The organism is Motilimonas cestriensis, from assembly GCF_021295315.1.
GTDB classification, from domain to species: Bacteria; Pseudomonadota; Gammaproteobacteria; order Enterobacterales; family CBDFNC01; genus Motilimonas; species Motilimonas cestriensis.
Window position 1 is genome coordinate 1 of the sequence record NZ_JAIMJA010000028.1, and the last position, 55,021, is coordinate 55,021.

At 44.4% G+C, this 55,021-nt stretch carries 52 protein-coding genes; 25 read left to right on the forward strand and 27 right to left on the reverse strand.

Translation table 11 applies throughout. The features are described 5' to 3' along the window. Positions 1 to 98 precede the first annotated feature (98 nt). From K6Y31_RS19360 to K6Y31_RS19370, 3 genes are all read left to right on the forward strand, one after another. Positions 99 to 284, forward strand: coding sequence for a hypothetical protein (locus K6Y31_RS19360; protein WP_233054688.1), 186 nt, complete (start codon positions 99 to 101; stop codon positions 282 to 284). Positions 285 to 716: 432 nt separating this feature from the next. Further along, positions 717 to 1,028, forward strand: coding sequence for a DUF496 family protein (locus K6Y31_RS19365; RefSeq protein ID WP_233054689.1), 312 nt, complete (start codon positions 717 to 719; stop codon positions 1,026 to 1,028). Positions 1,029 to 1,490: 462 nt separating this feature from the next. Beyond that, on the forward strand, positions 1,491 to 2,285 hold the full coding sequence (locus K6Y31_RS19370) for a tetratricopeptide repeat protein (RefSeq protein ID WP_233054690.1): 795 nt from the start codon (positions 1,491 to 1,493) through the stop codon (positions 2,283 to 2,285). 23 nt (positions 2,286 to 2,308) lie between these two features. Here K6Y31_RS19370 and K6Y31_RS19375 read toward each other — a convergent pair whose 3' ends face one another. The 4 genes from K6Y31_RS19375 to K6Y31_RS19390 all read right to left on the reverse strand — a co-directional run bounded on the left by K6Y31_RS19375 (position 2,309) and on the right by K6Y31_RS19390 (position 7,813). After that, positions 2,309 to 2,914, reverse strand: coding sequence for an HAD family hydrolase (locus K6Y31_RS19375; protein ID WP_233054691.1), 606 nt, complete (start codon positions 2,912 to 2,914; stop codon positions 2,309 to 2,311). Between the two features lie 75 nt (positions 2,915 to 2,989). Then, positions 2,990 to 6,229 (reverse strand): DEAD/DEAH box helicase, encoded by a 3,240-nt coding sequence (locus K6Y31_RS19380; RefSeq protein WP_233054692.1) that lies wholly within the window; start codon positions 6,227 to 6,229, stop codon positions 2,990 to 2,992. A 115-nt stretch (positions 6,230 to 6,344) separates the two neighbouring features. Next, positions 6,345 to 7,142 carry a M48 family metallopeptidase gene (locus tag K6Y31_RS19385; protein WP_233054693.1) on the reverse strand — a complete coding sequence of 266 codons (798 nt, stop codon included), beginning with the start codon at positions 7,140 to 7,142 and terminating at the stop codon, positions 6,345 to 6,347. 119 nt (positions 7,143 to 7,261) lie between these two features. Next, positions 7,262 to 7,813 carry a PadR family transcriptional regulator gene (locus K6Y31_RS19390; protein WP_233054694.1) on the reverse strand — a complete coding sequence of 184 codons (552 nt, stop codon included), beginning with the start codon at positions 7,811 to 7,813 and terminating at the stop codon, positions 7,262 to 7,264. 187 nt (positions 7,814 to 8,000) lie between these two features. Between K6Y31_RS19390 and K6Y31_RS19395 the strand changes: the two genes are divergently transcribed. Together K6Y31_RS19395 and K6Y31_RS19400 are read left to right on the forward strand one after the other, a co-directional pair. Continuing rightward, entirely contained in the window at positions 8,001 to 9,926 is a 1,926-nt protein-coding gene (locus tag K6Y31_RS19395; RefSeq protein WP_233054695.1) for a RecQ family ATP-dependent DNA helicase, read from the forward strand. An 87-nt stretch (positions 9,927 to 10,013) separates the two neighbouring features. Continuing rightward, positions 10,014 to 10,379, forward strand: a complete 366-nt coding sequence (locus K6Y31_RS19400; RefSeq protein WP_233054696.1) for a SpoIIAA family protein — start codon at positions 10,014 to 10,016, stop codon at positions 10,377 to 10,379. 98 nt (positions 10,380 to 10,477) lie between these two features. Here K6Y31_RS19400 and mnmE read toward each other — a convergent pair whose 3' ends face one another. The 6 genes from mnmE to K6Y31_RS19430 all read right to left on the reverse strand — a co-directional run bounded on the left by mnmE (position 10,478) and on the right by K6Y31_RS19430 (position 15,075). Further along, positions 10,478 to 11,845 carry a tRNA uridine-5-carboxymethylaminomethyl(34) synthesis GTPase MnmE gene (gene mnmE / locus K6Y31_RS19405; RefSeq protein ID WP_233054697.1) on the reverse strand — a complete coding sequence of 456 codons (1,368 nt, stop codon included), beginning with the start codon at positions 11,843 to 11,845 and terminating at the stop codon, positions 10,478 to 10,480. A 113-nt stretch (positions 11,846 to 11,958) separates the two neighbouring features. Further along, on the reverse strand, positions 11,959 to 13,635 hold the full coding sequence (yidC, locus tag K6Y31_RS19410; protein WP_233054698.1) for a membrane protein insertase YidC: 1,677 nt from the start codon (positions 13,633 to 13,635) through the stop codon (positions 11,959 to 11,961). A gap of 7 nt (positions 13,636 to 13,642) precedes the next feature. After that, positions 13,643 to 13,891, reverse strand: coding sequence for a membrane protein insertion efficiency factor YidD (yidD, locus tag K6Y31_RS19415; RefSeq protein WP_232802107.1), 249 nt, complete (start codon positions 13,889 to 13,891; stop codon positions 13,643 to 13,645). Then, positions 13,858 to 14,214, reverse strand: coding sequence for a ribonuclease P protein component (rnpA, locus tag K6Y31_RS19420; protein ID WP_233054699.1), 357 nt, complete (start codon positions 14,212 to 14,214; stop codon positions 13,858 to 13,860). The genes yidD and rnpA overlap by 34 nt, the downstream gene beginning before the upstream one ends. 10 nt (positions 14,215 to 14,224) lie before the next feature. After that, complete coding sequence (gene rpmH, locus K6Y31_RS19425) at positions 14,225 to 14,359, reverse strand: 50S ribosomal protein L34 (protein WP_119910821.1); 135 nt, start codon at positions 14,357 to 14,359, stop codon at positions 14,225 to 14,227. A 290-nt stretch (positions 14,360 to 14,649) separates the two neighbouring features. Next, positions 14,650 to 15,075: a 3-phosphoshikimate 1-carboxyvinyltransferase gene (locus K6Y31_RS19430; RefSeq protein WP_233054700.1), complete on the reverse strand. Its 426-nt coding sequence runs from the start codon at positions 15,073 to 15,075 to the stop codon at positions 14,650 to 14,652. 225 nt (positions 15,076 to 15,300) lie between these two features. Between K6Y31_RS19430 and dnaA the strand changes: the two genes are divergently transcribed. From dnaA to gyrB, 4 genes are read left to right on the forward strand one after another with little or no spacing between them, the layout of a single operon-like run. Continuing rightward, on the forward strand, positions 15,301 to 16,680 hold the full coding sequence (dnaA, locus tag K6Y31_RS19435) for a chromosomal replication initiator protein DnaA (RefSeq protein WP_233054701.1): 1,380 nt from the start codon (positions 15,301 to 15,303) through the stop codon (positions 16,678 to 16,680). Between the two features lie 13 nt (positions 16,681 to 16,693). Further along, positions 16,694 to 17,794, forward strand: coding sequence for a DNA polymerase III subunit beta (gene dnaN / locus K6Y31_RS19440; RefSeq protein ID WP_233054702.1), 1,101 nt, complete (start codon positions 16,694 to 16,696; stop codon positions 17,792 to 17,794). Position 17,795: 1 nt separating this feature from the next. Continuing rightward, positions 17,796 to 18,872, forward strand: coding sequence for a DNA replication/repair protein RecF (gene recF, locus K6Y31_RS19445; protein WP_233054703.1), 1,077 nt, complete (start codon positions 17,796 to 17,798; stop codon positions 18,870 to 18,872). A gap of 13 nt (positions 18,873 to 18,885) precedes the next feature. Continuing rightward, entirely contained in the window at positions 18,886 to 21,306 is a 2,421-nt protein-coding gene (gene gyrB, locus K6Y31_RS19450; RefSeq protein ID WP_233054704.1) for a DNA topoisomerase (ATP-hydrolyzing) subunit B, read from the forward strand. Positions 21,307 to 21,963: 657 nt separating this feature from the next. On the opposite strand, the gene K6Y31_RS19455 is transcribed toward gyrB, so the two are convergent. The 3 genes from K6Y31_RS19455 to K6Y31_RS19465 all read right to left on the reverse strand — a co-directional run bounded on the left by K6Y31_RS19455 (position 21,964) and on the right by K6Y31_RS19465 (position 24,521). After that, positions 21,964 to 22,587, reverse strand: coding sequence for an IS110 family RNA-guided transposase (locus tag K6Y31_RS19455; RefSeq protein WP_345790274.1), 624 nt, complete (start codon positions 22,585 to 22,587; stop codon positions 21,964 to 21,966). A 12-nt stretch (positions 22,588 to 22,599) separates the two neighbouring features. Then, positions 22,600 to 23,001 carry an IS110 family transposase gene (locus K6Y31_RS19460; protein WP_233054705.1) on the reverse strand — a complete coding sequence of 134 codons (402 nt, stop codon included), beginning with the start codon at positions 22,999 to 23,001 and terminating at the stop codon, positions 22,600 to 22,602. A gap of 260 nt (positions 23,002 to 23,261) precedes the next feature. Further along, positions 23,262 to 24,521 (reverse strand): valine--pyruvate transaminase, encoded by a 1,260-nt coding sequence (locus K6Y31_RS19465; RefSeq protein ID WP_233054706.1) that lies wholly within the window; start codon positions 24,519 to 24,521, stop codon positions 23,262 to 23,264. Between the two features lie 376 nt (positions 24,522 to 24,897). Between K6Y31_RS19465 and udp the strand changes: the two genes are divergently transcribed. After that, the gene (gene udp / locus K6Y31_RS19470) at positions 24,898 to 25,665 is read left to right on the forward strand and encodes a uridine phosphorylase (protein WP_233054707.1); all 768 of its coding nucleotides are present in this window, start codon (positions 24,898 to 24,900) and stop codon (positions 25,663 to 25,665) included. A 92-nt stretch (positions 25,666 to 25,757) separates the two neighbouring features. On the opposite strand, the gene K6Y31_RS19475 is transcribed toward udp, so the two are convergent. Then, entirely contained in the window at positions 25,758 to 27,620 is a 1,863-nt protein-coding gene (locus K6Y31_RS19475) for a TIGR00341 family protein (protein ID WP_233054708.1), read from the reverse strand. 368 nt (positions 27,621 to 27,988) lie between these two features. Between K6Y31_RS19475 and K6Y31_RS19480 the strand changes: the two genes are divergently transcribed. Further along, positions 27,989 to 28,132, forward strand: a complete 144-nt coding sequence (locus K6Y31_RS19480; protein WP_233054709.1) for a hypothetical protein — start codon at positions 27,989 to 27,991, stop codon at positions 28,130 to 28,132. Positions 28,133 to 28,179: 47 nt separating this feature from the next. Here K6Y31_RS19480 and K6Y31_RS19485 read toward each other — a convergent pair whose 3' ends face one another. The 4 genes from K6Y31_RS19485 to tusA form a co-directional block, all read right to left on the reverse strand. Beyond that, on the reverse strand, positions 28,180 to 28,653 hold the full coding sequence (locus K6Y31_RS19485; RefSeq protein WP_233054710.1) for a peroxiredoxin: 474 nt from the start codon (positions 28,651 to 28,653) through the stop codon (positions 28,180 to 28,182). A 174-nt stretch (positions 28,654 to 28,827) separates the two neighbouring features. After that, positions 28,828 to 30,894 carry a glycine--tRNA ligase subunit beta gene (gene glyS / locus K6Y31_RS19490; RefSeq protein ID WP_233054711.1) on the reverse strand — a complete coding sequence of 689 codons (2,067 nt, stop codon included), beginning with the start codon at positions 30,892 to 30,894 and terminating at the stop codon, positions 28,828 to 28,830. A gap of 8 nt (positions 30,895 to 30,902) precedes the next feature. Then, entirely contained in the window at positions 30,903 to 31,808 is a 906-nt protein-coding gene (gene glyQ, locus K6Y31_RS19495) for a glycine--tRNA ligase subunit alpha (protein ID WP_233054712.1), read from the reverse strand. A gap of 150 nt (positions 31,809 to 31,958) precedes the next feature. Further along, positions 31,959 to 32,201 carry a sulfurtransferase TusA gene (gene tusA, locus K6Y31_RS19500; RefSeq protein ID WP_233054713.1) on the reverse strand — a complete coding sequence of 81 codons (243 nt, stop codon included), beginning with the start codon at positions 32,199 to 32,201 and terminating at the stop codon, positions 31,959 to 31,961. A gap of 168 nt (positions 32,202 to 32,369) precedes the next feature. Here tusA and K6Y31_RS19505 point away from each other — a divergent pair, with 168 nt between their 5' ends. Further along, positions 32,370 to 32,558 carry a hypothetical protein gene (locus K6Y31_RS19505; protein WP_233054714.1) on the forward strand — a complete coding sequence of 63 codons (189 nt, stop codon included), beginning with the start codon at positions 32,370 to 32,372 and terminating at the stop codon, positions 32,556 to 32,558. Between the two features lie 24 nt (positions 32,559 to 32,582). Here K6Y31_RS19505 and K6Y31_RS19510 read toward each other — a convergent pair whose 3' ends face one another. From K6Y31_RS19510 to K6Y31_RS19535, 6 genes are all read right to left on the reverse strand, one after another. Continuing rightward, positions 32,583 to 33,809 carry an ABC transporter substrate-binding protein gene (locus tag K6Y31_RS19510; protein WP_233054715.1) on the reverse strand — a complete coding sequence of 409 codons (1,227 nt, stop codon included), beginning with the start codon at positions 33,807 to 33,809 and terminating at the stop codon, positions 32,583 to 32,585. Beyond that, on the reverse strand, positions 33,809 to 35,287 hold the full coding sequence (locus K6Y31_RS19515; protein WP_233054716.1) for an ATP-binding protein: 1,479 nt from the start codon (positions 35,285 to 35,287) through the stop codon (positions 33,809 to 33,811). The genes K6Y31_RS19510 and K6Y31_RS19515 overlap by 1 nt, the downstream gene beginning before the upstream one ends. Continuing rightward, positions 35,277 to 35,987 carry a response regulator gene (locus K6Y31_RS19520; RefSeq protein WP_233054717.1) on the reverse strand — a complete coding sequence of 237 codons (711 nt, stop codon included), beginning with the start codon at positions 35,985 to 35,987 and terminating at the stop codon, positions 35,277 to 35,279. Before K6Y31_RS19520 ends, K6Y31_RS19515 begins: the two co-directional genes overlap by 11 nt. A 191-nt stretch (positions 35,988 to 36,178) precedes the next feature. Beyond that, positions 36,179 to 36,832, reverse strand: a complete 654-nt coding sequence (locus K6Y31_RS19525) for a ChrR family anti-sigma-E factor (protein WP_233054718.1) — start codon at positions 36,830 to 36,832, stop codon at positions 36,179 to 36,181. After that, positions 36,825 to 37,439 carry a sigma-70 family RNA polymerase sigma factor gene (locus K6Y31_RS19530; protein ID WP_233054719.1) on the reverse strand — a complete coding sequence of 205 codons (615 nt, stop codon included), beginning with the start codon at positions 37,437 to 37,439 and terminating at the stop codon, positions 36,825 to 36,827. The genes K6Y31_RS19525 and K6Y31_RS19530 overlap by 8 nt, the downstream gene beginning before the upstream one ends. A gap of 90 nt (positions 37,440 to 37,529) precedes the next feature. After that, entirely contained in the window at positions 37,530 to 38,105 is a 576-nt protein-coding gene (locus K6Y31_RS19535) for an LON peptidase substrate-binding domain-containing protein (protein ID WP_233054720.1), read from the reverse strand. A 247-nt stretch (positions 38,106 to 38,352) separates the two neighbouring features. On the opposite strand from K6Y31_RS19535, the gene K6Y31_RS19540 reads away from it, so the two are divergent. Together K6Y31_RS19540 and hemH are read left to right on the forward strand one after the other, a co-directional pair. Then, on the forward strand, positions 38,353 to 38,850 hold the full coding sequence (locus K6Y31_RS19540; protein WP_233054721.1) for a glutathione peroxidase: 498 nt from the start codon (positions 38,353 to 38,355) through the stop codon (positions 38,848 to 38,850). 98 nt (positions 38,851 to 38,948) lie between these two features. Further along, a complete protein-coding gene (hemH, locus tag K6Y31_RS19545; RefSeq protein ID WP_233054722.1) occupies positions 38,949 to 39,962 on the forward strand; it encodes a ferrochelatase in 1,014 nt (337 codons plus the stop codon). A gap of 53 nt (positions 39,963 to 40,015) precedes the next feature. Here the strand turns inward: hemH and K6Y31_RS19550 are convergent, their stop codons facing one another. After that, on the reverse strand, positions 40,016 to 42,367 hold the full coding sequence (locus K6Y31_RS19550) for a winged helix-turn-helix domain-containing protein (RefSeq protein ID WP_233054723.1): 2,352 nt from the start codon (positions 42,365 to 42,367) through the stop codon (positions 40,016 to 40,018). Between the two features lie 227 nt (positions 42,368 to 42,594). Between K6Y31_RS19550 and K6Y31_RS19555 the strand changes: the two genes are divergently transcribed. The 8 genes from K6Y31_RS19555 (at position 42,595) to K6Y31_RS19590 (ending at position 48,491) form a co-directional block, all read left to right on the forward strand. Beyond that, positions 42,595 to 43,290, forward strand: coding sequence for a cytochrome c biogenesis protein CcdA (locus tag K6Y31_RS19555; protein WP_233054724.1), 696 nt, complete (start codon positions 42,595 to 42,597; stop codon positions 43,288 to 43,290). Positions 43,291 to 43,313: 23 nt separating this feature from the next. Further along, positions 43,314 to 43,808, forward strand: coding sequence for a TlpA family protein disulfide reductase (locus K6Y31_RS19560; protein ID WP_233054725.1), 495 nt, complete (start codon positions 43,314 to 43,316; stop codon positions 43,806 to 43,808). Positions 43,809 to 43,811: 3 nt separating this feature from the next. Next, positions 43,812 to 44,267, forward strand: coding sequence for a hypothetical protein (locus K6Y31_RS19565; protein WP_233054726.1), 456 nt, complete (start codon positions 43,812 to 43,814; stop codon positions 44,265 to 44,267). Next, positions 44,264 to 44,710: a peroxiredoxin family protein gene (locus tag K6Y31_RS19570; RefSeq protein ID WP_233054727.1), complete on the forward strand. Its 447-nt coding sequence runs from the start codon at positions 44,264 to 44,266 to the stop codon at positions 44,708 to 44,710. Before K6Y31_RS19565 ends, K6Y31_RS19570 begins: the two co-directional genes overlap by 4 nt. A 580-nt stretch (positions 44,711 to 45,290) precedes the next feature. Beyond that, positions 45,291 to 45,998 (forward strand): dihydromonapterin reductase, encoded by a 708-nt coding sequence (gene folM, locus K6Y31_RS19575; RefSeq protein WP_232802078.1) that lies wholly within the window; start codon positions 45,291 to 45,293, stop codon positions 45,996 to 45,998. Positions 45,999 to 46,019: 21 nt separating this feature from the next. Further along, entirely contained in the window at positions 46,020 to 46,385 is a 366-nt protein-coding gene (gene folX / locus K6Y31_RS19580) for a dihydroneopterin triphosphate 2'-epimerase (RefSeq protein ID WP_232802077.1), read from the forward strand. A 429-nt stretch (positions 46,386 to 46,814) separates the two neighbouring features. After that, positions 46,815 to 47,804 carry an oxygen-dependent tRNA uridine(34) hydroxylase TrhO gene (gene trhO / locus K6Y31_RS19585; protein WP_233054728.1) on the forward strand — a complete coding sequence of 330 codons (990 nt, stop codon included), beginning with the start codon at positions 46,815 to 46,817 and terminating at the stop codon, positions 47,802 to 47,804. A gap of 312 nt (positions 47,805 to 48,116) precedes the next feature. Beyond that, a complete protein-coding gene (locus tag K6Y31_RS19590) occupies positions 48,117 to 48,491 on the forward strand; it encodes a DUF805 domain-containing protein (protein ID WP_233054729.1) in 375 nt (124 codons plus the stop codon). 65 nt (positions 48,492 to 48,556) lie between these two features. On the opposite strand, the gene K6Y31_RS19595 is transcribed toward K6Y31_RS19590, so the two are convergent. Continuing rightward, positions 48,557 to 49,216 (reverse strand): YiaD family glycine zipper/OmpA-like lipoprotein, encoded by a 660-nt coding sequence (locus K6Y31_RS19595; protein WP_233054730.1) that lies wholly within the window; start codon positions 49,214 to 49,216, stop codon positions 48,557 to 48,559. 253 nt (positions 49,217 to 49,469) lie between these two features. On the opposite strand from K6Y31_RS19595, the gene glmU reads away from it, so the two are divergent. The 3 genes from glmU (at position 49,470) to K6Y31_RS19610 (ending at position 53,998) form a co-directional block, all read left to right on the forward strand. Then, entirely contained in the window at positions 49,470 to 50,834 is a 1,365-nt protein-coding gene (gene glmU, locus K6Y31_RS19600) for a bifunctional UDP-N-acetylglucosamine diphosphorylase/glucosamine-1-phosphate N-acetyltransferase GlmU (RefSeq protein ID WP_233054731.1), read from the forward strand. A gap of 190 nt (positions 50,835 to 51,024) precedes the next feature. Continuing rightward, positions 51,025 to 52,857, forward strand: a complete 1,833-nt coding sequence (gene glmS / locus K6Y31_RS19605; RefSeq protein WP_233054732.1) for a glutamine--fructose-6-phosphate transaminase (isomerizing) — start codon at positions 51,025 to 51,027, stop codon at positions 52,855 to 52,857. Positions 52,858 to 53,329: 472 nt separating this feature from the next. Further along, positions 53,330 to 53,998: a class I SAM-dependent methyltransferase gene (locus K6Y31_RS19610; RefSeq protein ID WP_233054733.1), complete on the forward strand. Its 669-nt coding sequence runs from the start codon at positions 53,330 to 53,332 to the stop codon at positions 53,996 to 53,998. Between the two features lie 367 nt (positions 53,999 to 54,365). Here the strand turns inward: K6Y31_RS19610 and K6Y31_RS19615 are convergent. Continuing rightward, on the reverse strand, positions 54,366 to 55,021 hold a 656-nt coding region (locus K6Y31_RS19615; protein WP_233054734.1), incomplete at its 5' end, for an IS110 family RNA-guided transposase.

A 55,021-nucleotide genomic window follows, 5' to 3' on the forward strand; every position in this document is an offset into this window, starting at 1 on the left:
TCTTAAGTTCGCGCATCTTTCTGTTTGGTTTTTTGTGTTTTGGCGAATTCATTAGATCATACGGAAAGATGCCATTCTACTTAAATTTATGATTTTTAATGAAATCATCAGGGGATTCCTCAGAACGTAGTGTGAGCTTGCTTTCTGAGGCTTTATATATCGGCGTCGCTGGTAAAAATAAAGGCTTAACCGCTGAGCAGTGGCAGGCGCTATGGGCTGCTTCACCGCAACAAGGAAACTTACAAAGTTGGGTTGATTTTGTTGATGATGCGTTAGAACAATAGATTAAACAAAAAAAGCCGGCTGGGAGGCCGGCTAAAAGGAAGTAGTACTTGAACTCACAGCAATCAGTTAAGTTTAAACTCATCACTTAGATGAGCTAAGTTTAGTGGATGTATCATTATTAGCTATATGGGAAAACCAAGACATTTGATTGATTTTATAAAGGATGTGAGATAGATCGTTACTTCGTAAATAATTAAGAGTGGCTAAGCTCTTTTGTTGGTATGGGGTTTAATAAAGCGGGAGGTTAGGGTTTCTGACTTGTCGCCAGATGCTTTTATCTAATCTGCTGCTATTCAAGCCAAATTGAAACCGCTAAATATTGATTTGGTCACTATATGGGTTTAGGCTAACTGTGGTTTAATAGCTGGCGCAAACCTTCCCGAAACATACTTAAGTGTTGGTTAGCCGTGTTCAGTTTGATGAGGTAAAAAATGAGTAACGTATTAGAATTAGTAAAAAATGCACGTCGCAAAAACAAATTAAAACGTGAAATTATTGATAATGAGAGCAAGGTTCGCGATAACCGTAAGCGTGTTGATTTGTTAGATAATCTTCTCGATTATATCCGCAGTGATATGACTCAAGCTGAAATCGTTGCCATTGTTGAAAACATGAAAGCCGATTATGAAGACCGTGTTGATGACCATATCATTAAAGGTGCTGAATTATCTAAAGAGCGTCGTGATATCAATAAGAAAATTCAAGAGTTTTCTCGTGGTGCAACGCAAAGCGCGAAAAAGTAAATTTTTATTACTTAGATCTCGTTTGAAGCCCGTTGAGGGCTTTTTTTCAGCTTTGAAAACATAGTGTAAAACGCTATAACGCCAGTGATGTTACGCTAAATTGGCTACAATTGCTTATCTCGAACTCAGCTTAATAAGAGTATAGGCGCCATATTTTACGCTCTGGTATTGGCTAAGTCTTCACCGCCATCACAGTGTTACTGAAATAAAGCGCTAAAATGTTAAGGTCCGTGGTACTTGCAAATTGGAAAATGCGCTTGTTTGAGCTAAAATCCCGCTGATAACTTTTTAGATGCTCTCTCATCTTTACTTGGCAATAAAAATTTTAACAAGCCAACATGACTTTATTATTTATTCCTTATACTTACTCTGCTCGCGGCCAAATTGGCAGTGTAGTGAGAGTTATTCTTGGCCATTTGCTAAGAGATCAAGGACTACATTCATATTAGGAGCGTCGTTGGGATGGATTCCACCTTTGTAATATTAGAGCGCATTGCGCAAAATGCCGATTGGCCGACGACGCAGTCTTGGACTCAAGTTCTGAACAGGGATTTTCAAGCTAGCTTAGATTTGCTGGATGGTTATCGCAGTGACCCTGAAACGTTATACCGTGCGATGAATCAATTTATTGTGATGCCTAATGGCTGCTATGGCCAAGCGGGGGCGGCAGCGGTATTACTTGCTGCAAGCCAATTCGAAAAAAGTATGAGTGAAGAAGTGGCCGCTGCAATTTCTCATTGGATTGAAGCCGCTAAAGGCGTCAATGATAGTATTCCTGCTGTTCGTGCGATAGAAATTGATTTTTTGGTGCGCGGTGAACAAATGGAACTCGCCGCTAGTAAGTTAAAAGAGCTTATTAAAGTCAACCCTGAAGATTATTGGGCATGTCGCTGCGCGCTTAATTATTGGGCTGCGATGGGGGATTTGGCGCAAGTGGCTATTTGGGGAAAACGTGCTGAAGAATCTGCCCATAGTTCGCGACGCTGGGAGCAAGTTATCTGGCAAATGGGGGTTATTGCCCACCAGCAAAAGCTTTGGCAACAAGCTGCGGGCTTTTATGAGCAGTTAATATCAGCTAGCTCGAGTGATGCGGCGCTTTATCATAATATGAGCGAAGTCTATTTTGAGTTAGGCGAGTATAAAAAAGCGTTGGCGTACAATAAAAAATCTTTACAATTTAAATCGACAGCCACGGGTGAACAGCTTCAGAAAAAAATATTGAAGGCCAGCGTTTGGTGGCGCAAGTTGCTGCCTTAATTCTGAGAGATAATTAACGTTTGTTAGCAGTTAACTAAACGAGACTGACGAAATGCTTGGGTTAGCTCATTAACGTGCTGGTAGACCCAGTCGGCGTGATGGCGGTATTCTTTATTTAGCTCAGGATCATACAAGCATGACCAAGACTTGGCGTTTTTAGCAACTTCAATGTCAAACCAAAAATCCCCTATATAGACAATATCTTGTGTTGGTAATTGCCATTGCTGGGCAATTTTAAATATGCCTTCCGGATCGGGCTTAGCTCGACAATCCTCGCGCGTTAACACCAGTGGAATATCCAGTTTAAACTTTTCCAGCACATAGTGACTGGCATCGCGCATATTGCGCGTAAGCACCGCAGTAGGGATGCCTAATTGCTGTAAGGTAACTAACAACTCTGCAACGCCCTCGATGGCTTCTGCGGCGTGTGCACCGGCCATTTCGTGATCGTAAATACATTGTTCGGCATGGGCTATTTGCTGGTGGCAGGTTAAGGTGGCGAGATGTTCGAGGAGCGGCGATTGCTCTGGGAAGTTAAGCTCTGCTCTGAGTAAGTCAAAGTCGAGCTTAGAATCCACTAAGGTGCCGTCTAAATCAAAAATAACACCTTTAATTTTCATGAAATCCATTTTGCCACCTTATTTTACTTGAGTGGATAGGAGCACTAACTAGAGGGTTATACGCCTACCTATACCACTCGGCTGTTACATTGATTCAAACAGCTTAAGTAACTGATCACTATCGGTCAGCACTTGATGTTCGGCTTCTTTATCTCCGTATACGGCATCTGCCAGTTGCTGTTTCTGTTGTTGTAATTGTAGCACCCGCTCTTCAACCGTTTTTTCACAAATCAGTTTATAAACAAACACCGGCTTGTCTTGACCGATACGGTAAGCACGGTCTGTTGCTTGGTTTTCTGCAGCAGGGTTCCACCAAGGGTCGTAGTGAATAACGGTGTCTGCTGCGGTTAAGTTCAAGCCGACGCCGCCAGCTTTTAATGAGATTAAAAATACCGGTACATCGCCATTTTGGAATGAGTTAATGACATCTGAGCGTTTTTGCGTTTGTCCCGTAAGCTTAGCGTAAGGAATTTTAGCATCCTTAAACTTGTTCTCAATTAACGCCAGCATCTGGGCAAACTGCGAAAAGATCAAAATGCGGCGACCTTCTTCCAACATTTCCGGCACGATTTCCATTAGGAAGTCTAACTTAGCCGACTGGTTAATTTTTTGTGCTTCTTCTAATTTCACCAATTTCGGGTCACAACAGGCTTGGCGCATTTTTAACAGCGCATCTAAAAACTCAATGCGACTGCGAGCCATGCCTTTGCTAGCCAGTAAGCCTTGCACGCGTGATTCCATGGTGACACGAATGCTTTCATATAAGGTTCGTTGCTCTGGCGGCATTTCAATCAGGTGGGTTATTTCTGTCTTGGGCGGCAGTTCTTTGGCCACTTGATCTTTGGTGCGGCGCAATAAGAATGGCGATACTTTTTGTTTCAGCCATTGCTTGGTTTGAAAATCACCTTCTTTTTCAATCGGGGTACGGTAGTGTTTATTAAAGGCACTCAAGTTGCCTAGGAAACCAGGCATTAGAAAGTCGTAAATAGACCATAATTCACCAAGGTGGTTCTCCATTGGTGTACCGGTTAAACATAAGCGATGATCTGAATTGAGCTTTTTCACCGTTTGTGTCATTTTTGCGGTCGGGTTTTTGATCACTTGCGCTTCGTCTAAGATCAGTTCACTGAACTCAAATTGGTCTAGCTCTTCACTATCTCGTACCATTAGCGGATAAGTCGAGATGATGATGTCGTGATTATTTATCTCTGCAAATAGCTGTTTACGCTCTGGCCCGTGCAGTTTTAGGGTAGTGAGGTTCGGTGTGAATTTTTTCGCTTCCGACTCCCAGTTACCCACTAAGCTGGTGGGACAGATAACCAAAGCCGGTTTAGTCAGCTTGCCGATATCTTTGCGGTGCTGCAGATAGGCTAGTGCTTGCACTGTTTTACCTAGACCCATGTCATCTGCGAGGATGCCGCCAAAACCGTAATCAAATAAGAAATTGAGCCAATTAAGGCCGTCTTGTTGGTAGCTACGCAGCTCAGCTTTTAAGTTTGGTGAAGGTGCTATTGCTTGAATACCGGAAAAGTTAGCTAGCTTTTGTGCCAGTTTTTTAACATGTTCGCCGCCCACCCAGTTATTAATATCAGGCAATTGCGCTAATAGTCCTGCGTGGGTATTGGGTAAACGCAAGGTTAAGTTATCTTGATTGGTCAGCTCTTCTAAAATCGCCAAAATGGGCTCGATAGAGCTGCGCTTAATGGTCAACATAGCGCCATTTTTTTGCGGTAAAATAAGATCGCCTTTTTGCGATTTCCAATCCGTATGACGTTGGATCCATTCCAACAGCATTGGCAGTAACGGTAAGCTACGGCCTTCGACTTCAATGGTTAAGCCGACATCGAACCATTGGCTGTTTTCTTCTATTTCGATGTTCATGCCTTGAATTTGCTGTGCCGTTAAGTCGATATTTTTATCAAACTCAACCTGCCAGCCTTGCTGTTTCAGGCGCTCACCATGTAACAGATTAAAACCTAGCCAAAGTTCTTCTTGGCTCACCTTACCGTTGCTGTACAAAAATCCTTGTAGTACTTGCTTGTCTAACCGACCTTGCAACAAGTGCTCATTTGCAGGTTTTAATTGTAAGCGTTGGTATTGCTGCCAAGCTTGCTGCTCTTGCTCTAATTCGCGCTTAATGTGGTAGCTGTTGCCATGAATAGTAAAGCGTGTTTGGCGATCCAGGTGGATAACACTTGGGCAAAGGCGCACTTCGCCATAAGCAAACCAGAATTCGGCAATGAGCGCCGTTTGGCCATTTTCTAGACTGCTTTTTTTTACCGTTAACACCGGCACCAGTGGTGCGTCGACTTCAATTTTGGGTAATTGAATCGGTGCTGGGATCGTATCTTCGGTAAAATTAATTAATAGTTCTTGAGTAAAGTGAGTGGCTTGTTGCTCGCCCAGTGGTGGTAAGGCTTGCAGTGACTGTAAAAAGCTGCCTTCTAGCTCGGTTTCAATGGGGCCGGCCACCAGTGAATTAGGAATTAAATACCAAGGGCTTGGTGTCGGCAATAGTTGCCACTGTTCATCAATACCTTCTAACTCTATGCTAAGTTGGTGCTGTTCTTGTTTGTGCCAGCTTAACGTGAGTTTAGCACTGCTGCCTAATTGTAATGGCGAAGCGGTACTCTCCCAAAAACAGCGGCCAGACTTGAGCATGCGCTTTAAGGCTAGTTCGTCATTTTCGGTGCTGATCACCGTGCTTTTTAAGTTGTACTTATCGGTTTCTTTTAGCAGTAACAATCGCACTAGGTTTTTATCGAAATCCGTTAACCAAGAGTCAGACCAAGAGTAATCATTCACTAACTCTTCTAATCGTTTACTACTAAATGCACCAAAGCTGCCGTCTTTTAAAGTTTTTGCCGCCCCAACTTCTACTTGAATAAGGCCATCTTTATTGTTGGATAAACAATAAATCGCCTTTTCTTTTGCTGCCGCACTTGGGCTGCTGGCTTGGCTTTGTTGTAAATGCAGGGGTAGCTGGCTAAACCATAACTGGTAGGGATCGGCGGGCTCGAGTTGTTTCTGATAAGCGAGCAATAGTGCAACTGCGTGCTTGCAGTTCCAGCCGACCGGACAAGAGCATTGGCTACGAATGATCAGCTTACCTGGCTGATTACTGGCTTTCACTTCAACGTTGGTGCTGTAGCTGGTTTCTTTATCGCTCCCCGTCAGGCTACCGATGAGTTTGTCGAGCTCAGGGCTGTATTTGCATTTTTGTACCATGCCTTCTGTGAATACTTTAAGCCCTCGTTCAAAGGTAGGGCCGCCGAAGCTGTTACGTATATCTTTTTCCGAATAATCCAACATGGTACTGAGCATCACTTTCATTTATCGCAGGAAATGGGCCCGATTATATCGCTTTTTGGCTCTCGGGTGGGAATTGTATCTTGATGAGGGTGGCAAAAGTCATGATTAACTGCTGCCACCTTTAATATTAGGCCTTACAATTTGGTTTAATTGATTGATATTTAGGTAGTTTATTGATTTTATCTTGTAAGTCTTTTATTCGCGTAGAGTGAGATGGGTGAGTTGAAAATAGCTCTGGTGGTTGTGGTCCCTTAGCTGCGTTAGCCATGTTTTGCCATAGCTTAATGCTTTCATTCGGGTTAAAACCGGCTTTTGCCATTAACTCTAAGCCCAAAATATCCGACTCTGATTCTTGGGTGCGGCCCCAAGGCATTAAAATACCGTATTGTGCACCTAAACCTAGTCCGGCCATGGCCATGCCATGATATTCGCTACCGCTTAAAGCGGCACTGGAAAGCTCTAGGCCTAGGTTAGTTATTTGGCTTTGTGATAAACGCTCATTACTGTGGTTGGCTAATACATGGGCAATTTCATGTCCGATCACCGTTGCCAGTTGATCTTGATTCTCGGCAACCTTTAATAATCCGGTGTACACACCAATTTTTCCACCCGGCAGAGCAAAAGCGTTGACTTGTTCGCTGTCAAATACCACTACTTCCCAGTGTTGAAAGCTATTCTGAGGTGGTAATTGCTGAGTGATGGCATTGGTGACACAAGCGACGTATTGATTGGTCTTTTTGTTATGGCTAATTTTCTCTTGTTTTTTCATTTCCTCAAATGACTGCGAGCCGAGTTGTGTCATCTCTGTGTCAGAAAACATAATCACCTGGCCACGGCCAGTGGGTGAGGTGGAGCAACCAGCAAGAACCATACTTGCACAAAGCAGGCTGGTTTTAAAAAATGAATGGCTAAATATATTGGTCATGGCGTTTATCCTGTAACCCATCAAATGAGCCCTACATCATACTCCGCTAGGGCCTTTGGCTCTAGTCGGTTGTTCATTCTGTTAATGTTAGACGATACTGAGGGGGTGTGTTGCGACAGTTAACTTTGCTCTTGTTCTGACAAGGCTTGGATCTCCGGAATCACATCATTAGCCCAGTTAAGCCAAGCTTGTTCCATCGCGATACCGCGTTTAAGGCTTAGGTAAGCGAGTTTGTCGCCTTTACTCAAGTATTTCATTTCGGGAAAGTCGGTTTTAAACGCTAAATACATATTTAAAGTTGCCTGGTGTTCTTCCACCAATCTTTTTAAATCACTTAAAATAGCACTGGCATTGGCGCATTCACCCGCCATGAATTTTGCTAAAAATGGTGAGTTTAATAAGCGCTCAGATGTAGGCTGATCCAGCCAATGGGTTAAAGCTTGCTGACCAGCAGGCGTCACGCTATAAATTTTTTTATCGGGTTTCCCTTGTTGAGCTTGTTCGATACAGCTGATTAAGTTTTCGTCAGCCATTTTTTTTAGTTCGCGATATATTTGCTGGTGGCTAGCTTGCCAAAAATTGGACGACTTTTCATCGTACTCTTTGGCGAGCTCGTACCCGGTCATAGCGCCTTTTTGTAAGGTAATTAACAATACATTTTTTAAGCTCATGTCGCGTTCTTTATCCGTTATATAACCTGTTAATACTAACTAATTAATAGTATGAGTTCGAGCGTGACTTTCATTTCTGTTGCGTTGCCTTAATACTCCCCGTGAATATGGTGCTAGCTGAGTGTGTATTTGAGGGGATTAGTCAGGATCGAGTACACTGGGCTGAACGCGACTATTTGGAATATTTATGTTACTCAGTGCACTCAAGCAACACTTTGGCTTTGATCAACTAAGGCCTGGGCAAGAGCAAGTCATTAACGCGATTATGCAAGGCCATTCAGCAGCGGCTATATTTCCAACCGGATCGGGCAAATCTCTTTGTTATCAGCTACCCGCGACCTTGTTACCCAACCTCACCTTAGTCATTTCTCCTCTACTGGCACTGATTAAAGATCAACTTGATTTTTTACAACAACGTGGCATTGCTGCGGCCTCGATCGATTCCAGTCAAACCTTTGAGCAAGTACAGCAGGTGATGCAAGGGGTTCGCAACGGTCAGATTAAAGTACTGATGATTTCGGTAGAAAGATTGAAAAACGAACGTTTCATGCGCTTTATTGAACAAGTGCCAATTTCGTTAATGGTGGTCGATGAGGCCCATTGTATTTCCGAATGGGGACATAATTTCAGACCCGACTATTTAAAGTTGGCGCAGTATCAAAAACAGCTAAGTATTCCACAGGTACTTTTGTTAACCGCCACCGCCACCGAGCCTGTTATTCAAGATATGCAGACCAAGTTTGCGATTAATAGTCAGCATATTGTGGTGACCGGTTTTTACCGTGGTAACTTAGACTTAGCTGTTGTGGCAACCGAACCCGCTGCGCGGATGGCTAAGTTACAGCAACTGTTAGCGGCAGACTCATCATTGCCGAGTATTGTTTATGTCACCTTGCAGCACACGGCGGAAGAGGTGGCTACGCAACTACAACAGCAGGGTATTAATGCACAGGCTTATCACGCTGGGATGGAATCGGATAAGCGTCAACAAATTCAAGCTGATTTTATGGCTGGTAAGTACGCTTGCATTGTCGCCACTATCGCCTTTGGGATGGGCATAGATAAAGCCGATATTCGCCGCGTGATCCATTTTGATTTACCTAAGTCGATCGAGAATTACAGCCAAGAAATTGGTCGTGCCGGGCGGGATGGCTTAGCGTCGCAATGTGTGGTGTTAGCCAATAAATCCAGTTTAACCTTGTTGGAAAATTTTGTTTATGGTGACACGCCAGATCTACCCGCCATCCAAGCGGTGCTGGATGAAATAGGTCAAGCTCGGGATGAATGGGAAGTGGTGCTGACGCGTCTGTCTAACCAAACCAATATCCGTCAACTGCCATTAAAAACCTTGCTCGTGTATTTGGAAATGCAGGGGATTCTGCGCCCAGCATACAGTTATTTTGCTGAATATAAATTTAAGTATCTCTGGGAGCAGAGTGCCATCATTCAGGCTTTTCAAGGCGAACGCCAAGTCTTCGTACAACAGATTTTAAGCTCGGCAGCTCAAGCAAAAATTTGGTGCACACCTGATCTTGAGCGCATGTGGCAACAGCATGGACAGGCGCGTACGCGAGTGATCGCCGCGCTCGACTACTTACATGAAAAAGGCATGATCCAGTTAGAAAGTAAATTGATGACCGAGGTTTATCGGGTACAGCAACCGCCGCACTCACGGCCTGATTTAGCCAATGAATTGCATCAGTTATTTATTAACAAAGAGCAGGCAGAAATAAACCGTATAAGTCAGCTTATTGGCTTTTTTGAATCCCAGCAGTGTTTAAGCCATCGACTGGCAGGCTACTTTGCCGATCATCAAGCACCAGTGCAGTGTGGCCATTGTTCGGTTTGTCGTGGCCAACTGGCGCAATTGCCGGTACCTGTAGAAGTATTCATGCCTTCCAGTGAGCAGTTAACGGCTTGGTTATTACCTTTCCAACAGGGTTATCAAGCGGCAATGGGGCATACTGCTAGCATTGCTGCGCAAGCCCGGTTTTTATGCGGAATGGCGACGCCGGTGCTGACAAAAATTAAAGGCCGTAAAATGGCTGGTTTTGCCCAGCTTGAACAGGTGCCGTTTAATCAAGTGAAAGGTCGAATAGCGCAACTTAATTAATCGTTTTTTCAGGCAGCTTATCTAGTATGTGTCATGCTTAATTAGTTATTGTGAATTATTGAGTCTGTACTGTTACAGGAGAACATCATGTTTATAGTGACGCGTGTAAATGATGCCCGCCTTGATCTTGAAATTTCAGGCAAGCTAGACAGTGAAGCAATGAAGTTATTGTTAGATGAGCTAATAGCGAAAAGTGAAGGTATTAGCGCTGGTCGCATGCTTTATCGGATTGCGGCATTTAATATTCCAACGATAGGGGCGATGGCGGTAGAAATGTCGCGTTTACCTGAGTTATTCACACTGATGCAGCAGTTTAGTCGCATTGCTGTTTTGACCGATACAGACTGGGTAAAAAAAGTTAGCGAATTTGAGGGCGCTGTTATCCCTAATGTAGACATTAAAGGCTTTAGTTTAGAAGATCTAGCGGCTGCAGAGGCTTGGCTCGAACAATAATACATAGACGGCTAGATTGACTAATACTCAGGATAAGCCGAAACACACCCTCTGTTAGGTATGCTGGCTTAAACCAAGTGGCTAGGTGAGACTGGCGTTTACTTGCCGATACAAAAGCTCGAGAAGATGCGAGTCAGTAAGTCATCATTGCTAAATTCACCGGTGATTTCACTTAAGGCTTCTTGGGCCAATCTTAACTCTTCAGCCAGCAGTTCGCCGGCCATATAGACTTCAAGTTGCTCTTTGCCGTTATCCACATGGTGGCTAGCTATGTTCAGCGCTTCTAGGTGACGGCGACGCGCCATAAAGCCGCCCTCACTGTTACCTTGATAGCCCATGATTTGTTTAAGATGCTCACGTAATGATTCGAGCCCTAGCCCTGTTTTAGCACTGATGCGGTAAACAGGATGGCCATGATCTTCGGTGATGCCTAAGGTTTCACCCGTTAGGTCAGCTTTGTTACGTATCACCGTCATACCGATCTTTTGCGGCAAGCGCTCAACAAAATCAGGCCAAATTTTGGCGGGGTCAAGTTCGTCGGTGGTGGTGCCATCCAACATAAACAATACCCGATCAGCATTATTAATTTCTTGCCATGCGCGCTCAATACCAATTTGCTCTACCACGTCAGGGCTTTCACGCAGACCGGCGGTATCGATAATGTGCAGTGGCATGCCATCAATATGAATATGCTCGCGTAATACATCGCGCGTGGTGCCCGCTATTTCGGTGACGATGGCAGCTTCTTTTCCGGCCAAGGCATTTAATAAGCTCGATTTACCAGCGTTAGGCCGACCCGCGATCACGACTTTCATGCCTTCACGCATGATTGCGCCTTGTTTGGCTTGGCTTTGCACTAACGCTAGCTGGTCGATAATGGCGTAAAGCTTGGCTTGGATTTTACCATCAGAGAGAAAGTCGACCCCTTCTTCATCGGGAAAGTCGATGGCTGCTTCAACAAAAATACGCAGATGAATAAGGGCTTCTACTAATTCATGTATCTTGCTAGAAAATTCACCTTGTAGTGAGTTCAAGGCACTTTTCGCGGCTTGCTCTGAGGTGGCTTCAATTAAATCGGCAATGGCTTCTGCTTGGGCTAAATCAAGCTTATCGTTCATGAAGGCGCGCTCTGAGAATTCACCCGGACGTGCAGTCCGCACCCCTGGAATCAGCAAAATGCGCTTGATCAGCATGTCCATCACCACCGGACCACCATGGCCTTGTAGCTCTAATACATCTTCACCGGTAAACGAATAGGGACCTTTAAATAGCAAGGCAATCCCTTCATCGAGGGCGTTGTTATGCTCATCTTTAAACGGCAGGTATTCGGCATATCGCACTCGAGGTTGCTTGCCTAACACAATCTCCGCCACTTGTTCGCAAGCGGGACCTGATACCCTAATGATGCCGACGCCGCCACGGCCGAGAGGGGTTGCTTGTGCGACGATAGTATCAATTGAATTCATCTACTTATGCCTGTTGTATTAGAGTGTGCAAAATTGTTTTGTATTATACGTTGTTCATAAAGAAAAAGGAGCCATGCGGCTCCTTCTTAATATGACTTAGGGGTTAGCTAAGTTTACGCCGAGGCGTTTTTACCTAAGCCCTTTTTGTCCAGCTCGCGGAAAATTAGCCACTGCTGTAACAAGGTTACTAAGTTACTCACTAACCAGTAAAGTACCAAACCTGAAGGGAAGAACAAGAAGAATGCGGTAAATACTACTGGCATATATTGCATGATCTTAGCTTGCATCGGATCTTGTACTGTCGTTGGTGACATCTTCTGAATGAAGAACATGCTGATACCCATTAGGATAGGTAACACGTAGTACGGGTCTTGAACTGATAAGTCAGTGATCCAACCAAAGAACGGCGCATGACGTAATTCAACCGACTCCATTAATGACCAGTACAGGGCAATAAAGATAGGCATTTGCAATAGGATAGGTAAACAGCCACCCAGTGGGTTTACTTTCTCTTTCTTGTATAGCTCCATCATGCCTTGTGAGACTTTTTGTTTGTCTTCACCGAAACGGTCACGTAACTGTTGGATTTTTGGCTGTAGTAAACGCATTTTCGCCATTGAGGTGTATTGCGCTTTGGTTAGCGGATACATCACACCTTTAACAGAGAAGGTCACTAAAATAATAGCCATGCCCCAGTTACCAACGATACTTTGGAAAAATAGTAATAGTTGGAATAACGGTTGTGCGATAAACCATAACCAACCGTAATCTACGGTAAGGTCAAGGTGTGTGCCAACTTCTGCCATTTCGTCTTGTAGTTTTGGACCAACCCAAAGTTTTGTGCTTAGGGTTGCTTCACTACCTGCTGCCACGGTTTGTAGTGGCGCTTTATAACCAATCGCTGCATCTGCACCATACACACGAGTGTAAAGCTCATTGGTTTGCTCTTCACTTGGAATAAAGGCTGACACAAAGTAATGCTCTAGCATTGCCACGTAACCGCCTTTTGTTTCAACGGCTAAGTTCGCTTCTTGCATGTCATCAAACTTGTACTTAGTGTAGCGAGTGTCGTTTTTAGCGGCTAAAGGCGCGGAATAAGCACCACCACGATAAACTGGCATCACTAAGCTGCCACCAGAAGGTTGCACGGTTTGCTTTAACTGGCCGTATAGTTGCAAGTTAACAGGCGCATCTGAGTTATTGATAACTTGGTAATCAATATCAACTTCATACTTGCCTTTAAGCAGGGTAAATACTTTTACGTATTTGATGCCGGTATCGGTAGTGAAATATAACTGCGCTGAAACCTTATCTGCACCTTCACTTAAGATAAATGCGTCTTGAGTGGTGGTGTAGTGTGGACGACCTTTAGGATGGCTATCAGGACCTTGACCAATTAAACCACTTTGCGCGATGTAGACATGACCTTGTTCGCTTTTAAGTAATTTGAATGGGGCTGGCTCGCCTTGTACTTCTGGGTACAACAATAAGTCTGCTTCAACTATGTCACCCCCAACAGTATCAATCACCAATTTTAGCGTGTCATTGCTTAGGGTGATGCGCTTTTGTGATGCACTGTTTGACTCTACAGGCATATCTTGATTGGCATCAACAGAAGCCATCGGCACATCAGCACTGATGTTAGCACTGCTAGGAGCATTGTTAGCTGGTTGTGTTGCGACAACGGTTGGTTGCTCTGGTTGCGGATTCTTAAATTCTGTCCAAGCGACAAAAATTAAGTAGCTGACAAACAGCAGACCAAAAAGTAAAAAATTACGCTGAGATTCCATAATTTAGTTAATCTCTTTTCTTAGGTTTAGGAACAGGGTCGTACCCACCAGGGTTTAAAGGATGACATTTTATAAGACGTTGGCCCGCTAACCAACAACCTTTTACCGATCCATGTATTTTAATTGCTTCAATAGCATAATGTGAGCAAGTGGGATGAAAACGACAGCGTGGGCCGAGTAAAGGACTAATAAGTACCTGATAAGATTTTATTAAGCCAATGGCTAACCATTGCAGCGGCGAACTATTCTTTGCCATAGTTTACCTAGAAGTTTTACTAATTCCTCATTACTGAGGTCACCTGAACCACCTTTTGCGATGACGACTAAGTCGACAGCGGGCAATTGATGTTGACGGGTACGAAAGCTTTCTCTAACCACACGACGAATACGGTTTCTTCCCACGGCACGTTTGATGTGTTTTTTGGGTATAGCAAGACCAAGTCTAGGATGGGTAAGACCATTAGGTTTAGCAAGTATAGTGATATGAGGCGATGAAGCTGGAATGGGGTCTTTGAAGACGTTTTTGAATTGTTCGGGAGTTAACAAACGTAACTCCCGATCGAACGATAATTTAATCACGTCTGATTAATTATGCGCTCAGGCGCGTGCGGCCTTTAGCACGACGACGAGCTACAACTTGACGACCGCCTTTGGTCGCTTTGCGAGCACGAAAGCCGTGAGAACGCTTACGCTTAAGATTGCTTGGTTGAAAAGTACGTTTCATGGTTCTTTCCGTTATCAGTTAACTGTACAGTTGGCTTTCGTTCATAATGCTGTGAATGACATTATGGCAGTTGGCCTCAAAAAAGAGGGCGAATTCTATACCTTGAAATGAATCAAGTCAATTTAAATGCCGTCGTGTTGTGCAATTTTTATCCTAAGATAAAGCGCACGTTTCAGATTGGAGCCTAATAAAAGGTTATAAACTGAAAGTGCGCAGGATTATATAGAGATTTATTGAATTAGCAAGGATCTGAGAAGATCACTGCGTTTAATTTTTGTGCTTAAATTCGATCAATGAAGAAAACTTGTTTTAAACCAATCCCAGACGCCAAAAGAAAAGCCCGGTAATAGATCAATTCCTGCCGCTGATTTAAGTAAATAAAGGATCAATACGCCCAAGCCGGCGCTAAAACACAAAAATAAACTGAGTAATCCGGCTTGGATCAGGCGCGAGATATTTTTCTCGCGTCGGGTCAGATCGCGGCGGTTACGGCCAGCTAAAAACACGTAATAATAGCGCCAGCGCAAAAATTTAACGGTACCGCGAAAATCAACCTTATGATCGCCCCAGCTGCGCGCACCTAATGCCACTTTTAAGTGGATCAGCTGCTCTTCACTAAAACTATCATGAAGATCCTCTGGTAGCCGTTCGAACAGGTTGCGGACAAAAGGATCTTGCTTGATCGAACCTTTAATCGTGTTGGTTTTGGGTTCCATCTTATTGAATCCTCTCGGTTAATATTTTGCAATCATAGTCAGGGTGAGGCTTGGGGTAAATAGAATTCATTTAATCCGTACAATTTACATGCTTAGACCGAAAATTAATCTACCGCAATCTGTTTTTGTCAAGGATCAAATTTGTCAATATGGTGATATAAAGCCTAGAGAAATCGGGCTTAGCAGGATAAAATGTGCGACCGTTTTTTTGTTTTGGAGTGATCTGTGTCTTCTTCCGTTTGGCAAAACTGCCTAGCTAGATTAAAGGATGAATTGCCGGCTACAGAATTCAGCATGTGGATCCGCCCACTACAGACCGAGCTGAAAGATAATGTCTTAACCTTTTACGCACCAAACCGATTTGTACTGGACTGGGTGCGTGATAAATATCTAAATAACTTCACTTCTTTGTTGGCTGAATTTTGCGCCAACGAAATGCCGATTTTAAAATTTGAAGTGGGTTGTAAGCCGGTTATTGTTGAAACCAGAGCGACACAGAAACCAGAACAAGCCGTATCGTTTAGCAATAACAGTGATAAAACACCTTGGGAACGAGAGCCTAAAGCTAAACCGGAAATATTCCACCGCAGCAATATCAACCTCAACTATACCTTTGACAACTTTGTTGAGGGTAAGTCAAACCAACTCGGCCGCGCGGCTGCGCGTCAAGTAGCTGAAAATCCGGGTGGTTCATACAACCCACTGTTTTTGTATGGTGGCAGTGGTTTAGGTAAAACTCACTTGTTGCATGCGGTGGGTAATGGTATTCGCGAGCACAAGAAAGACGCCAAAGTGATATACATGCACTCGGAGCGCTTTGTGCAAGACATGGTCAAAGCCTTACAAAGTAATGCCATCGAAGAATTTAAGCGCTATTACCGTAGTGTGGATGCCTTACTGATCGATGACATTCAGTTTTTTGCTAATAAAGAGCGTTCCCAAGAAGAATTCTTTCATACTTTCAATGCTTTACTTGAGGGTAATCAACAAATCATCTTAACCAGCGACCGCTATCCGAAAGAGATCGACGGTGTTGAGGATAGATTAAAATCGCGTTTTGGCTGGGGCTTAACGGTTGCCATCGAGCCGCCAGAGCTTGAAACCCGCGTAGCCATCTTAAAGCGCAAAGCCGCTGAGCATAATTTTGACTTACCAGATGAAAGCGCGTTCTTTATCGCTAAGCGCCTGCGTTCAAATGTGCGTGAGCTAGAAGGCGCTTTAAACCGTGTGCGCGCCAATGCCGATTTTACTGGCCGCACCGCTACCATTGACTTTGTGCGTGAAGCGCTACGCGATTTATTGGCACTGCAAGAAAAGCTAGTGACCATCGACAATATTCAAAAAACTGTGGCGGAATACTACAAGATCAAAATGGCGGACTTACTCTCTAAACGCCGTAGCCGTAGCGTCGCTCGCCCACGTCAAATTGCAATGGCGTTAGCAAAAGAGCTCACCAACCATAGCTTGCCTGAAATCGGTGATGCCTTTGGTGGTCGCGACCATACGACTGTACTTCATGCTTGTCGTAAAATTTTGCAGTTACGTGAAGAAAGCCACGACATTAAAGAAGATTACTCTAACCTGATTAGAACCTTGTCATCGTAAAGGAAAGGCGACCATGCATTTTTCTATAAACAGAGAAGCCTTGCTAAGGCCACTACAACTTGTGACTGGCGCCTTAGGCAGTCGTCCCACGTTACCTATTTTAGGGAACGTACTGATAGAGGTGAGTGATAATTTACTTTCATTAACGGGAACGGATTTGGAAGTAGAGTTGATTGGTCAAATGCCTTTAGAAGGTAATGTTGAGCCTGGACGCACCACCGTACCGGCGCGCAAATTATTAGATATTTGTCGTGGTTTACCGGATCAGTCAGACATTCGATTAGCGTTGGAAAATGACAAAGTCATTTTACGCTCGGGTCGTAGCCGTTATACCTTGTCTTCATTGCCAGCAAATGACTTTCCCAACATTGAATCTTGGCAAAGTATTGTTGAGTTCAGTTTGCCGCAAAGTCAGATGCGTCGCTTGATTGAAAGTACGCAGTTTTCCATGGCCAGCCAAGATGTACGTTACTACCTAAACGGCATGTATTTTGAAACCGATGGCCATGAGCTAAAAAGTGTCGCTACCGATGGTCATCGCCTGGCCATGTGCAGTGTGCAGCTAGAGCAAGCTTTACAAAATCAGTCAATCATCGTGCCGCGAAAAGGGGTGCTAGAGTTGATCCGGTTATTAGATAACGACGATCAAGCACTGCAAATTCAAATTGGTAGTAATAATATTCGCGCTATTACCGCTGGGTTTACCTTTACCTGTAAATTAGTTGACGGTCGTTTTCCTGATTATCGTCGCGTGGTACCTGATAATGGCGATAAAGTTCTCTCATCGGGTCGTGAAGAGCTAAAACAAGCTTTTGCCCGTGCTGCGATACTCTCAAATGAAAAGTTCCGTGGTGTGCGTTTAACGTTGTCTGAGAACTTATTAAAAATTACCGCAAACAACCCTGAGCGTGAAGAAGCTGAAGAAATCCTCGATGTAAGCTTTCCGGCTCACGAATTAGAGATTGGCTTTAACGTTAGCTATGTGCTGGATGTACTAAATACGCTAAAATGTGAGCGGGTTAAGATCATCATGCGTGATGCTAATAGCAGTGCATTGATTGAAGCCGATGAGTCTTCTGATGCTATGTATGTTGTGATGCCAATGCGCTTATAACATGGCCATTACTCAGGTTAATTTAAGCCATTTTCGAAATATCAAAGAGGCCAGTTTAAAACCTGACTTAGGCGTTAATTTATTACTAGGTAATAACGGCAGCGGCAAAACCAGTATCTTGGAAGCGATCCATTTTTTGGGATTAGGGCGGTCATTTCGCTCCCATCTCACCAAACGAATTGTACAGCATGAGCAAGATGCATTTACTTTATTTGCGCGCTTTCAACATGACGATCAAACCTTACCTCTGGGTTTGAGAAAGTCTCGTACTGGTGATACAGAGTTAAAAATTAATGGTCAACGCGCTGATAAACTCGCGCAATTGGCTGAACTGCTACCGCTACAACTGATCCATCCAGAAGGCTATAGCTTGCTAACAGGTGGACCTAAAGGGCGGCGCAGTTTTATAGATTGGGGAGTGTTCCATGTGGAACCTTCTTTTTTCCCGCAGTGGTTAAGAGTGAAGCGTTTATTAAAACAGCGTAATGCGGCGTTAAAAACCGCGCGTTCTTATCGGGATATTGGATTTTGGGACAACGAACTGGGTGAGCGTGCTTTACACATTACTCAGCTCAGACGCGATTATCTTAAACGACTTGAAGTTGAAATATTGAATACGGCAAAGGATTTTCTGCCTGAATTTGAGTTCAGTATTGAGTTTTTTCAAGGTTGGGATAAGAGCCGAGATTTGCTGGAGTACATGCAGCAAAATTTTGAGCGTGATCGTGCCCTCGGGTATACCAGCATCGGGCCGCAAAAAGCGGACTTACGCGTTAAGGTAGACGGAGTGCCGGTCGCAGACGTGTTGTCTCGAGGTCAGTTAAAATTATTGGTTTGTGCGCTTAGGCTTGCCCAAGGCAAATTCCAAAATGGGGTAGGTTCAACTAAATGTATTTTCTTGATTGATGACTTTGCGTCTGAGTTGGACCGAGAAAAACGTATACCCCTGGCAAAACACATTGCCGAATCCGGCGCTCAAGTATTCATCACTGCGATTGAAAAAGAACAGATTGAAGAATTATTTGGGCAACAAATTAAAGTGTTCCACGTGGAACACGGAAACGTTTCAGAGCAATAAGTGAGATCTTGGTATGTCAGAGAACTCTTACGACTCGTCGAGTATTAAGGTGTTAAAAGGGCTGGATGCTGTAAGAAAGCGTCCGGGCATGTATATCGGTGATACCGATGATGGTTCAGGTTTGCACCACATGGTATTCGAGGTGGTTGATAACTCAATCGATGAGGCCTTGGCCGGTCATTGTAAAGATATTGTTGTTACCATCCATCTTGATGGTTCGGTGTCAGTAAAAGATGATGGCCGTGGTATCCCGGTTGATATCCACGAGGAAGAAGGAGTCTCAGCCGCTGAAGTTATCATGACGGTACTTCATGCTGGTGGTAAGTTTGATGATAACTCGTACAAAGTATCCGGTGGTTTACACGGGGTAGGTGTATCGGTTGTAAATGCATTATCAGATAAACTACGCATTAAAATTAAGCGTCATGGTCGTGTTCATGAGCAAATTTACCACCTAGGTGTGCCAGAAGCGCCACTAGAAGCAAAAGGTGAGACGGATAGCACGGGTACCGAAATTCGTTTCTGGCCAAGTCCAAGTGTGTTTGCTGACACTGAATACCATTACGATATTTTAGCAAAACGCCTACGAGAACTATCGTTCTTAAACTCGGGTGTATCGATTATTTTGCGTGATGAGCGTGAAGCTGATAAACACGATCACTTCTGTTATGAAGGTGGTGTAAAAGCCTTTGTTGAATACCTAAATAAAAACAAAAACCCCGTTCATGAAAAAGTATTTCACTTTTGCCATGAGCGTGAAGACGGTATTTCGGTTGAAGTATCGATGCAGTGGAACGATGGTTTCCAAGAAAATATTTTTTGTTTTACCAACAACATTCCACAACGTGATGGTGGTTCTCACTTAGCGGGTTTCCGTGGCGCACTCACGCGCACACTGAACAATTACATGGAAAAAGAAGGCTACAACAAAAAAGGTAAAACCAGTGCCAGCGGCGACGACGCGCGCGAGGGTTTAACCGCTGTGGTATCGGTGAAAGTACCCGATCCTAAGTTCTCTTCACAGACCAAAGACAAATTAGTGTCGTCTGAAGTGAAACCTGCGGTAGAACAAACCATGGGAGAGAAGCTGTCAGATTTTCTACTAGAAAACCCTGGTGATGCTAAAACAGTAGTTAACAAAATTGTTGATGCTGCTCGTGCTCGTGAAGCTGCTCGTAAAGCGCGTGAAATGACACGTCGTAAAGGCGCGTTAGACATTGCTGGTTTACCGGGTAAGTTAGCCGACTGTTCTGAAAAAGATCCTGCTCTTTCTGAACTATATATAGTGGAGGGTGACTCTGCTGGTGGTAGTGCTAAGCAGGGACGTGATCGTAAAACGCAGGCAATCTTACCGTTGAAAGGTAAGATCTTAAACGTTGAAAAAGCACGTTTCGATAAGATGCTATCTTCACAAGAAGTAGCAACTCTTATCACTGCAATGGGCTGTGGTATCGGCCGCGATGAATATAACCCAGATAAAACACGTTATCACCGCATTGTTATCATGACCGATGCCGACGTCGATGGTTCGCATATTCGTACGCTGCTGTTGACCTTCTTCTATCGTCAAATGCCTGAAATTATCGAGCGTGGTTATATTTACATTGCACAGCCACCTCTTTATAAAGTGAAAAAAGGTAAGCAAGAAACCTACGTTAAAGACGAAGGCGCACTGCAAACTTACCTCACTGGCATGGCATTGGATAACGCAAGTTTACATGTTAATGAGCAAGCTCCGCCGATCAGTAACGAAAACTTAGAAAAAATTGTTACTCAATATCGTAATGTAGATAACATGATTCAACGTTTCTCGCGTCTTTATCCTATCGTTACCATGGATAAGCTAGTGTATTCAGAGCCGCTAACCGTAGCTGATTTAGCGGAAGAAGAAAGAGTAGAATCTTGGGTTAGCTTGATTATCGATGAGCTAAACGATGAAGAAACCAGTGGTGCTATTTACAGTCATAAAGTAGTTAAAGATGCAGAGAATGACGTTTTTATTCCTGTCATCACCATACGTTTACATGGTCTTGATACTGACTATGCATTCGGTTATGACTTCTTCTCGTCAAGTGAATATAAGCAGATCACTAGTTTAGGCCAAACCTTATCTAACCTATTAGAAGAAGGTGCATACGTTAAACGTGGTGAGCGGGTGCAACCAGTCTCGACATTTGAAGACGCGTTAGCATGGCTAATGAAAGAATCAAAACGTGGCCTGTATGTGCAACGCTATAAAGGTCTAGGTGAGATGAACCCTGAGCAACTTTGGGAAACAACCATGGATCCAGAAAACCGTCGCATGCTTCAAGTTCGTATTGAAGATGCAGTGGGTGCTGACCAATTGTTTACCACCTTGATGGGTGATCAAGTTGAACCGCGTCGAGCATTTATTGAAGCGAATGCGATGAAGGTTGCTAACCTAGACGTTTAATCTAAGTCTGTATTGTTCTTACCCTCTGTTGGAGCAAGAGCGGTTCAACAGCAATCTAAGCCAGCCAGTTTACTGTCTGGCTTTTTTGTATCTACTGTTTCACGTGAAACAGCAGACACAAAAAACTACATTTCTTGATGATAAATATCGCGAAATGAATTTCGCTCCCACAAGGCCAAAGTTGGGAGAAGGGGAGCAGAATTTATTCTGCAAAAAACATAATCGCTGGGCACTTGGTTGGGTTATTCGAGTATAAATTCGCGAAATAAACTCCGCTCCCACAAGGCCTACGCTACGTTTGGAGAAGGAGCAGAATTTGCTCTGCGAAAAAGATAAGCGCTGGGCGCTTGGTTGGATTGTTCGTGTACAAATTCGCGAAATAAATTTCGCTTATATGGACTCCTCGTATTGTTCAATAGTTTTGCGATGTCATAGCATAAGATGCGTGCTTATATACGGGCTCTCTTTGGGGAGCTACCCCGGCCCTCAAATGTGTTCGCACCACTGTGCCTCATCTCCCACACGGTGTTTTCGCGCTGATGTTGCTTAGCGCTTATCACACCCGCGAATTTACAGGCTCTCAGTGGTTGGTCTTACTATTACTTGCATGCTATTGAATCAATTCTTTACGGTAACGCTGTTGTACTTCGGTGGTAATTAAGCTGCGTTTGCAGCCAACGGTTGCGGTTGATAGTCGTTGCCATTGCGTAACATCGCAACTGCCGTTCTGACCGTTTTATTAGCCAGGGCTATTGCGGCACACTTGATGCCTCTTCTTCCTATCAACTGTTTTAACCAGCGCTCTTTCTCGGTCGTTGGCTCGCGATGTTTGAGCTTACATACCACCGAGCGGGCTCCTAAAAATAAGCAACTGCGCAAGGTGCTACCTTGTTGTTTGGCAATGCGCCCCATTCTCACTTTTTCACCACTGGAATGTTGCACTGGCGTTAGCCCAATACAGGCAGCAGCATTGCGACCACTGTCGTAATCACCTCCACGTAATCGCACTAATAAACCCAAGGCAGAAATGTGACCAATGCCTTCCAGGGCCATTAACCGGCGACAATCGGCATTGTTTTGAACATACTTTTTGAGCTCAACGTCGCGAGCTGCTTTTTGCTCATGCAGCTCTTCATAAGTTTCATAAGAGTGAGCGATGCCTGCTCGTAATAATGGCGGAAGCTGTTCATCCACATCTTCAAGTATCTCAGGTATTCTGCGATGAAACGCCGACTCCCCTTGCTCGATAACAATGCCAAACTCTAATAATAAGCCGCGAATTTGATTGGCTAATTACCGCTTGGTTTTTTCCAAGATGGTACGAATACGGTCAAGGGCTTGTAATGCTTGCAGCTCTTCAGAAAGGACCATACAAGGGCGTGCACTGGGTGCATCCAACGCAGTAGCAATGGCTAGCGCATCATTAGCATCTGTTTTTTGACCAACGCGAAAAGCTTTTACAAAACGAGGACTCAGTAAAGTGACTCCGTGACCATAAGACTGGGCCAAACGCGCCCAGTAGCTAGCACTACCACATGATTCCATTGCAACACGTGAAGGCTCCGATTCAGCCAGCAGTGCTTTTAATCGCTTACGACTCATGGCTTTGTTGCTTTTCAATTTTTTGCCAGAAAAGTGAGCAACCTGAAAAACATTCTTTGCAATGTCGATGGCGAATAAGTTAGATTTCTTCATGTATGGACTCCCTTGGTAAAGTAATTTTTCGTCACTTTATTTATACCGCATCTCCCGCGTGGGGAGGAGTCCATACATCTCCCACAAAGCCAAAGTTTGGAGTAGGAGCAGAATTTATTCTGCGAAAAAAATAAGAGCTGGGCACTTGGTTTGATTGCTTGTGAGTAAATTCGCGAAATGAATTTCGCTCCCACAAGGCCAAAGTTGGGAGTAGGAGCAGAATTTATTCTGCGAACAAAGCGGTCGATAAGCTAACTAAGTTACCCGTTATGCTCAGCATAAATAGCATTGATCTCTGCAGCTATTATCGCGATACCTTTTTCTACGTCTTCGGTTTTTTGTGAATAATTCATACGAATACATTCATGTGTATGCTGCCACTCTTGTTCTAAACCGGGGAAAAAGTAGTGGCCAGGGACGATCAACACGCCTTTTTGCTTTAATCTTTGATATAAAGCTTCACAAGTTATCGGCAGGTCCTTAAACCATAACCATAGAAAAATGGCTCCTTCTGGTTTATGAATACGGAAACCGGGAACGGTTATTTGTTCCTGTAAGAGTTTTACTGCGTTCATCGCACGCTGTTGGTAGAAAGGCTTAACTATATTCTCGCTAATCGAGATAATGCTTTTATCTTGAATAAAGGGGAGAGCAAGTTCTGGTCCGATACTTCCTGGCGATAGGGCGATAATGCCTGATAGATTAGACAGGGCTGTAATCGTCTCTTCTTTTGCGACCACTATGCCACATCGCGCACCAGGTAAACCCAGCTTTGATAAGCTTAAGCATAGAATGATATTGTCATTCCAAATAGGCGTTACATCTTCAAAAATAATATTTGGAAACGGTGTTCCATAAGCGTTATCAATGATCAGTGGGATGCCTTTAGCTTTTGCTATGGTATCCAATTTGGTCAACTCTTCATCGGTGACCACATTACCCGTTGGATTGGTTGGTCGAGAAATACACATTAAGCCAATATCGTCACCAACTTCTAAGTGCTCGAAATCAACATGATATTTAAATAAGCCATTTTCTAATTCTTCAATATTGGGTTTTGCGGCAACGAATACCTCATCATCCAATGTTGCATCAGCGTAGCCGATATATTCAGGCGCCAGTGGAAACAGCACTTTTTTGTGGCTGCCGTCGTTGTACTTACCTGCAAACAAATTGAATAGATAGAAGAACGCGTTTTGACTGCCATTAGTAAGGGCGATATTTTTGCTACTAATATTCCAGCCATACAAATCTTTGAATAATGCGGCGAGGGCGCTTAAAAATGTATCTTTACCTTGCGGTCCATCGTAATTACCTAAGGCATCAATTAACGCGCCTGATTCATTTAGTTCAGTTAGTTTCTGTTTAAACAGCATTTCAATTTCTGGAATCGATGCGGGATTACCGCCACCCAACATCAGAATGTCATCACCACCACGTATCCCTTCATTAAGATCATCCATTAGCTGGGTGATGCCAGAATGGCGAGTGAATTTGTTACCAAAAGATGAGAAAGACATATTTAGAACCTACCGAAAAGCGAGTTATCACTGAGAAAATTACGAGTGCAGAAGATAGCGGAAATAGTGCTAGAAGTCATGTCGATTGTGTTCCACGTGAAACCTACAAAACAGCGTCGTTAAGATTGCAGTAGAAGCGTTCAATGTGACTTCCCTTTTAAAAAGTTACTGGGTAATGTTTCACGTGGAACGCCTCACGTGTAACACGTATTACTTCTCCGCAATCCACTACCGTGATAATTACGCTCCTAACAACATATTTGGTTCATATGTGAAATATATAAATCATTAGCAAGGAATTTGTGATCGGGCAGACAATTGCACTAGGCTCATTTAAGTAAATTTATATTTTGAACATATGTCTTGGAGAGAGACCATGAGCACACAGAATGTATTCCATTTAGGTATCAATGCTGCCGATATTGAAGGTGCAACTTTAGCGATTATTCCGGGTGATCCAGCGCGAGTAGAGCGTATTGCGAATTTAATGGATGAGCCAAAATTTTTAGCCTCCCATCGTGAATATACAGTTTTCCTAGCCAAACTTGATGGTCATAGTGTGGTGGTCTGCTCTACTGGTATTGGTGGTCCATCGACGTCGATTGCGGTTGAAGAGTTAGCGCAGATCGGTGTACGTACTTTCTTGCGTATTGGTACAACCGGTGCGATTCAGCCGCATATTAATGTGGGTGACGTGATTGTAACCAGTGGTGCGGTGCGCTTGGATGGTGCAAGCTCGCATTTCGCGCCAATGGAATTTCCTGCCGTTCCTGACTTTAATGTGGCTACAGCGATGGTTGCCGCTGCAAAAGCCTCTGGTGCAGATGTGCACGTCGGCGTCACGGCATCCAGTGACACTTTCTACCCAGGCCAAGAGCGTTACGACACTTTCTCTGGTCGCGTGGTAAAACGTTTCCAAGGCTCAATGGCTGAGTGGCAGCAAATGGGCGTACTAAACTTCGAAATGGAGTCGGCGACGTTATTTACCATGTGCGCCAGCCAAGGGTTGAAGTCGGGTTGTGTCGCGGGGGTAATTATTAACCGTACCCAACAAGAAATTCCAGACGAGTCATTGATGAAGGGCACTGAGCATCGTGCCATTAGTGTCGTAGTTGACGCCGCGCGTCGGTTACTTACCGAATAGTTTTAGCTAAGACGTTTGGTCTGTGAGAGTTAAAAAAAGAGCGGCTAATTTAGTCGCTCTTTTTTGTTGTCGCTAGCGTTGATTATGTTGGCTCACTCACGGCGGATCACTACTTGCGCTTCCATAATGACATCACGATTCAACTTACCTTCAACGACCTCTTTAATGGTATCTAAGTCCTCACCAGTGAGAGCGGCAGGGGTGACTATTTGCAAAGATAGCTCAATAGGCTCGTTCGCTCGCGCTTGAATATGGCGCAGTATCACAGTGCCTATCTTTTCCCCTTCTAAGGCTTGTATTATTTTAGCCTCATCTGATAAGCGCATAAAGCTGAACACCAGAGGAATACTGACAATGGTGACCGCGAATAATGCAATACTCAGTCCTTTTTTTGCCCGCGTAAAAGGGGCAAAGCCTAAGGTCAAAAATGTTAAAGAGGCGGCAAATACGATGCCTGCTAAGTTAGTTAAAAACAGTAGCAGCGCGCCCCAAGCGACGTGCCAATCTAGCCAGCCCAAACCAATACCTGTGACAGCTAATGGTGGTACCAAAGCGACGGCAATGGCGACGCCAGCTAAGCTTTTCGCCGCATCAACTCGTGCATGGGCATAAGCGCCAGCAATGCCTGATATTACCGCTACGCCTAAATCAAGCAGGTTAGGGCTGAGGCGCGCTGCAATTTCTGCTGTCACAACTTCCATTGGCATGATAAAGCTGGCACAGGATGAGAACAGTAAGGCCATCAACAAACCAGTCGCTAATGTCTTAACGCTGCATATTAACAAGCTAGGATCTTGCCGAGTAAGTGCCATTGCTAGAGAAATAATCGGCGCCATCAGTGGCGCTAAAATCATCGCGCCGATAATCACTGGTGCCGAGCTGGCATATAAACCAATACTGGCGAGGAGGGTTGATAGTACCATTAAAGTTAAAAACGCTGGTGAGGCTGTCGCATTTTCGCGTAATAGTTGGTAAAGGTCTTTAAACTCTTCTGGCGCTGCGTGAGCGATCAGAGACAAAGGTTTGGCTGCCATCGCGGTAATGGCTTCGCCAGCGGGTAGGCGTGACACTTTACGCTGCTCTTTGCTGCTCTGGGCATTGTCAGATATGGGCAATGATTCACCCACTAGCAAACTTAAACAGCGTGGTTCGGTGTCGATAACCAGCTGTTCTGCTGTCATGCTACGGCCGTCAATTTCATAATCGAGCTGCTGATTATTGCTAATGGTAAGGGTCTTAGTTTTAACCAAACCGAGAAAATCGGGTTGCTTCATCACACGGTTAAATAGCGTTTTGATAAAGAAAATCAATATTTCCATCACACTGCGTGGCGCTAAAATCATGGTATGAAACATGCCGTCATTGCTATGACTATCGGGCAAAATATTACGAGAGAGCATTGAGCCATGGGCATGTTCGACGACAACGACACCAACTGCCGCGGTAGTAAAGGTGCTGTCATTAGCAGTTGAAAAACTTAAGCGTTTAGGTAAGAAGTCATTCACATGACGAATGTTATTCCACGCTTGGTTTAGCCGCTCCTGCCATACATGACTTTGGCCTCCGGGCCGCAAGCTAAAGCCATGGCCAAGTACCACAGAACTTAATACTATCTCGCCATTACAGCGCAACACATCTACTTTTCTTGGCTTTGCTTGTTCAGCGGCATTAATGGCTTGCTCTAAATTGCTTTCTAAGCAAAACCCTCGCCGGGCATAACTGGCATTTGGGTGCGGCAAGATAGCTAGAAGCCAATCACCTTTCACTGCTGCATTGATAATATTGGGTACTTGCTCATCGCTAACATATGCGTAAACACGGCTCAGGGGATTAAATTGGGCGGGATCGTGTGCTGTCCATGCTTTAGGTAATACGTTATCACTAAATAATGGCAGTACTTTATCTGTAATGTCATCACTGTCGTCGACATCAAATAATAAGAAACTGTCAGACATATATCTAAGTTACCTCAAGATGCTTGTTCAGCGAGAATTTGTAGGCTGTTAGGCGCGACGCTGATTTGAGACATAGTTATTCTACGTCGAAAATCAGTAACAAAGCATAACAGCCTACAAAACTCGCCCTTTGGGAGCCGCTCATTATGTTCATTATTTCGTTAAAAAGCCTCGCAAGGGATCACCATTGCTTCGTCTTTTTGCCTCAACCTAAACAGAATGAGCGGCTCTGAATCCTGCATCTTGAGGTGTCTTGGGTATAAAGGGCCCTTGAAATGAATGAGTTTTCTTCAGCATAGGGCTGAAGTCTTCGCTATTATGATGATTTGTTGATTTCAAGCAATCAAACAATTTTGTAAAGGATTTTGATGCTGATGCGCATTGCTATGGGGTGGGTAACCTTGGGAGGACAGGTTTATTCTGACTGTGCCGCTAAAGTATTCAGCGGTCACTCAGCAAAATCATCCTTGTCTTATGAATTTGCTGAGCCAGCATTATCCACTCATATTTAATGATATGAGCTTAATTTAAGGTGCTTACCTTGCTGCTTTTGTTGGCTTTACAGCAATTCCAACATGGTTTCTGCACTCGATTCGCCAAATGTTTTCTCTGGCTCCACGTTTAGGTGAGTTACCACGCCATCTTTTACAATCATCGCGTAACGTGAAGAGCGGTAACCACCAAAGCTGCCGGTTTCTTTACCTAAGCCAATGGCTTTAGTAAAGCTGCCATCGCCATCAGCAAGCATGATCAGTTCATTAGCGTTTTGCATTTCGCCCCATGCTTGCATTACAAACGCATCGTTTACCGATAAACAAATAATGCTATCAACGCCTTTGGCTTTAATTTGATCCGCCAATACTACGTAGCCCGGTAAGTGAGATTCTGAACAAGTAGGGGTGAATGCACCAGGAACAGCAAAAAGCACGACTGTTTTATTGGCAAATAGGTCAGCAGTGGTTGGGTTTTCCATGCCCTCGTAAGTTAATACAGAGAAAGTTGCTTCAGGTAGTTTATCGCCAACGTTTATCATGGTGTGTCCTTATTGTATACAGAGAGAATGCGCGCTATCCGCGTTTTGAAAATACGTTATCACTATAGCGCTAAATGATGACAAAGCAGATATAAAAAACCCGATACGATGATCGGGTTTTGACTCATTACTTGGTTAAGACTCGCTCTGCCTGTGGCAATCAACCGTTAGTTGTTAGCCTTGCAGTAATGAGATATCAGCAATTTGTAAGAACAAGCCGCGTAGCTGGGTTAACAGCGCTAAACGGTTTTGTTTCAATGCTTCATCGTCAGCCATGACCATTACCGAATCGAAGAAGGCATCTACGCTTTCGCGTAAGCCTGCTAACTCAGTCAAAGCAGCTTGGTAGTCACCTTTGGCAAACAAAGGTGCTAGCGCAACGCTAAGCTCGGCTACTTGGCTAGCCAGTGCTTGTTCAGCGGCTTCTTGTAACAACTCAGTATTTACTTTACCGTCAGCGGGCGCGTTATTTTTCGCTAAAATGTTACCAACACGCTTGTTCGCGGCGGCCAGTGCGGCGGCAGCGTCTAGGCTGCGGAAGTGACTGACGGCTTTTACACGCTTATCAAAATCGGCAGGCTTAGTTGGGCGGTTCGCAAGTACGGCTTGGATCACGTCAACTTCAACACCGGCTTCTTGATACCAAGCGCGGAAACGGCCTAAAACAAAATCAACCACTTCAACAGCGACATTTTGATTGCTTAGCTTGTCACCATATAGCTTAGCACTTGCATCTACTAGGTCGTTAAGATCCAGTGGTAGGTCTTTTTCAACGATAATACGTAATACACCAATCGCTGCGCGACGCAGGGCAAACGGGTCTTTATCACCTTTTGGCGTTTGACCAATACCGAAGATACCGACCAGCGAATCAAGCTTATCAGCCAGTGCTACTGCACAAGCAATGAGTGAGTTAGGTAGTTGGTCGCCAGAGAAGCGCGGCATATATTGCTCATTAAGCGCTTGCGCCACTTCGTTGGCTTCGCCATCGTGTTTTGCGTAGTACATGCCCATCACGCCCTGTACGTCAGGGAACTCCATAACCATTTCGGTCATTAAGTCGGTTTTTGACAGTAAACCAGCTCGTTGTGCATGTTGGCTGTTGGCACCAATTTTGTCAGCGATAAACTGCGCCAAATCAGCAATACGCTCAGATTTCTCTTTTAGCGTACCGAGTTGCTGTTGGAACAACACGGTTGAAAGTGAATCTAAACGGCTTTCAAGGGTCTTTTTCTTATCGGTATGGAAGAAGAATTCAGCATCTGCTAAGCGTGGACGAACCACTTTCTCATTACCTTCTACCACTTGTTTCGGATCGCGGCTAACGATGTTAGAAACAAAGATAAAGCGGGGCATCAGCTTGCCGTCTTTATCTAATACTGGGAAGTATTTCTGGTTGTCTTTCATGGTTGAGATCAGCGCTTCAGACGGCACGTCTAAGAACTTCTCTTCAAATGAACCAACCATGGTCACCGGCCATTCCACCAGCGAGTTAACTTCTTCAAGTAAATCCTCATCGATATCGGCAACGCCATTTTCATGGGCAGCAACGGCATTAACTTGTTCGCGAATGGCGTCTTTACGACGTTGGTAATCAACGATTACCTTACCTTTCATGTCCAATAGGTTTTCGTATTCATCGGCATGATTGATGGTCATTTCACCTTCACCTAAGAAACGGTGACCACGAATAGTACGATCGGATGCCACGCCTAATAGTTCACCTTGAATTAATTCGCTGCCATACAGCATGGTTACTGTGTGTACCGGGCGAATAAATTGCGTGGTTTTTGCGCCCCAACGCATTGGTTTAGGGATTGGCAGTTTAGCTAAGGCACTGGCCGCGAATGCTGGGACCAGTTCCGACACCGGCTGACCTTTCACTTCTGCTTTGTGTAGTAACCATTCGCCTTTGTCGGTGACTAAACGCTCGGCTTGCTCAACGCTAATGCCGTTAGAGCGCGCCCATCCTTGTGCTGCTTTGGTTGGGTTGCCATCAGCATCAAATGCGCCACTTACGGCTGGGCCGCGTTTTTCAACAATTTTATCTGCTTGCGCTGCTTGTAGCTGGCTAACCACTAAGGCTAAACGGCGTGGTGAGGCTAACCAACGTACCCCTTGGTGCGTTAGTTCTGCATTGCTTAACTCGGTTTCAAAGTTAGCAGCAAAGGCTTCGGCCAGTTTGCGTAGTGATTTTGGTGGTAACTCTTCGGTACCAATTTCAATTAATAGATTTTCCATGTTGTCCTCTACGCCTTGTCTTTACAAAGTGGGAAGCCAAGGGCTTCACGCGCTGCGTAATATGCTTCCGCTACCGCTTTTGATAGGGTGCGCACGCGTAAAATGTAACGCTGACGTTCGGTGACCGAGATCGCGTGGCGGGCATCCAACAGGTTGAAGTAGTGCGAGGCTTTCATCACTTTTTCATAGGCGGGTAAAGGCAGGCCTTTTTCGATTAATTCGTGACTTTCTTTTTCACACTGGTCGAAGGCAGCAAATAGCGCATCAACATCAGCATGTTCAAAGTTGAAAGTAGATTGTTCAACTTCGTTTTGATGGAAAATGTCACCGTAGGTTACGCGTCCCATAGGACCATCAGCCCAAACGAGGTCGTAAACGCTGTCTACGCCTTGAACGTACATCGCAAGACGCTCTAAACCGTAAGTTATTTCACCGGTCACTGGAGAGCATTCAATGCCACCCACTTGTTGGAAGTAAGTAAACTGAGTCACTTCCATACCGTTTAGCCAGATTTCCCAGCCTAAGCCCCAAGCGCCTAGGGTTGGCGATTCCCAGTTATCTTCAACAAAGCGAATGTCATGGATTGAAGGGTCGATGCCGATCGCTTCTAATGAGTCTAGGTAAAGCTCTTGAATGTTGTCTGGCGATGGCTTGAGTACTACTTGAAATTGGTAGTAGTGCTGTAGACGGTTTGGGTTCTCACCGTAACGGCCATCGGTAGGGCGGCGACATGGCTGCACATAAGCGCTGCTCATTGGCTCTGGACCAATTGAACGTAAAAACGTTAACGGGTGGAAAGTACCAGCACCCACTTCCATGTCGAGTGGCTGTGCAATTACACAGCCTTGGCGTGCCCAATAATCTTGCAACGCAAGGATCAGGCCTTGAAAGGTCTTGATATCGAATTTTTGCATATTGGCTTAGCTGCTTTTCTTAAAAAAATACGCGCAAGTATAACTTTTATGACGTCGGGTTTATAGAGCGATTATTGTTCTATCCCCTTGAGAGCGGTATTTCTTTGTGTGAATCACAGATCGCCAGGTGATCCTTGATTAAAAAGAGAACTATCCCTTTTTGATCAAGTAGCGATACGGTTGATTTTCTGTTTCACTGGCCACTAATGCGTGATCCATAAAACGACAAAAGCTGGGAATATCGCGGGTAGTGGATGGGTCGTCCGCTATCACCAATAAGGTTTCGCCTGTTGCGAGTTTACGCACGGTTTTTCTGATCATCATCACAGGCTCGGGACAACGTAGGCCGATGGCGTCTAATTGGTGGTCTGCTTGTTGAAATATATCGCTCATTTGACTGCTTTCTATACTATAAAACGGCAACTTATTGCTCAGATAGGCAATAATTACGTTGGCTATTGGTTTTTATTTAGTCTTGTCTGCTTATTTTTGAAATGCGCAACTTTTGTGCAAAAAAGCCATTAAACTTAAAGGGAAGAGCATATCACTAAGGAGGCCGATATGTTACAGCAAATGATGCGATTAAACCTGTATTCTGGTTTGGGCTTTTTTGCCTTTGCGATGATAGTGTTAAACAACCCTATCGGTAATACCGCCACTTGGTTGACCAGTTTAATTTTAATTGGTATTGGTTTTTGGATTGAGCTGGGCGACGACTTTCAGGAAGACGAAGACGATCAAGATAACTGATTTGATGTCTTCACTTTTGCTCCACTATTGAGTGGCGATTATTGCCACCATCAGCTGCTGTGCCGCTTTTTCAGGGGTAATTTTAGGGTTGTTGAAAAAATGACTGACCACATCCACAATGGCATTTTGTGTTAACCCTGTATTGGCCATGCCTTGAGCTAACGAAGGCAATAAAGTTAGCTGGCTAAAGTCTTTTATATCTTGTTGTGAGCAAGTATCAAACAGCGCTGGGTTGATGTCTTGTCGTGCCGGAATTGATCCTTTGATCTGATTAAACTTAATCTGTAATGCTTTGTCTGAAATACTCTTTGCGAGGGCGGTTTGTGCTTGTTGGTTAGCCGGTTGTTGGTGCTTTTTGAAAAACACAAAAGTATCGATATTGTAAGCAAAAGTCGCTGCTGTGCCGGGCGCAGGCACGCAGTAATAATCTTCATTGGGTCGCTGCTGTTGTAAGCTTAACTCTCCCTTTACCCAGTTACCCATCACTTGCATAGCAGCTTTCTTTTCTACCAATAGTTGGGTGTTTTGGTCCCAGTTTCGGTCGATGGCTTTATCATCAACTAGGCCTCTCAAGGCGCGGAATTGTTCAAACACGGCGATTAATTTGGCCGACTGAAAACTCGTTGAGTCATGCTGAACAAAAATAGCACGATACAAATCAGGGCCTAACACTGAGATAGCGACGGATTCAAACAATAAAGTGTCTTGCCAAGGCTGTAAGCCATGGGCAAAGCCAATATAGCCCGCAGCTTCTATGGTTTGTGCGGTGTTAATAAACTCGGCCCAAGTGGTTGGTGGCGTTAATTTGAGCTCGTCAAAAATAGCCTTATTCAGCCACAGCATATTAACTCGGTGAATGTTAAATGGCACTGCGACAAAACTATCTTGGTAGCGCAAATAGTTTAATACCGTTGGCGAGTATATAGTCGACCAGTGTTGCGCTTTTGCTAAGTCATCTAGGGGTAATAAAAAGCGCAACGAGGCCCACTCTTGTATTTCGGGCCCTTTAATTTGTGCGCTGGCGGGAGGGTTGCCAGATACCGCCCGTGTGCGCAACACGGTCATGGCACTGTCGCCACCGCCACCGGTAACAGCAAAATCTCGCCACTGATGGCCTTGATCAGTTAATGATTGCTTAATTAAATTTAGGGCTTTAGTTTCACTGTCGGACGTCCACCAATGCAATACCTCGACATTGCCGGCATAGCTCAACGGGCAGAGTAATCCTAATAATAAGCACAGGCGTTTCATTATAACTCCGAGTAATGGCTGCGAGGCAGGCGTAACTTTATCAGTAAACCGCCATCACTGGCATTGGTTAGCTCGATATCACCGCAATGCGCATGCACGATATTGCGCACTATACCTAAGCCTAAGCCATAGCCTGGTTCTTCGCTGTGTAAGCGCACATAAGGGCTAAAGATACGATCAAGCTCTTGCTCGGGAATCCCCGGACCTTGGTCTTGAATGGTGATATGTAAATTATCACCTATGTCCATCAGGGTGATCACCGCTTTATTGCCATACTTGATGGCATTGTCGACCAGATTGGTCAGGCAACGTTTTAAGCCCAGCGGTTTACCTCGGTAGGGCGCCACATAATGGCCGATGATGCGCGTTTGCTCAGGGTAAATTTCACATACTTGGTGGACCAGTTTTAAGATATCGATCTCGGTTATATTTTCATGAATATCAGTATCTTTTACCGTTTGCAGCGCCCCTTTTACCATCAACTCAAGCTCATCTAAATCGGTATTAAACTTCTCGATTTTGGCTTCATCGTCGAGTAATTCAGCACGCAGGCGCAACCGGGTAATTGGCGTTTTTAAGTCATGGGAAATGGCACTGAATAACGATTCTCGATCAGCAATATAGCGCTGCAGTTTTTGCTGCATGTTATTAAACGCGCGGGTGGCGGTTAGCAACTCTAATGCACCTTCTTCTTTTAGTGGAGCTTGATGTAGGTCGATACTCATGTCAGAGGCGGCGCGGGCCAATCGAGCCAGAGGCCGTGTTTGCCACTGAAATAATGAAAATGTAAACAACAGCAAAAAGATGGTGGTTAAGATGATGGTAGTAAGCTGTGGGCTGGGAATCAGGTCTTTTTGCTCGACGATATAAGGGGGTGGCATCAGCGCGGCAAGATACAACCATTCGTTACTGGATAGCTCTATTTGCAGTACCAAAATCGGCAAGTTGAGTTTACTGGTGAGCAGTGAATAACTGGCCCAAGACGGCGGCAAGTCGGTTAACAGAGTGTCGTTATTGAGTACTTTGAGTTCATTCGGGCGCGAAAACTCGATTTTTATCGGGTAACTTGGCCCTAATTTGTGTCGTAATATCTCATCCATCTTATTTATAACTAAGGTTTTTTGTGGTGAGTCAGCGATCGGATTGATGATGATCTCTTCGCTATTTAACGACACAAAAAATCGCGAGCCGCCCATGTTACGCAGTTGGTCTAGCACGATATGACGAAATTCGAGGGGTAACTTTTTAAAGAAACTGGCCGTGCTAGCGGCGCTATTGGCCAATTGCTCGGCGTTGCTTTGCAGGGCGGTATTTTCTTGCGTGGTGAATAAATTAACCCAAATAAAACTGCTAATACCTTGGGCTAACGCCACCGAAAAAATGATAATGATCACCATCCGGTTGAGCAATGACTTAGGCCAAAGGCTAAGCCATAAATTGCGCCAAAGCTGGGCAACTTTATCGGGGCTAACCTTCATGTTTCACTTCAGCGATGAGCACATAGCCTGCGCCGCGGATGGTTTTTATTAGTTTTGGACTCTTGCCGTTGTCACCTAAGCGTTGTCGTAATCGACTGAGTTGCACATCAATGCCGCGCTCCATGGGCAATGCCTCGCGGCCGCGAGTGGCATCTGAGATGGTATCGCGGTCGAGTATCTGATTAGGGTGTTGTAAAAACAGCATCAGTAGGTTGTAGTCTGCACCCGATAGCTCCAACTCTTCGTTATCTTGGCTTGTTAAGCTGCGCTTTAACGTATCAAGGCGCCAATTAGCAAAATGAATGTAGCGAGAGCCACTGCTGGCACTAAACTGTGCGCGTCGCAGCAGGGCTTTAATGCGGGCCAGTAACTCGCGGGGGCTGAAAGGCTTCGCGATATAATCATCGGCACCAATTTCTAACCCGATCACCCGATCGGTTTCGTCTGAGCTGGCGGTGAGCATGATGATTGGCACGTTAGAATCACGACGAATCTTTTGGCATAGAGTGAAGCCATCGTCACCGGGCATCATAATGTCGAGAATAATAAGATCAGGCACGATCTCATTCAGGCACTGAAACATTTCGATGCCTTCGGCGGCAGTGGTTACGGCAAACCCTGCTTTCGCGAGGTATTCCTGCAGCAATTCTCGAATTTCAGTGTCGTCATCAACAATTAATATTTGTTTGGCGCTGTTCATATTATCGCTAGTCGTTATAGGGTAAAGAGGCTTAGATTTGTTAATTGAAGCCTTGCTAGGGATAAAAAGCAATAACCAGAGTGTGTTAGTGTGGCGTGGCTCGGCTAGGTTGGTTTTATATGATGTTAATTTGAGTTACTGAGTACTCATTATTAACAAACAGCAACCTAGCCAATAGTAGCTTGAGTAATTTAGTACAAAAAGCGTCCGATAGGATTAAGCAGCTTGCTCACGCCAGAAGTAAAATGCAGCGGTGCGTTGGACACGGTATAACACAAACAGCCTTCAGCCGTATAAGGACTGTGTTGATGCTCACCATTTAAGATAATAAAGTCACCTTTTTCATAGCGACCTGACTCATCTTCAAAGTAGCCATCCAATAGTAGAGTTAACTCATATCCCTTATGGGTATGGTGTGGAATCGCGCTGTCTTCGCCTATTTGCAGCAAGCTAGCATGAACTTCACCTTCTTCCAGGGGAAGCCGGGCACGCTGAATATTACCTAAACCGCTCCATTTGCTATCAGCAAAACGGCTTAGTGCGCGGGGTAAAGTGTAAGTTTTCTCTTCCACTTCAATTTCAGAAGCAACATTTTTCGGCTCTGGCTGGGGTATTACCGGCTCTGCGGTAATATTGGCCATCATGGCTGAAAAATCATCGTTGCTTGATAATTCAAGCTCTTCATTGAATTCTTCGTCCGCTAAAGCTTGAGTCATTTTTGCTGCAATGGCCTTACAGTGAGGGCACAGCTCTAAGTGAATACTCACTGCAATTGAAAGAGAAGCGGGTAGTTCACCTGCGGTGAACGCTTGAATCATGGTTGATTCTGGATGATGTTTAATCATTGTGCTGCTCCATTTGTTCTTTCAACTTTTCTAACCCTAAGCGTAGCCGGGACTTGATAGTGCCTAATGGCACCTTTAAGTGTTCGGCTAGTTCTTGGTGGGTCATTTCTTTTAAATAGATTGCCTCGACCACTTCTTTTTGCTTTGGCGGCAAGGTTTCTAAGCCTTGAATTAGCTGAGCCCGCATTAAGTGGTCATCATCATGATCCGACTCCGGCTCTGCCTCTTCGTACAAGGGCCAAAGGTCATCACTTAAATTATCTTCTTTGTTATGCTGAATTTTCCGCAACATATCAAAACTGTAATTACGCATGATAGTGAATATCCAAGTGGATGCTTTGCCTTTTTCAGGGCTGTAGAGCTGGGCTTTACGCCAAACTAAGCTCATGGTTTCTTGGACTAAATCCATTGCCAACGCTTCTTGTCGAAACTGTTTTAAGCCAAATGCTTTGATCTTGGGCGCAAAGAAAGCGAACAACTTGGCAAATGCTGCCTTATCTTGATCACTTGCAACGGCAAGCAGGTATTGATTCAGCTCAGGCTGAATATCGAGATTTGGGTCTGGCTTTTTAATGTTGGCATCCGCTAACTGACTAGTTTGATACATGATTTTATGCTCTTAGCTGATGATGTAAAGCTTCAACTGTGCAAACTGCTTAATACAACCTGCACCCACTGAAAAGCCAATACGCCATCGCTAATGGCTTGGATCATTTTGTTGCAGTAAAACATCATCAATTAGTTGCAATAAGCCTTCAAACTTCAGTTGCATAAACAGGCTTTGTTTTTTTTGTGCCGGCATCGGCAGTAGCTCTAACCAGCGTTGACAAACCCAAGTTAAGTCTTGCAGTGGTTGCTTTAAATCCTGCTGTTGGTAGAGAGCATGATCGCGCAATAATCTCGCGAGACTATCGGCAACAAACTGATGCTCCTTACTTACTTTTCTGGGCTGCCAGTTTTCCAGTAGTGTGACTTCGCCTTGGCGTAGCCCGTCTTTGTCAGTGCTAAGGTTATCAATGCAAAAGCGATCTTTTCCTTCAATGGAAATACTTAGGGTACCGTCGTCGAAGCTATCGAAATCGAATATTTCAACCCGGGTGCCAGCTTGCATCAACTGCTGTTGCGCCGCATCCGCAAAACTGCATAAGCCAAATCCGGTTTGGTTTTTTAACGATTCAGACACCATACGCTGGTAGCGCGGTTCAAAAATCCGTAACTGGGTTTTCCCGCCAGGTAAAAGAAAGACTGGCAGTGGAAATAAGGCTAATTTCATCTTGTGGTTCCTATTGCGTATTCGTCGATTATTACGTAACGACTCAGCAATGTGATCAGCCTCTCGGGTTGAAAGTTTTATGTCAATCTCATGCTTATTCTTAACCTGATCCTAATAAGTGGTAAATTCGTTCTATCATTCAGTGAGATAAGCTTTACTCTTAAGTTGAATGTAAGAGAAGGCTCAAGTTCAATGGGAGATCGTCGTGAAGTTTCTAAACCGTATATTGCTTACAGGAAGTCTTGTCATGAGTGCATCAGCAGGGGCGCAATGTCTCGATTTTTTAAATGTGTCAAAAGAAAAGTTAAATTCAGATGAGCAAGTTAACTTGTGTGAACTCACTCAAGGTAAGACCGTTCTGATTGTGAACACTGCCAGTAAGTGTGGCTTTACCCCGCAGTTCACAGAGTTGGAACAGTTACATCAAAAGTACCAAGACCAAGGCTTAGTGGTGCTTGGTTTTCCTTCCGATGATTTCTTCCAAGAGAATAAAGAGGAAGAAGACACCGCTAAGGTCTGCTACATCAATTACGGTGTAACCTTTAATATGTTTGCGCCAGTATCGGTTCGCGGTAAAAATGCCGATCCGATTTTTCAACATTTAGCTAAGCAATCGGCTTCGCCGAAGTGGAACTTTTATAAATACTTAGTGAGTGCTGATGGCAGCCAGGTGAAGCACTTCACCAGTACCACTAAGCCAAGTAGTGATACTTTTCAGCAAGCATTAAAATCGATGCTGAAGTAACCCACTATTATATTCACACCATTAATATAAGATTATGGTTAAAATGATATTTTAAAGTAGCGGCTAAGTGAGATTGGCCGTTTTTTTGGAGAAAAGCTTTGTCTCGATTTACAGCGTTAACAGAAAATGCACATGAAAAGCTGTCGGCAAGTACGGGTGTGCTATTAACTAATTTAGGCACGCCTCAAGCGCCAACAGCGGCGGCTTTGCGCCCTTATCTGAAACAATTTTTGTCAGATCCGCGGGTGGTGGAAATACCGCGTTTGGTATGGATGATTATTCTTCACGGCATTATTTTACGTGTACGCCCGGCGAAATCGGCCAAGCTATATGAAAGTATTTGGATGGAAGGTGGTTCGCCGTTGTTGGTTCATAGCCAAAATCAGCGTGACAAGCTGGCTGCACAATTGACTGAGCAAGGCTTCAATGCCAATGTGAAGTTGGCGATGCGTTACGGCGAGCCTGATATGGCGAAGGTACTGCAAGAGTTTCAGCAGGAAGGCATCCGAAACGTTGTAGTGTTGCCGTTGTACCCGCAATATTCAGGCCCGACTACCGGTTCTACTTTTGATGCGGTGAGTCGAGAGTTGAATAAGTGGCGTTTTGTGCCGCAGCTGCACTTTATCAATAGCTATCATGACCACGAGCTGTACATTCAAGCGTTAGCTAACTCAATAGCCGCTGACTTTGAACAACATGGTATGCCGGACAAGCTAATTTTGTCATATCACGGCATGCCAAAGCAGTTTTTTGATAATGGTGATCCTTACTATTGTTTGTGTATGAAAACCAGCCGTTTAGTGGTTGAAAAGCTAGGCCTGAGTAAAGAGCAGTATCAAACGTGTTTCCAATCGCGCTTTGGTAAAGCGGAATGGCTAAAGCCTTACACCGATGCGACCTTAACCGAGCTAGCCGAGCAAGGCGTGAAGAATGTGGCGGTGGTGTGCCCAGCGTTTAGTTCTGATTGTTTAGAAACACTAGAAGAAATGATGCACGAAAATAAAGACGTATTTATGGAAGCAGGCGGTGAGCAGTATCGTTACATCGCAGCACTTAACGATAACCCTGATCATATAGATATGATGGTTGATTTGGTGAAACCCTACCTCTGATAAAGTAATTCGTTGGGTGCTCGTTCATCCAACGAATACAATATGCTGATGATTTAACCCTTTTCCACCAGCCAGTCTGATTCACAATAAACCCCATGGGCGACAGGCTCTGCTGGCAGTTCTGTTTTTGTTTGGGAAACCGTTGCTGCTTGATAAGTAGCCAAGCGTTGCGCGTCTTGGTTTTGCCATTGCGTTGGCAGCGCTTGTTTCAAATTCAGTAGGGTAGTACTGGCTTTTTTATACAGCCCTTTTTCATAATATGCGCGCGCCAAGTAAGTGTATTCCAGCTTAGTGGTTGCTTTATTCGCATTGCCTAAGGCTATCACTGCGTCAAAGTCGGCAAGGTCAAGATAGATACGCATTTGACTGTAACGGCTATAACCTAGGGATGTGCTGAGATTCAGCTCTTGATAATTCAACTCTGCTTGCTTTAGGTAATCTAATGCTTGGTCATATTGGCCCAAGTCTGAATATGCCCAACCTAGCATAAACAAAGTGTTGGCTTGATTGGCGCTTAAAGCTAACTTGGGGAGTAATGATTTAAAATCAGCAATAGCCCCTAAGATGGCTGTTCTGTTTTGTCCATGACGGCCTAAAGAGCTTTGGTCTAACCCTTGGTCTAGCTGCGCGAAAGCAAGATAGAAATGAATGGTTTGCTCAAGCGCTGTTGCGCCTAGGGTTTGGCTAATGTTCTGTGCTGCCGATAATGGCCCTTGCGCGGCCTTGCCTTGTTTGAGCTGAATGAATACAAAGCCTTGGTAAGCAAGGGCGGTGGCCAGTTCAAATGGCTGATTCAACTGTTTATATAATTCTATTGCTTGCTGTAATGCCTGCTGTCGTCTAGCAATGGCAACATTGTAATTTTGTGCAATGGCAAACAGGCTGTCGGCTATTTTAGGTTGATTACCCAACTGTTGGTAGAAGTTATGTGCTTTCTCTAATCGTTCTTGGTCTAAAAGTAAATGCGTCTCTGGTGACTTATCTGGCCCGTGAGCGGGTGGATTACCTAGATAAAATAGCCTGTCAGCTTGCATTTCCAAGTCATTCTCTTGCGGAAATAAAGCAGAAGCTTGTTCTATCCAATGTTGATAAGTTTGCCATTGCATCTTGTGCCAGGCTTGTTGCGCCCTCAGTCGATAAACCTGAATCAGTATATCGTGCTTTCCGCTCTGCTCTGCTAATGTTTGCGCCATCGCGATTTGTTTCGTTAACTCAGCTTGATCGCCACGACGAAAAGCTAATTCAGCCAGCCAGTAATGAACAAAAGCTAACAAAGAGGGCTGTTGTTGCGGGTCTTCAATAAGCGCTAACATATTTGTTTCAGCTTCTTGCCAGCTTCCTGTTAATACTTGGCTTTTGGCCATATATGCCGCACTCCAGGTTTGATTTGGCGCCAAAATATGCGAGGCCTGAAAGAATTTAAACGCATCCATCTGGCCGGTAGTATGGGCTGCTTGCAACCCTCTGGCTAAGGTTTGTTTAGCTAAAGCGTTTGCTCCTGATTCTTCCTCTGAGATGACCGAGAGTGAGCCAGATTGTCCGGATAATAAGTGTAGGAGCTGGTTCGCAACGGCGTTGGTAGCATTGGTTAAGGAGGTGTATGTCATCGCTCCTTGTTGTACGCCACCCGTTTGCGAAATAATCTGAAATGCTAAAACTTGTTGCCCTTTGTGAAGTTGTACATTAGCCAATAGCGCTTTATCAATATCTTGCTTTGCCAGCAAGGCTCTAATGTCGATAGCTAAGGGGGGCCAGCTTAGTTCAGAGCCGGCAAATAAACGATTGGCCATCGCCGGGGGAATAACTTGCAACGAGCCTTGGCTTGCTAACTCGTTAGCCACCATGTCGGCGAGTCCGAGCTCAAGCCAGTCCATGGTTTTATTTCCTGTCTGATTAATAAAAGGTAGCACCAGTAAGCTTCGGTTCGCTGTTTGGGCTGTGTCATTGGTTGTTGAATTGACGACAAAAAAACTCAAAACAAGAAGCATGACTGCTACTAAGGCAAGAGCCATATTCGTTATGCTAAGCCATTTGAATCTGTGTGGTGTTTGATTGTTGTTAACTGACTGATCTGCTTCTGTTTGGTTTTCAAATGGGCAAACCCATTGATAGCCGCGTTGTTGGTAGGTTTTTATAAATTTGGGCTCACTTGCCTTGTCCCCCAATGCTTTGCGTAACTCTCGAATGCTTTGGGTGAGGGAGTTTTCTCGGTACTCGCTTTGCTGCCAAAGCTGATCGAGTAGTTCATCTTTAGGTATGACACGATCGCTGTTGTCGATAAGGTATTTCAATAAAATGCTAACTTTGTAGCGCAGCTGAAGTGGGGTTGATTCCACATTCTCAACATTGCTTAGTTCGCCATTACTACTATTGAATTGAAATTTTTCAAACCGATATTGGCTCATGACTTCCTTCTTGTTAAACCTAAAACTCGCTTAAATTATAATGACTTCGGCCCACATCAGCTAGCGATTAATACTTTTTGAAAATCTTTAAGTGCATGATTTTAAATTATTTAAACTATTTCATGCCGATTTTATGTCGATTTAGCTTAGATTTTAACTCGATATCAAGCGTACCGCTTTCCGTTTCGATAGCTTTGCACTCAATGACCAATTGAAGGAAGCGAGAAATGGAAAGTATGATTCAAACCCTGCTGATGCAGCATGAGTTATCACTGCTACTGTTAGGCATGGTTTTTTTTGCTGGGGTGTTAACTAGCATCACACCCTGTGTTTACCCCTTATTGCCGATCACTGTCTCCTTGGTGGGAAATTTTGCGACATCCCGACGCACTGGTTTTTATTTTTCTATCATTTATGTCCTTGGTTTAGCTTGCTCTTATGCTGCACTAGGTATGCTGGCGGCGAGCACTGGGCAGCTTTTTGGTAGCGTTTCCAGTCACCCAGTCACACTCCTATTTATGGCGTTAGTGTGTTTCTTGATGGCAGCTTGGATGCAAGGCTGGTTACGGTTACCGCAATGGACAGTGGCCTCACATATCAAACCTTCCGAGAAATATAAGAAGCTATCGATTTTTGTATTGGGGGCGCTATCTGGTTTAGTGATGGCTCCTTGTACCTCACCTGTACTTGGTATGTTGCTGATGTTTGTAGCAGCAAAAGGTAATCCCAGCTGGGGGGCGGGCATGATGTTTGTCTTTGCCTTTGGTATGAGCAGCTTGCTTATTCTGGCGGGTACCTTCAGTGGCTTTCTAACCCTGCTGCCTAAGTCTGGCTTTTGGCTGGTTCGCATCAAAACACTACTTAGTTTGCTTATTTCACTTGCTGGTCTGTACCTCGTCTGGCAAGCCTACTTGGCTTGGTAAAAGCTATTAATAAAGGAGATTTTATGGAAATAAATATGAAAAAGTTAGGCGCAACGCTACTGATAGTAGGCCTGACCTACTCAAGTACTACGTTAGCTAAAGTGGGAGATATGGCACCAAACATTAATGCCACCACTATTAATGGCCAAGCTATTAACTTTAGTGAATTGAAAGGGAAGAAGCCTATTTATCTAAAATTTTGGGCCACTTGGTGTAGCTATTGTAAGGCTGAAATGCCTCACTTACAGCGTATTCAAGAAGAATATGGTGATGAGATAGAGGTGCTGACGGTGAACGTTGGGCTAAATGACTCCGTAGAGAATGTACAAGCTCTGTTTAAAGAAGAAGGCTATACCTTACCCGTTATCTTTGACAAAAAAGGGGATATAACAGCTGAATATCAAGTGGTTGGAACGCCTTTTCAAGTGTTGATTAACAAGCAGGGCGAGGTGGTTTATGAAACGTTTTTGGCCACTGATGAGTTAAGTAATAGATTGGCCGCCTTGGCGCAGGAGTAAAAAATGAAAGCAATCAATAAAATACTGATAGCAGCCGTCACTTCTGCTGCATTCACTACTTCGGCGTTCGCGGCAGCAGATCAAACCAGTATTAGTGGTGAAGTCATATCTCTAGATAGCGCGACTCACCTGATATTTTTTGATGTTTGGGCTAGCTATCAAGGCGCTGGCCCTGAGCAAACGCTAGCAGCATTGCCTAAGTCATTCAGCCAACAATTTAATCCGGTGTGGGTACAGCCGCAAATCAATGTTACGCCTGCTCAGTTGAGTGAGTTTCAACAGTTTTACCCTGACGTTAAACCTATTGTATTAGATAAGGGGTTCCAGCTGATTCGTCAGTATGACGTTTGGCAGTCACCGCATCATGTATTGTTGGAGCAAGGTCAGGTGGTCTTTTCAGGTAATGGCCAACAGCTGATCGATTTTGCCAATCAGTTTTCTGTAGGAGAAAGTCAATGAAATCAATGTTAACGCTGTTACTAACTGTTGCTTCTACTGTGGCTCTGGCGCGACCTGATGTGGGTGATAAAAGCCATAATTTCTCAGCCACTAGCCTCACAGGACAATCAATCTCACTACAACAATATAATGGTGAGGCTGTTAATCTTGTTTTTCTCGACTCCCTCTGTCCAATGCCTCATTTTCCCGGCTGTGAGGAAAAAATTGCTAAGCTGAATAAGCAGGTAGCGGCAAAACCGCAGGCTAATTGGGTTGGCTTTATCAGCTCTTTTTATGTTGATCAAGGGATTGCCGAAGCGTTTAGGGATAAATATCACATCAAGATCCCTTTAGTATTTGATCTCGACAATAAAGAATTTCAACAGTATCAAGTGTTTGCTACGCCTTATTTGATTCGCTTAGACAATGAACATAAAATTGTTGAGCGTGGGGATGCGTTTTAGCCCTTAGTCGATAACCCGAGTTTGGATCAACAAAATAGTATGTATCCCTATGCTCTGCGTGTTCATTGTTGACAACGAAACGTTGCAGTAAAAATATCTTTTATCGATTCATCATGGGCTGCAAAAAAAGACGCTAGATAGCAAAAAGCACCTGAATTCAGGTGCTTTTTTTACTGTCTCGCTATTCCTTTAGCAACCACAGTAACTATCGCGAAGGGGCTTCATTAGGCTGGTCGATACAGCAATAATATCGAGTGTAAACACTTCAATTACCCTTCGAAAGATAAAACGCGTGTGCAAGAAGATTGGATCAGCTTTACCGAGAAAATATTTTCTCCATCTCATTTTTGTTAATTTAATCAGTAAACTAGAATCAAATTGTCCATAATCATTGTATCTGTTTTTTATAAAGTGATTGAACCAGCTTACTGCCACCAGCGTAGTTTGCTTACATTCAAACTTCCCATAGGTTGCTGTTTGGTGAAAGAGTTCATCAATATCTGGGGCGTTACCTGAGAGCGTCATCTGAAAGCATTAATAGCGCGATAGCTGCTAAAAAGTTAAACATAAGTGGGTCTAAATGAGTTCTACCATAGTTATCACAGGCGCGGGGCAGCGCATTGGTCTGGCCCTTGCAAACGATTTATATCAGCAAGGTTTTCAAGTGATAGTCAGTTATCGCACTGAGCGAGAAGGGGTAAGACAGCTGCGTAGCTTAGGTGTTACTTGTATTCAGGCTGATTTTTCTAGTCAGGTTGGCATCGAGACATTTATTGCGCAAGTGAAGCAGAAGGTCACTAATTTAAGAGCGATTATTCATAATGCATCAGACTGGGCTGCAGAGAAAAACAGCCATGATTTTGGCGCTCTGATGCAACAGATGATGCAGGTGCATGTACAAGGGCCTTATCAATTAAATTTAGCTTTGGCTCCCTTACTACAGGCCAATGACGGTATGGCCGATATTATCCACTTCACCGATTATGTGGCTGAAAAGGGGAGTCAAAAACACATTGCTTATGCTGCCAGCAAAGCCGCGTTAGCTAATTTAACCTTATCGTTTTCCGCTAAGTTAGCTCCTAAAGTAAAAGTAAACAGCATAGCGCCTGCTTTGCTTATGTTTAATCAAGGTGATGATGAGGCGTACAAAAAGAAAGCACTGGCTAAATCTTTAATGGGGTTAACTCCAGGTGAGCAAGAGGCGGTTGCCGCCGTTACCTATTTACTGCAAAGCCAATATATTACGGGCCGCACTATACACCTAGATGGTGGGCGTCACCTTGTTTAAGGCTATTTAATAGAGGATCTTATGTCTACTAGCCAAGCGATTATTAATATTTCTGATTTGCGATTACGTACCTTTATCGGCTTTAACCCTGATGAAATGGAAAAAATGCAGGACATAGTGATTAATGTTGAAATTCATTATCCTGCCGAAAAAGCACGTTTGTTTGATAATGTTGCCGATGCCTTGAATTATAAAGATGTCACCAAGCAAATTATTCATCATGTTGAAGAAGGGCGCTTTTTATTATTAGAAAAGCTGGTGGATGATGTACTAAAAATCAGCCATCAACACCCTTGGGTAACTTACGCTAAGGTGAAAATTGATAAGCCTCACGCACTGCGTTTTGCTGACTCGGTGTCACTGACATTAGCCTGGCAACGTGATTAGCACTGCTTAAAACAGTATTTGCCAAAATGGTACTCGTCAAAATAGCTTATCGCTATGCAAAACCGCAGCGAGTACTTCCCTGTAAGCTTGGATTTTTCATCTCTGAAAAATACATTTTTCGCCGCGACAAGCTATTTTATTGCGTGGCTAAAGAATTCGGAAAATTAAAGTGGGCTTAGTTTGATAGCAAGAGCATACAAGGCAAGGATGCCTTGATTGAGCCTACATGGATGTATTTACGGCGACTTTTGCGGTCAAATTAAGCTGACTGATGAGCATAACAAGACTATTTTTTAAGCTAACTACTTGCTACACATTACAAAGTATTTAACCCTACAAAGTGTCGGTATTTAGCGGCAAACAATCTGGTTAGAATAGCGCCTCATTCGCGCCCAGTTTACGTCTGGGTTAGCAAAATAAGGAAAAAAAATGTCGCAATATGTAGTCTGTGCCCTCTATAAATTCGTCACCCTTGACGATTATCAAGCCATTCAAACCCCACTGTTAGACGTGATGCTCCAGCATGATGTTCGTGGTACCTTGCTGTTAGCCCAAGAAGGGATTAATGGCACAGTCGCGGGATCTCGTGAGGGTATTGATGCGCTATTGGCATGGTTAAAAAGTGACCCTCGATTTGCTGATATCGGCTATAAAGAGAGCTTGGATGACGAACAGCCTTTTTTACGCACTAAAGTGAAGCTGAAAAAAGAAATTGTCACCATGGGCGTGGAAGGGTTAGACCCGAAAAAAGTAGTGGGTACTTATGTTAAACCACAAGACTGGAATGCCTTAATCTCTGATCCTGAAGTGTTGCTGGTGGATACCCGCAATGATTATGAAATCAGTATTGGCACCTTTAAAAACGCGGTTAACCCGAATACTGAAACCTTTCGTGAGTTTCCACAATACGTGAAGGAAAACCTCGACAAAACCAAGCACAAAAAAGTGGCTATGTTTTGTACTGGTGGTATTCGCTGTGAAAAATCAACCGCTTACTTAAAAGAAGAAGGCTTTGAAGAGGTTTACCACCTTGAAGGCGGTATTCTTAAGTATCTAGAAGAAGTGCCTGAAGCGGAAACCCTATGGCAAGGCGAATGCTTTGTGTTTGATGGCCGTGTAGCGGTTAACCATAACCTAGAAAAAGGCAGTTATGACCAATGTAACGCCTGTCGCTTACCTATCACCGAAGCTGATAAGCAAGATGAACGCTACATGGCGGGCGTAAGTTGTCCAAATTGTTACGACAAACTCACTGAGCAGCAAAAGCAGCGTTTTAGTGAGCGTGAAAAGCAAATTCGTCTTGCCCAAGAGCGCGGCGAAGCACACATAGGTGGTGATGTAGGTAAATTTATTGACCAGCGCCGTCGCCATAAGCAAGTGCAAAAGCAGCTGCAACAGCAGCAGAAGAAAAATAGCTAATAGCAGAGGGCGCGAATTGCGCCTGTAAATAACATGGCGTATCTCTCTGTTTTCTTGGCGAAAGTATTCTTTATGCTAAAGCCTAAATTTAGTTGTATTATTCACAATTAGGGTGGTGGAGAAACACCACTTTAATTTATTCCACTGAAACTTCTCCTTTTCATTGTTCTTTATCTCGCTTTTTTCTTAAATTTAGTGAGTTGTTGCTAGAATTGTGTTTTTTGTCACTACTAATCAGGATTTAGACTCGGTATACTTCGGGTGATTTTTTTGTGATTAAAATTTAGATCACTATATTTTAGGAGAGACAAGATGAATTGGTACAAATTATGTTGGGCAAAATTTGCCACTTTTGAAGGCCGTGCTCGCCGCAGCGAATATTGGTATTTCCAGTTGTTTAATATTATCGCTATGTTTGTGTTCGGTATTATTGGCGCGATTGTTGATGCAGCGATCGGCTCTCCCGGCCTTATTTCTGGTTCGGTAATCGGCTTGTACTGTATAGCTTCTTTGCTTCCTGCTATTTCTGTAACGGTGCGTCGTTTACATGATATTGGTAAATCAGGTTGGTGGTTTTGGGTTGCTCTTATCCCAGGTGTTGGCGGTATTATCTTATTAATATTTACAATTATGGACAGTGCTGAAGCGAATGACTTCGGTGCTAACCCTAAGCTAGCCACTGCTTAATCAATTAGGCGCTCTCTAATAAAAAGCCAAGCATTCTTGCTTGGCTTTTTTCATCCGCTAAATAATTACATTGGACTTAACACCAGCTCCACGCGGCGGTTTTGCTCACGGCCTGACGCTGTCTTATTATCCGCAATTGGGCGAGCTTCGCCATATCCCAACGTATTCACTCGGGCATACGGTAACTGATTGCGTAGCAAGTAATCGGCAACAGAAGCTGCACGTTTCTCTGATAACGTTTGGTTGTAGCTTGCAGAGCCTGTGCTGTCAGTGTGACCTAATACATTCACGCGCGTTTTATCGAACTCTTTCAGCACTAATAGCACGCTGTCTAACACTGGCATGGCGCTTTGTTTTAAGTTGCTTTGGTTGACATCAAAGGTGATAGCGTTGGGCATATTCAGAATAATGGTGTCGCCAGCGCGGGTAACACTAACGCCCGTGTTGCGTAATTTCTGGCGTAGTTCTGCTTCTTGCACATCCATGTAATAACCGATACCGCCACCCGCTGCCGCGCCTGCTGCCGCACCAATTAATGCACCTTTAGAGCGATTTTTATCTTTAATTACCGCACCCAGCACGGCACCACTAAGCGCGCCTATCGTCGCCCCTTTGGCGGCATTCGATGTTTGTTCTTCACCAGTATAAGGATTAACGGTGGTACATGCGCTTAATGCTAAGCTGGCGCTGATCAGAGTAGCGATAGCGAGAGGTTTTTTGTTCATAAGATTATCCCTAAAGGTAAAAGTGGCCTATTTATAAAGTTTAATTCTCAATTAGTGAAGTAAAGCTTGGCTGATTATTGATGAATTATCCTTAATAAATGCTGAGTTAGCAGAAAAAGATATGAAAAAGTAAGCTTTAGGTGGTTTATTTACTCGTTTTAAACAAAAATTCATCTAATAGCCTTATTTTTTATTAAGAATTAAGCAGTTTTTCATTAGACTGTGTCCCCAAATCATTGTTGGAATCAAATATATGTCATTGAGTGTTGTCATTCTTGCCGCGGGTAAAGGAACTCGCATGCGTTCTAAGTACCCGAAGGTATTACACAAGATTGCCCATAAACCTATGGTGCAGCATGTTATCGATACAGTCAAAAGCCTAGGGATTGATAATATTCACCTTGTTTACGGTCACGGTGGTGACTACATGAAAGCTGCGATCCAAGACACTAAGTTGAATTGGGTAAAGCAAGAGCAGCAGCTAGGTACCGGTCATGCGATGCAAGTAGCGGCGCCGCATTTCAAAGATGATGAAAAAATTCTAATGGTTTACGGTGACGTGCCATTATTGGGTGCTAACACCATTAAACGTCTAGTCGCTGCGCAGCCACCAGGTGGTATCGGCTTATTAAGCTTAATGGTTGATGATCCAACGGGCTATGGCCGTATTGTGCGTGAACATGGTTTGGTTTGCGGTATTGTTGAGCATAAAGATGCTTCTCCGGACCAGCATCGCATTCGCGAAATTAACACCGGTATCTTAGTCGCCAACGCGAAAGACTTGCAGCACTGGTTATTCAAATTAAGTAACAGTAATGCGCAGGGCGAATATTACGTTACCGACATTATCGAAATGGCTTATAAACAAGGCCGTATCGTCAACGCCGTCCAACCTAGTTCAGCCATTGAAGTAGAAGGGGTGAACAACCGCTTACAACTGGGTCGTTTAGAGCGCGCGTTCCAATTAAAATTAGCTGAAGATTTAATGATGGATGGCGTAGCTATCTTAGACGCCAACCGATTTGATCTGCGTGGCTCATTAGACTGCGGCATGGACGTTGAAATTGATGTCAACTGTGTTTTTGAAGGTAAAGTTCGCCTCGGTAACAACGTTAAAATCGGTCCTAACTGTGTTATTCGCAATGCCAAAATTGGTGATGATTGCGAAATCAAAGCGAACTCGGTAATTGAAGGCGTTGAAATTGGTGAAGGCTGTAGCGTCGGGCCATTTTCTCGTTTACGTCCTGGTACCGTGCTAAAAGATGGTGCGAGTGTTGGTAACTTCGTTGAGATGAAAAAAGCCACTTTAGGCAAAGGCAGTAAATGTGGTCACCTCTCTTACCTAGGCGATGCATCGGTTGGCGCTAACGTAAACATCGGCGCGGGCACCATTACTTGTAACTACGACGGCGTTAATAAATTCCCAACGGTGATCGAAGATGGCGCGTTTATTGGGTCTGACACGCAACTGATCGCCCCCGTTACGATCGGCCAAAACGCAACCATTGGCGCCGGCTCTACCATTACTCATAACGTTGGTGAAAAAGAGCTAGTTATCAGCCGCGTGAAACAGCGTCACATTCAAAACTGGCTACGCCCAGAAAAACAAAAGAAATAACCAAATTACTTTCACGGATACCAAGTCAATTCCCTTGCGAGAGCAAGGGGATTAGCTTTTTTCCTAGAAAATAATGACATTTTTCCGTTCAGGACGAACAGAACTTCTACAATTCTAAGGAAGGATATAAAACTAAATAAAATCATGATTCAGAGGCCATCTCTGTTTCTTAAAACAAGGAAACCAGCCTATGTGTGGGATTGTTGGCGCAGTAGCGCAACGGGATGTTGCGGAAATACTACTTGAAGGACTACACAGACTAGAATATCGCGGCTACGACAGCGCCGGTATTGCCATTAACAATGGCGACCATCAAATACAACGTTTACGCCGACTCGGCAAAGTTCAAGCCCTTAACGATGCGCTGCAAGAGACACCTCTCTCTGGCGGTACAGGTATTGCTCATACCCGCTGGGCGACTCACGGCGAACCCTCCGAAGTGAATGCTCACCCACACATCTCAAGTCGTATCGCGGTGGTGCATAATGGCATTATTGAAAACCATGAAAAGCTCAGAGAAAAACTGAAAGGCTTAGGTTTTGAATTTAGCTCGCAAACTGATACCGAAGTCATTGCCCACTTAGTGGAGCATTACTTACTGCAAAATAATGATTTACTTGGCGCAGTACAACTGGCCGTGCGCGAGCTAGACGGCGCTTATGGCACGGTGATCATGGATGCCGAGCAACCGGAACGACTCATTGTGGCACGCTCTGGCAGTCCGTTGGTGATAGGCGTTGGCGTAGGTGAGCACTTTATTGCCTCTGACCAGCAAGCATTGTTGAATGTCACGCGCCGCTTTATGTTCCTAGAAGAAGGCGACGTGGCTGAAATCACTCGTCGTGACGTAAAAATCTTTGCTTTAGATGGTAGCCCGGTTGAGCGCCAGTTGGTGGAGTCAAGCGTCACGCAAGACGCTAGCGACAAAGGTGAATATCGTCACTACATGATGAAAGAAATCTTTGAGCAACCCACCGCCATTATTAATACCCTCGAAAATCGTATTGCGGGCAATACGGTGTTATGTGAGGCCTTTGGCTCAGGTGCGGGTGATATTTTCAAAACCATTGAACATGTACAAATCATTGCTTGTGGTACTTCTTATCATGCTGGCATGGTGGCGCGTTATTGGTTAGAAGCCATGGCGGGCGTGAGTTGTAATGTTGAAATTGCTTCTGAGTTTCGTTACCGCAAATCTTATGTGCGACCAAACAGCTTGATTGTTACCTTATCGCAATCAGGCGAAACCGCAGACACACTAGCGGCATTACGTTTGGCCAAAGAAATGGGTTACACCGCTAGTTTAAGCGTGTGTAACGTGCCTGGCTCATCATTAGTGCGTGAATCTGATCTCGCCTTTATGACCCGTGCCGGAACTGAAATTGGCGTGGCTTCAACCAAAGCTTTCACCACCCAACTAGCAGGTTTACTGTTATTTTGTGGTGCGATTGGCAAAAGCAAAGGCGTGTTGTCTGAAGTCGCTGAGGCTGAGCTAGTTGCCTCGTTGAAAAAGCTACCCGATGCGGTCAATCAAGCCTTAGCGCTCAATGATAGCATCGCCACCTTGGCCGAAGATTTTGCCGAGAAGCACCACGCGTTATTCCTCGGTCGCGGCGATCAATACCCCATTGCTATGGAAGGTGCGCTGAAGCTAAAAGAAATCAGCTACATTCACGCCGAAGCTTATGCTGCGGGTGAATTGAAGCACGGTCCACTCGCTTTGATTGATGCTGACATGCCGACCATAGTGGTTGCGCCTAACAATGAGTTGTTAGAAAAGCTGAAATCCAACATCGAAGAAGTGCGTGCCCGCGGCGGCCACCTTTACGTATTCGCCGACGATGAAGCTGCGCTAGTGGAAAGCGAAGGTATTACCTTACTGCGCGTACCAGCTGTCGACGAAATCCTCGCGCCGATTGTCTACACCATTCCACTGCAACTGCTGTCGTACTATGTTGCTATCATCAAAGGCACCGATGTCGATCAACCTCGTAATTTGGCAAAAAGTGTTACAGTAGAGTAGGTTAGGTGGTTTTGTGCAGTGCTTGTGTCAGCGCTGCACAATTTATTGATCGATTTTATACTGCAAAGTTTCTTTTTCAAGGATGAAAATGCAAAGCGTATCGGGACATATTCACCGCGTTTTGCGGTGGGAACATGCCATTCCGCTTATCCAGAATTCAGGTCAATTAAAATCCCGCATCCATTTTTCTTTTTGTCGTCACGGAGCTCCTAGCCTAATGCGGATCGAGTTTGGCTGATATGTATAAAAAACAGTGAAAATTATATATGGAGTTTGTTTCATATACATTTTTTGCAAGTAGGTATATATAGAGTTTTATGATCCTTGCAAGCTAAGACCACCGACATTCGGTCTGCTTGATCGCAAAATCAGCCTGTAGTGGTAATCAATATTGCACAAATAATGCACTCTTGGCGTTAAACGGGTAAAATGCCTGTAACTCACGGACGAGTTGCTAGTAGAAATAATTCTCATGATGACTAATACCCTTAACTACTACAGTAAAAATGCGGATGCCTTTTTTGAATCGACGGTTCATTTAGACCTTGATCCGCTGTATCAAGCGTTTTTACCTTTTATTCCCCCGGGCGGTGCCATCCTTGATGCGGGCTGTGGCTCTGGGCGTGACGCCAAATTTTTTGTTGAGCATGGCTTTCAAGTGTCTGCGATGGATCCTAGCCCCGAGTTAGCGATTAAAGCCTCGCGTTATTCTGGTGTTGCGGTTGAGCTGAAAGACTTTGAGCATATCGATGAAGTGCGCGCGTATCATGGCATTTGGTGCTGCGCCAGTTTACTGCATGTGAAATACGATGACTTGCCCGATACTCTTAATCGCTTATGTCGCGCCTTAAAACCGGGGGGCGTGCTGTATTTGTCGTTTAAGTATGGCAATAGCGAAGGTGAACGCGATGGACGTTGGTTTACCAACCTAAATCTGACGCGCTTGGCGGATGTGATCAGCGATGTGCCTTTTACCATTGAAAAAACCTGGCGGACGTCAGATTTAAGGCCCAGAAGCGGCAATGAAATGTGGCTCAATGCGGTTTTGAGTAAAGGCCAAGATAAAGCTGTGTCGCGCGGTGTTAACTCGCAGCAACGGCTTAATAACTTGTTTGTTATCCGCAGCTCGCGCCAGTATTGATAGTTGGTTTTGTGCTGGGTAGGAATGATGCAAGTGGGAGCGATTTTTAAATCGCGAATGCATTAGCACTCAACGCGCTAATTCGCGGAATAAATTCCGCTTATATGGACTCCTCGTATTGTTCAATAGTGTTGCAATGTCATAGCATAAGATGCGTGCTTATATACGGGCTCTCTTTGGGGAGCTACCCCGGCCCTCAAATGTGTTCGCACCACTGTGCCTCATCTCCCACACGGTGTTTTCGCGCTGATGTTGCTTAGCGCTTATCACACCCGCGAATTTACAGGCTCTCAGTGGTTGGTCTTACTATTACTTGCATGCTATTGAATCAATTCTTTACGGTAACGCTGTTGTACTTCGGTGGTAATTAAGCTGCGTTTGCAGCCAACGGTTGCGGTTGATAGTCGTTGCCATTGCGTAACATCGCAACTGCCGTTCTGACCGTTTTATTAGCCAGGGCTATTGCGGCACACTTGATGCCTCTTCGAGCTATCAACTGTTTTAACCAGCGCTCTTTCTCGGTCGTTGGCTCGCGATGTTTGAGCTTACATACCACCGAGCGGGCTCCTAAAAATAAGCAACTGCGCAAGGTGCTACCTTGTTGTTTTGCTATTCGCCCCATTCGGACTTTTTCACCACTGGAATGTTGCACTGGCGTTAGCCCAATACAGGCAGCAGCATTGTGACCACTGTCGTAATCACCTCCGCGTAATCGCACTAATAAACCCAAGGCAGAAATGTGACCAACGCCTTCCAGGGCCATTAACCGGCGACAATCGGCATTGGCTTGCACATATTTTTTGAGCTCAACGTCGCGTGCTTCTTTTTGCTCATGCAACGCTTCATAAGTTTCATAAGAGTGAGCGATGCCTGCTCGCAATAGTGGCGGAAGTTGCTCATCCACATCTTCAAGTATCTCAGGTATTCTGCGATGAAACGCCGACTCCCCTTGCTCGATAACAATGCCAAACTCTAATAATAAGCCGCGAATTTGATTGGCTAATTGCCGCTTGGTTTTTTCCA

Coding starts and splice junctions, on each gene's coding strand:
- K6Y31_RS19610 (WP_233054733.1), top strand. CDS start 53,330: ATGATGACTAATACCCTTAACTACTACAGTAAAAATGCGGATGCCTTT.
- gyrB (WP_233054704.1), top strand. CDS start 18,886: ATGTCAGAGAACTCTTACGACTCGTCGAGTATTAAGGTGTTAAAAGGG.
- glmS (WP_233054732.1), top strand. CDS start 51,025: ATGTGTGGGATTGTTGGCGCAGTAGCGCAACGGGATGTTGCGGAAATA.
- K6Y31_RS19520 (WP_233054717.1), bottom strand. CDS start 35,987: ATGAACAGCGCCAAACAAATATTAATTGTTGATGACGACACTGAAATT.
- tusA (WP_233054713.1), bottom strand. CDS start 32,201: ATGAGCGATATATTTCAACAAGCAGACCACCAATTAGACGCCATCGGC.
- rpmH (WP_119910821.1), bottom strand. CDS start 14,359: ATGAAACGTACTTTTCAACCAAGCAATCTTAAGCGTAAGCGTTCTCAC.
- K6Y31_RS19550 (WP_233054723.1), bottom strand. CDS start 42,367: ATGAGCCAATATCGGTTTGAAAAATTTCAATTCAATAGTAGTAATGGC.
- folX (WP_232802077.1), top strand. CDS start 46,020: ATGTCTACTAGCCAAGCGATTATTAATATTTCTGATTTGCGATTACGT.
- K6Y31_RS19595 (WP_233054730.1), bottom strand. CDS start 49,216: ATGAACAAAAAACCTCTCGCTATCGCTACTCTGATCAGCGCCAGCTTA.
- K6Y31_RS19360 (WP_233054688.1), top strand. CDS start 99: ATGAAATCATCAGGGGATTCCTCAGAACGTAGTGTGAGCTTGCTTTCT.
- K6Y31_RS19380 (WP_233054692.1), bottom strand. CDS start 6,229: ATGCTCAGTACCATGTTGGATTATTCGGAAAAAGATATACGTAACAGC.
- K6Y31_RS19475 (WP_233054708.1), bottom strand. CDS start 27,620: ATGTCTGACAGTTTCTTATTATTTGATGTCGACGACAGTGATGACATT.
- recF (WP_233054703.1), top strand. CDS start 17,796: ATGGCCATTACTCAGGTTAATTTAAGCCATTTTCGAAATATCAAAGAG.
- K6Y31_RS19430 (WP_233054700.1), bottom strand. CDS start 15,075: ATGGAACCCAAAACCAACACGATTAAAGGTTCGATCAAGCAAGATCCT.
- glmU (WP_233054731.1), top strand. CDS start 49,470: ATGTCATTGAGTGTTGTCATTCTTGCCGCGGGTAAAGGAACTCGCATG.
- K6Y31_RS19485 (WP_233054710.1), bottom strand. CDS start 28,653: ATGATAAACGTTGGCGATAAACTACCTGAAGCAACTTTCTCTGTATTA.
- K6Y31_RS19395 (WP_233054695.1), top strand. CDS start 8,001: ATGTTACTCAGTGCACTCAAGCAACACTTTGGCTTTGATCAACTAAGG.
- K6Y31_RS19540 (WP_233054721.1), top strand. CDS start 38,353: ATGAGTGCATCAGCAGGGGCGCAATGTCTCGATTTTTTAAATGTGTCA.
- K6Y31_RS19535 (WP_233054720.1), bottom strand. CDS start 38,105: ATGAAATTAGCCTTATTTCCACTGCCAGTCTTTCTTTTACCTGGCGGG.
- dnaN (WP_233054702.1), top strand. CDS start 16,694: ATGCATTTTTCTATAAACAGAGAAGCCTTGCTAAGGCCACTACAACTT.
- yidC (WP_233054698.1), bottom strand. CDS start 13,635: ATGGAATCTCAGCGTAATTTTTTACTTTTTGGTCTGCTGTTTGTCAGC.
- K6Y31_RS19465 (WP_233054706.1), bottom strand. CDS start 24,521: ATGTCTTTCTCATCTTTTGGTAACAAATTCACTCGCCATTCTGGCATC.
- folM (WP_232802078.1), top strand. CDS start 45,291: ATGAGTTCTACCATAGTTATCACAGGCGCGGGGCAGCGCATTGGTCTG.
- K6Y31_RS19400 (WP_233054696.1), top strand. CDS start 10,014: ATGTTTATAGTGACGCGTGTAAATGATGCCCGCCTTGATCTTGAAATT.
- yidD (WP_232802107.1), bottom strand. CDS start 13,891: ATGGCAAAGAATAGTTCGCCGCTGCAATGGTTAGCCATTGGCTTAATA.
- K6Y31_RS19560 (WP_233054725.1), top strand. CDS start 43,314: ATGGAAATAAATATGAAAAAGTTAGGCGCAACGCTACTGATAGTAGGC.
- K6Y31_RS19390 (WP_233054694.1), bottom strand. CDS start 7,813: ATGAGCTTAAAAAATGTATTGTTAATTACCTTACAAAAAGGCGCTATG.
- udp (WP_233054707.1), top strand. CDS start 24,898: ATGAGCACACAGAATGTATTCCATTTAGGTATCAATGCTGCCGATATT.
- K6Y31_RS19530 (WP_233054719.1), bottom strand. CDS start 37,439: ATGTATCAAACTAGTCAGTTAGCGGATGCCAACATTAAAAAGCCAGAC.
- K6Y31_RS19590 (WP_233054729.1), top strand. CDS start 48,117: ATGAATTGGTACAAATTATGTTGGGCAAAATTTGCCACTTTTGAAGGC.
- K6Y31_RS19505 (WP_233054714.1), top strand. CDS start 32,370: ATGTTACAGCAAATGATGCGATTAAACCTGTATTCTGGTTTGGGCTTT.
- K6Y31_RS19370 (WP_233054690.1), top strand. CDS start 1,491: ATGGATTCCACCTTTGTAATATTAGAGCGCATTGCGCAAAATGCCGAT.
- glyQ (WP_233054712.1), bottom strand. CDS start 31,808: ATGCAAAAATTCGATATCAAGACCTTTCAAGGCCTGATCCTTGCGTTG.
- K6Y31_RS19510 (WP_233054715.1), bottom strand. CDS start 33,809: ATGAAACGCCTGTGCTTATTATTAGGATTACTCTGCCCGTTGAGCTAT.
- K6Y31_RS19460 (WP_233054705.1), bottom strand. CDS start 23,001: ATGAAGAAATCTAACTTATTCGCCATCGACATTGCAAAGAATGTTTTT.
- K6Y31_RS19565 (WP_233054726.1), top strand. CDS start 43,812: ATGAAAGCAATCAATAAAATACTGATAGCAGCCGTCACTTCTGCTGCA.
- K6Y31_RS19525 (WP_233054718.1), bottom strand. CDS start 36,832: ATGATTAAACATCATCCAGAATCAACCATGATTCAAGCGTTCACCGCA.
- K6Y31_RS19385 (WP_233054693.1), bottom strand. CDS start 7,142: ATGACCAATATATTTAGCCATTCATTTTTTAAAACCAGCCTGCTTTGT.
- K6Y31_RS19555 (WP_233054724.1), top strand. CDS start 42,595: ATGGAAAGTATGATTCAAACCCTGCTGATGCAGCATGAGTTATCACTG.
- glyS (WP_233054711.1), bottom strand. CDS start 30,894: ATGGAAAATCTATTAATTGAAATTGGTACCGAAGAGTTACCACCAAAA.
- K6Y31_RS19515 (WP_233054716.1), bottom strand. CDS start 35,287: ATGAAGGTTAGCCCCGATAAAGTTGCCCAGCTTTGGCGCAATTTATGG.
- K6Y31_RS19480 (WP_233054709.1), top strand. CDS start 27,989: ATGCTGATGCGCATTGCTATGGGGTGGGTAACCTTGGGAGGACAGGTT.
- trhO (WP_233054728.1), top strand. CDS start 46,815: ATGTCGCAATATGTAGTCTGTGCCCTCTATAAATTCGTCACCCTTGAC.
- mnmE (WP_233054697.1), bottom strand. CDS start 11,845: ATGAATTCAATTGATACTATCGTCGCACAAGCAACCCCTCTCGGCCGT.
- K6Y31_RS19570 (WP_233054727.1), top strand. CDS start 44,264: ATGAAATCAATGTTAACGCTGTTACTAACTGTTGCTTCTACTGTGGCT.
- K6Y31_RS19375 (WP_233054691.1), bottom strand. CDS start 2,914: ATGGATTTCATGAAAATTAAAGGTGTTATTTTTGATTTAGACGGCACC.
- K6Y31_RS19365 (WP_233054689.1), top strand. CDS start 717: ATGAGTAACGTATTAGAATTAGTAAAAAATGCACGTCGCAAAAACAAA.